Origin of the sequence: Microbacterium oleivorans (assembly GCF_001691565.1) — a bacterium.
Taxonomy (GTDB): domain Bacteria; phylum Actinomycetota; class Actinomycetes; order Actinomycetales; family Microbacteriaceae; genus Microbacterium; species Microbacterium oleivorans_B.
Map to the genome: position 1 here is coordinate 1,491,861 of NZ_MAYO01000003.1, position 55,511 is coordinate 1,547,371.

The 55,511-nt window shown below is 70.3% G+C and carries 57 protein-coding genes (2 of these 57 cut by a window edge); 20 read left to right on the top strand and 37 right to left on the bottom strand.

What is annotated here, in order from left to right; translation table 11 throughout:
- Positions 1-355, bottom strand: partial view of a Gfo/Idh/MocA family protein gene (locus tag BBA86_RS09990; protein ID WP_065571423.1) — the beginning only. The gene continues 773 nt to the left of window position 1, outside the view; the window shows 355 of its 1,128 coding nt (coding positions 1-355); it begins with the start codon at positions 353-355; the stop codon falls past the left edge of the window.
- Positions 352-1,176 carry a sugar phosphate isomerase/epimerase family protein gene (locus tag BBA86_RS09995; protein WP_065571424.1) on the bottom strand — a complete coding sequence of 275 codons (825 nt, stop codon included), beginning with the start codon at positions 1,174-1,176 and terminating at the stop codon, positions 352-354. The genes BBA86_RS09990 and BBA86_RS09995 overlap by 4 nt, the downstream gene beginning before the upstream one ends.
- 111 nt (positions 1,177-1,287) lie before the next feature.
- On the opposite strand from BBA86_RS09995, the gene BBA86_RS10000 reads away from it, so the two are divergent.
- Together BBA86_RS10000 and BBA86_RS10005 are read left to right on the top strand one after the other, a co-directional pair.
- Positions 1,288-1,887 (top strand): TetR/AcrR family transcriptional regulator, encoded by a 600-nt coding sequence (locus BBA86_RS10000; RefSeq protein WP_065571425.1) that lies wholly within the window; start codon positions 1,288-1,290, stop codon positions 1,885-1,887.
- The gene (locus BBA86_RS10005; protein ID WP_065571426.1) at positions 1,884-3,089 is read left to right on the top strand and encodes a multidrug effflux MFS transporter; all 1,206 of its coding nucleotides are present in this window, start codon (positions 1,884-1,886) and stop codon (positions 3,087-3,089) included. Before BBA86_RS10000 ends, BBA86_RS10005 begins: the two co-directional genes overlap by 4 nt.
- On the opposite strand, the gene BBA86_RS10010 is transcribed toward BBA86_RS10005, so the two are convergent.
- The 4 genes from BBA86_RS10010 to BBA86_RS10025 all read right to left on the bottom strand — a co-directional run bounded on the left by BBA86_RS10010 (position 3,031) and on the right by BBA86_RS10025 (position 7,330).
- Positions 3,031-4,056: an alpha/beta hydrolase gene (locus tag BBA86_RS10010; protein WP_065571427.1), complete on the bottom strand. Its 1,026-nt coding sequence runs from the start codon at positions 4,054-4,056 to the stop codon at positions 3,031-3,033. The genes BBA86_RS10005 and BBA86_RS10010 overlap by 59 nt on opposite strands.
- Positions 4,057-4,063: 7 nt before the next feature.
- Positions 4,064-5,437 (bottom strand): FAD-dependent oxidoreductase, encoded by a 1,374-nt coding sequence (locus BBA86_RS10015; protein ID WP_065571428.1) that lies wholly within the window; start codon positions 5,435-5,437, stop codon positions 4,064-4,066.
- Between the two features lie 61 nt (positions 5,438-5,498).
- The gene (locus BBA86_RS10020; protein WP_065571429.1) at positions 5,499-6,560 is read right to left on the bottom strand and encodes a polyprenyl synthetase family protein; all 1,062 of its coding nucleotides are present in this window, start codon (positions 6,558-6,560) and stop codon (positions 5,499-5,501) included.
- Between the two features lie 23 nt (positions 6,561-6,583).
- Positions 6,584-7,330, bottom strand: a complete 747-nt coding sequence (locus BBA86_RS10025; RefSeq protein ID WP_065571430.1) for a demethylmenaquinone methyltransferase — start codon at positions 7,328-7,330, stop codon at positions 6,584-6,586.
- 90 nt (positions 7,331-7,420) lie between these two features.
- On the opposite strand from BBA86_RS10025, the gene BBA86_RS10030 reads away from it, so the two are divergent.
- Positions 7,421-8,671 (top strand): isochorismate synthase MenF, encoded by a 1,251-nt coding sequence (locus BBA86_RS10030; RefSeq protein ID WP_065571431.1) that lies wholly within the window; start codon positions 7,421-7,423, stop codon positions 8,669-8,671.
- A gap of 205 nt (positions 8,672-8,876) precedes the next feature.
- On the opposite strand, the gene BBA86_RS10035 is transcribed toward BBA86_RS10030, so the two are convergent.
- The 4 genes from BBA86_RS10035 to BBA86_RS14590 form a co-directional block, all read right to left on the bottom strand.
- On the bottom strand, positions 8,877-9,566 hold the full coding sequence (locus BBA86_RS10035; RefSeq protein WP_065571432.1) for an esterase/lipase family protein: 690 nt from the start codon (positions 9,564-9,566) through the stop codon (positions 8,877-8,879).
- A complete protein-coding gene (locus tag BBA86_RS10040) occupies positions 9,563-10,348 on the bottom strand; it encodes an alpha/beta fold hydrolase (protein WP_223247068.1) in 786 nt (261 codons plus the stop codon). The genes BBA86_RS10035 and BBA86_RS10040 overlap by 4 nt, the downstream gene beginning before the upstream one ends.
- A 77-nt stretch (positions 10,349-10,425) precedes the next feature.
- Positions 10,426-10,716, bottom strand: a complete 291-nt coding sequence (locus BBA86_RS10045) for a DUF1905 domain-containing protein (protein ID WP_065571433.1) — start codon at positions 10,714-10,716, stop codon at positions 10,426-10,428.
- A 14-nt stretch (positions 10,717-10,730) separates the two neighbouring features.
- Positions 10,731-10,898: a hypothetical protein gene (locus BBA86_RS14590; protein ID WP_018186880.1), complete on the bottom strand. Its 168-nt coding sequence runs from the start codon at positions 10,896-10,898 to the stop codon at positions 10,731-10,733.
- 84 nt (positions 10,899-10,982) lie between these two features.
- On the opposite strand from BBA86_RS14590, the gene BBA86_RS10050 reads away from it, so the two are divergent.
- Positions 10,983-11,747, top strand: coding sequence for an alpha/beta fold hydrolase (locus tag BBA86_RS10050; RefSeq protein ID WP_065571434.1), 765 nt, complete (start codon positions 10,983-10,985; stop codon positions 11,745-11,747).
- 42 nt (positions 11,748-11,789) lie between these two features.
- Entirely contained in the window at positions 11,790-13,106 is a 1,317-nt protein-coding gene (locus BBA86_RS10055) for an HNH endonuclease signature motif containing protein (protein WP_065571435.1), read from the top strand.
- A 4-nt stretch (positions 13,107-13,110) separates the two neighbouring features.
- Here BBA86_RS10055 and BBA86_RS10060 read toward each other — a convergent pair whose 3' ends face one another.
- Genes BBA86_RS10060 through BBA86_RS10070 form a run of 3 tightly spaced genes read right to left on the bottom strand, consistent with a single transcriptional unit; the run spans position 13,111 to position 16,236 of the window.
- Positions 13,111-13,983: a PPK2 family polyphosphate kinase gene (locus tag BBA86_RS10060; RefSeq protein WP_065571436.1), complete on the bottom strand. Its 873-nt coding sequence runs from the start codon at positions 13,981-13,983 to the stop codon at positions 13,111-13,113.
- Positions 13,984-14,039: 56 nt separating this feature from the next.
- Positions 14,040-15,839, bottom strand: coding sequence for a 2-succinyl-5-enolpyruvyl-6-hydroxy-3-cyclohexene-1-carboxylic-acid synthase (menD, locus tag BBA86_RS10065; protein ID WP_065571437.1), 1,800 nt, complete (start codon positions 15,837-15,839; stop codon positions 14,040-14,042).
- Position 15,840: 1 nt separating this feature from the next.
- The gene (locus BBA86_RS10070; RefSeq protein ID WP_065571438.1) at positions 15,841-16,236 is read right to left on the bottom strand and encodes a PLD nuclease N-terminal domain-containing protein; all 396 of its coding nucleotides are present in this window, start codon (positions 16,234-16,236) and stop codon (positions 15,841-15,843) included.
- A 76-nt stretch (positions 16,237-16,312) separates the two neighbouring features.
- Between BBA86_RS10070 and BBA86_RS10075 the strand changes: the two genes are divergently transcribed.
- Positions 16,313-16,603, top strand: a complete 291-nt coding sequence (locus BBA86_RS10075; RefSeq protein WP_065571439.1) for a DUF4229 domain-containing protein — start codon at positions 16,313-16,315, stop codon at positions 16,601-16,603.
- A gap of 3 nt (positions 16,604-16,606) precedes the next feature.
- Here the strand turns inward: BBA86_RS10075 and BBA86_RS10080 are convergent, their stop codons facing one another.
- Genes BBA86_RS10080 through BBA86_RS10090 form a run of 3 tightly spaced genes read right to left on the bottom strand, consistent with a single transcriptional unit; the run spans position 16,607 to position 19,686 of the window.
- Complete coding sequence (locus tag BBA86_RS10080) at positions 16,607-17,587, bottom strand: 1,4-dihydroxy-2-naphthoate polyprenyltransferase (RefSeq protein WP_065571440.1); 981 nt, start codon at positions 17,585-17,587, stop codon at positions 16,607-16,609.
- A gap of 11 nt (positions 17,588-17,598) precedes the next feature.
- The gene (locus tag BBA86_RS10085; RefSeq protein ID WP_065571441.1) at positions 17,599-18,774 is read right to left on the bottom strand and encodes an AMP-binding protein; all 1,176 of its coding nucleotides are present in this window, start codon (positions 18,772-18,774) and stop codon (positions 17,599-17,601) included.
- Positions 18,775-18,783: 9 nt separating this feature from the next.
- Positions 18,784-19,686 (bottom strand): 1,4-dihydroxy-2-naphthoyl-CoA synthase, encoded by a 903-nt coding sequence (locus tag BBA86_RS10090; protein WP_065571442.1) that lies wholly within the window; start codon positions 19,684-19,686, stop codon positions 18,784-18,786.
- 96 nt (positions 19,687-19,782) lie between these two features.
- On the opposite strand from BBA86_RS10090, the gene BBA86_RS10095 reads away from it, so the two are divergent.
- Complete coding sequence (locus tag BBA86_RS10095) at positions 19,783-20,196, top strand: glucose-6-phosphate dehydrogenase (RefSeq protein ID WP_065571443.1); 414 nt, start codon at positions 19,783-19,785, stop codon at positions 20,194-20,196.
- 7 nt (positions 20,197-20,203) lie between these two features.
- Here the strand turns inward: BBA86_RS10095 and BBA86_RS10100 are convergent, their stop codons facing one another.
- Complete coding sequence (locus BBA86_RS10100; protein WP_065571444.1) at positions 20,204-20,995, bottom strand: hypothetical protein; 792 nt, start codon at positions 20,993-20,995, stop codon at positions 20,204-20,206.
- Between the two features lie 44 nt (positions 20,996-21,039).
- Between BBA86_RS10100 and BBA86_RS10105 the strand changes: the two genes are divergently transcribed.
- Entirely contained in the window at positions 21,040-21,933 is an 894-nt protein-coding gene (locus tag BBA86_RS10105; RefSeq protein WP_065572259.1) for a zinc-ribbon domain-containing protein, read from the top strand.
- A gap of 116 nt (positions 21,934-22,049) precedes the next feature.
- Here BBA86_RS10105 and BBA86_RS10110 read toward each other — a convergent pair whose 3' ends face one another.
- Positions 22,050-23,561 carry an alpha-N-arabinofuranosidase gene (locus BBA86_RS10110; protein WP_065571445.1) on the bottom strand — a complete coding sequence of 504 codons (1,512 nt, stop codon included), beginning with the start codon at positions 23,559-23,561 and terminating at the stop codon, positions 22,050-22,052.
- A gap of 82 nt (positions 23,562-23,643) precedes the next feature.
- Entirely contained in the window at positions 23,644-24,663 is a 1,020-nt protein-coding gene (locus BBA86_RS10115; RefSeq protein WP_065571446.1) for a LacI family DNA-binding transcriptional regulator, read from the bottom strand.
- A gap of 75 nt (positions 24,664-24,738) precedes the next feature.
- Here BBA86_RS10115 and BBA86_RS10120 point away from each other — a divergent pair, with 75 nt between their 5' ends.
- Positions 24,739-25,551, top strand: a complete 813-nt coding sequence (locus BBA86_RS10120) for a DUF1206 domain-containing protein (RefSeq protein WP_083199531.1) — start codon at positions 24,739-24,741, stop codon at positions 25,549-25,551.
- A gap of 55 nt (positions 25,552-25,606) precedes the next feature.
- Positions 25,607-26,596 (top strand): o-succinylbenzoate synthase, encoded by a 990-nt coding sequence (locus BBA86_RS10125; protein WP_065571448.1) that lies wholly within the window; start codon positions 25,607-25,609, stop codon positions 26,594-26,596.
- A gap of 3 nt (positions 26,597-26,599) precedes the next feature.
- Here BBA86_RS10125 and BBA86_RS10130 read toward each other — a convergent pair whose 3' ends face one another.
- Positions 26,600-27,196, bottom strand: coding sequence for a TetR/AcrR family transcriptional regulator (locus BBA86_RS10130; protein ID WP_065571449.1), 597 nt, complete (start codon positions 27,194-27,196; stop codon positions 26,600-26,602).
- Between the two features lie 107 nt (positions 27,197-27,303).
- Here BBA86_RS10130 and BBA86_RS10135 point away from each other — a divergent pair, with 107 nt between their 5' ends.
- On the top strand, positions 27,304-30,180 hold the full coding sequence (locus BBA86_RS10135; protein ID WP_065571450.1) for an MMPL family transporter: 2,877 nt from the start codon (positions 27,304-27,306) through the stop codon (positions 30,178-30,180).
- Positions 30,177-32,228 carry a YhgE/Pip family protein gene (locus tag BBA86_RS10140; RefSeq protein WP_065571451.1) on the top strand — a complete coding sequence of 684 codons (2,052 nt, stop codon included), beginning with the start codon at positions 30,177-30,179 and terminating at the stop codon, positions 32,226-32,228. Before BBA86_RS10135 ends, BBA86_RS10140 begins: the two co-directional genes overlap by 4 nt.
- 52 nt (positions 32,229-32,280) lie before the next feature.
- On the opposite strand, the gene BBA86_RS10145 is transcribed toward BBA86_RS10140, so the two are convergent.
- The 7 genes from BBA86_RS10145 to BBA86_RS10175 are packed head-to-tail and all read right to left on the bottom strand — an operon-like array spanning position 32,281 to position 38,665.
- Entirely contained in the window at positions 32,281-33,150 is an 870-nt protein-coding gene (locus BBA86_RS10145; protein WP_065571452.1) for a metal-dependent hydrolase, read from the bottom strand.
- 5 nt (positions 33,151-33,155) lie between these two features.
- The gene (gene ccsB / locus BBA86_RS10150) at positions 33,156-34,175 is read right to left on the bottom strand and encodes a c-type cytochrome biogenesis protein CcsB (protein WP_065571453.1); all 1,020 of its coding nucleotides are present in this window, start codon (positions 34,173-34,175) and stop codon (positions 33,156-33,158) included.
- Positions 34,176-34,203: 28 nt separating this feature from the next.
- Entirely contained in the window at positions 34,204-35,922 is a 1,719-nt protein-coding gene (locus BBA86_RS10155) for a cytochrome c biogenesis protein ResB (protein WP_065571454.1), read from the bottom strand.
- Positions 35,903-36,697 carry a cytochrome c biogenesis CcdA family protein gene (locus BBA86_RS10160; RefSeq protein ID WP_065571455.1) on the bottom strand — a complete coding sequence of 265 codons (795 nt, stop codon included), beginning with the start codon at positions 36,695-36,697 and terminating at the stop codon, positions 35,903-35,905. The genes BBA86_RS10155 and BBA86_RS10160 overlap by 20 nt, the downstream gene beginning before the upstream one ends.
- A complete protein-coding gene (locus BBA86_RS10165) occupies positions 36,694-37,293 on the bottom strand; it encodes a TlpA family protein disulfide reductase (protein WP_065571456.1) in 600 nt (199 codons plus the stop codon). The genes BBA86_RS10160 and BBA86_RS10165 overlap by 4 nt, the downstream gene beginning before the upstream one ends.
- Positions 37,290-37,919 carry a histidine phosphatase family protein gene (locus BBA86_RS10170; protein ID WP_065571457.1) on the bottom strand — a complete coding sequence of 210 codons (630 nt, stop codon included), beginning with the start codon at positions 37,917-37,919 and terminating at the stop codon, positions 37,290-37,292. The genes BBA86_RS10165 and BBA86_RS10170 overlap by 4 nt, the downstream gene beginning before the upstream one ends.
- Before the next feature lie 59 nt (positions 37,920-37,978).
- Positions 37,979-38,665 (bottom strand): DedA family protein, encoded by a 687-nt coding sequence (locus BBA86_RS10175; RefSeq protein WP_065571458.1) that lies wholly within the window; start codon positions 38,663-38,665, stop codon positions 37,979-37,981.
- Positions 38,666-38,773: 108 nt separating this feature from the next.
- Here BBA86_RS10175 and aspS point away from each other — a divergent pair, with 108 nt between their 5' ends.
- Both aspS and BBA86_RS10185 read left to right on the top strand, forming a co-directional pair.
- Positions 38,774-40,114 (top strand): aspartate--tRNA(Asn) ligase, encoded by a 1,341-nt coding sequence (gene aspS / locus BBA86_RS10180; RefSeq protein ID WP_065571459.1) that lies wholly within the window; start codon positions 38,774-38,776, stop codon positions 40,112-40,114.
- An 88-nt stretch (positions 40,115-40,202) separates the two neighbouring features.
- Positions 40,203-41,375: a mechanosensitive ion channel family protein gene (locus BBA86_RS10185; protein WP_065571460.1), complete on the top strand. Its 1,173-nt coding sequence runs from the start codon at positions 40,203-40,205 to the stop codon at positions 41,373-41,375.
- 14 nt (positions 41,376-41,389) lie between these two features.
- Here the strand turns inward: BBA86_RS10185 and BBA86_RS10190 are convergent, their stop codons facing one another.
- The 5 genes from BBA86_RS10190 to BBA86_RS10205 form a co-directional block, all read right to left on the bottom strand.
- Positions 41,390-41,689: a Dabb family protein gene (locus BBA86_RS10190; protein ID WP_065571461.1), complete on the bottom strand. Its 300-nt coding sequence runs from the start codon at positions 41,687-41,689 to the stop codon at positions 41,390-41,392.
- Positions 41,686-41,943, bottom strand: coding sequence for a glutaredoxin family protein (locus tag BBA86_RS10195; RefSeq protein ID WP_083199532.1), 258 nt, complete (start codon positions 41,941-41,943; stop codon positions 41,686-41,688). The genes BBA86_RS10190 and BBA86_RS10195 overlap by 4 nt, the downstream gene beginning before the upstream one ends.
- Before the next feature lie 98 nt (positions 41,944-42,041).
- Positions 42,042-42,140, bottom strand: a complete 99-nt coding sequence (locus BBA86_RS14305; protein WP_003792170.1) for a 30S ribosomal protein bS22 — start codon at positions 42,138-42,140, stop codon at positions 42,042-42,044.
- Positions 42,141-42,221: 81 nt separating this feature from the next.
- Positions 42,222-42,413 (bottom strand): helix-turn-helix domain-containing protein, encoded by a 192-nt coding sequence (locus BBA86_RS10200; protein ID WP_065571463.1) that lies wholly within the window; start codon positions 42,411-42,413, stop codon positions 42,222-42,224.
- 100 nt (positions 42,414-42,513) lie between these two features.
- Positions 42,514-42,918, bottom strand: coding sequence for an ArsR/SmtB family transcription factor (locus BBA86_RS10205; protein ID WP_065571464.1), 405 nt, complete (start codon positions 42,916-42,918; stop codon positions 42,514-42,516).
- A gap of 67 nt (positions 42,919-42,985) precedes the next feature.
- On the opposite strand from BBA86_RS10205, the gene BBA86_RS10210 reads away from it, so the two are divergent.
- The gene (locus BBA86_RS10210) at positions 42,986-44,428 is read left to right on the top strand and encodes a TrkH family potassium uptake protein (protein WP_065571465.1); all 1,443 of its coding nucleotides are present in this window, start codon (positions 42,986-42,988) and stop codon (positions 44,426-44,428) included.
- The gene (locus tag BBA86_RS10215; RefSeq protein ID WP_036310225.1) at positions 44,421-45,092 is read left to right on the top strand and encodes a potassium channel family protein; all 672 of its coding nucleotides are present in this window, start codon (positions 44,421-44,423) and stop codon (positions 45,090-45,092) included. Before BBA86_RS10210 ends, BBA86_RS10215 begins: the two co-directional genes overlap by 8 nt.
- A gap of 20 nt (positions 45,093-45,112) precedes the next feature.
- Here BBA86_RS10215 and BBA86_RS10220 read toward each other — a convergent pair whose 3' ends face one another.
- Entirely contained in the window at positions 45,113-45,610 is a 498-nt protein-coding gene (locus BBA86_RS10220; protein WP_065571466.1) for a MarR family winged helix-turn-helix transcriptional regulator, read from the bottom strand.
- 65 nt (positions 45,611-45,675) lie between these two features.
- On the opposite strand from BBA86_RS10220, the gene BBA86_RS10225 reads away from it, so the two are divergent.
- The gene (locus BBA86_RS10225; protein WP_065571467.1) at positions 45,676-46,938 is read left to right on the top strand and encodes an MFS transporter; all 1,263 of its coding nucleotides are present in this window, start codon (positions 45,676-45,678) and stop codon (positions 46,936-46,938) included.
- 9 nt (positions 46,939-46,947) lie between these two features.
- On the opposite strand, the gene proC is transcribed toward BBA86_RS10225, so the two are convergent.
- The gene (gene proC, locus BBA86_RS10230) at positions 46,948-47,781 is read right to left on the bottom strand and encodes a pyrroline-5-carboxylate reductase (RefSeq protein WP_065571468.1); all 834 of its coding nucleotides are present in this window, start codon (positions 47,779-47,781) and stop codon (positions 46,948-46,950) included.
- Between the two features lie 60 nt (positions 47,782-47,841).
- Between proC and BBA86_RS10235 the strand changes: the two genes are divergently transcribed.
- Positions 47,842-48,954, top strand: a complete 1,113-nt coding sequence (locus BBA86_RS10235) for an alpha/beta fold hydrolase (RefSeq protein ID WP_065571469.1) — start codon at positions 47,842-47,844, stop codon at positions 48,952-48,954.
- A 9-nt stretch (positions 48,955-48,963) separates the two neighbouring features.
- Here BBA86_RS10235 and tadA read toward each other — a convergent pair whose 3' ends face one another.
- Positions 48,964-49,392 carry a tRNA adenosine(34) deaminase TadA gene (gene tadA, locus BBA86_RS10240; protein ID WP_065571470.1) on the bottom strand — a complete coding sequence of 143 codons (429 nt, stop codon included), beginning with the start codon at positions 49,390-49,392 and terminating at the stop codon, positions 48,964-48,966.
- Between the two features lie 68 nt (positions 49,393-49,460).
- Here tadA and upp point away from each other — a divergent pair, with 68 nt between their 5' ends.
- A complete protein-coding gene (upp, locus tag BBA86_RS10245) occupies positions 49,461-50,093 on the top strand; it encodes a uracil phosphoribosyltransferase (RefSeq protein WP_018186834.1) in 633 nt (210 codons plus the stop codon).
- On the opposite strand, the gene BBA86_RS10250 is transcribed toward upp, so the two are convergent.
- The gene (locus tag BBA86_RS10250) at positions 50,039-53,602 is read right to left on the bottom strand and encodes a TM0106 family RecB-like putative nuclease (protein WP_065572260.1); all 3,564 of its coding nucleotides are present in this window, start codon (positions 53,600-53,602) and stop codon (positions 50,039-50,041) included. The genes upp and BBA86_RS10250 overlap by 55 nt on opposite strands.
- Positions 53,603-53,624: 22 nt before the next feature.
- Positions 53,625-54,524, bottom strand: coding sequence for a hypothetical protein (locus tag BBA86_RS10255; RefSeq protein WP_065571471.1), 900 nt, complete (start codon positions 54,522-54,524; stop codon positions 53,625-53,627).
- 56 nt (positions 54,525-54,580) lie between these two features.
- Here BBA86_RS10255 and BBA86_RS10260 point away from each other — a divergent pair, with 56 nt between their 5' ends.
- Positions 54,581-55,511, top strand: partial view of an NAD(+) synthase gene (locus BBA86_RS10260; protein ID WP_065571472.1) — the beginning only. 1,136 nt of this gene lie beyond the right edge of the window; the window shows 931 of its 2,067 coding nt (coding positions 1-931); it begins with the start codon at positions 54,581-54,583; the stop codon falls past the right edge of the window.

Here is a 55,511-nt window from a genome sequence, read left to right on the forward strand (position 1 = left end):
CGCGGACGCCGGCAGCGTCGGCATCCTTCAGCAGCTGACGAGCACCCTCGCGGTCGAGACCCAGCGGCTTCTCGGTCCACACGTGCTTGCCGGCGGCGACCGCCTGCGACGAGACCTCGATGTGCGACTCAGGGATCGTGAGGTTCACGACGAGCTCGACCTCGGGGTTGCCGAGGACGTCCTCGAGTGTGCCCCACGAGGGGACGCCGTGCTCGTCGGCCTTGGCCTTGGCGCGCTCGGGGATCAGGTCGCCGATGGCGACCACCTTCACGTCGGGGAACGACGTGAGGTTCTCGAGGTAGGTCTGGCTGATGACACCGGCACCGACGATGCCGACTCCGACGGGGCCGGTCATGCGATGAACCCGCCGTCCTTCAGGAAGGCGTACGACGCGGCGATGTCCTCGAACACGTCGCCGGGAGCCTTGTCGTACTCGATGACGGCGTACTGGATGCCGGTGCCGGCCTTCAGCGATGCAGCGAGCGGGACGTCGCCGGTGCCGGCGCGCAGCTGCTCGAGGGAGTCAGAACCGAACTCGGCGGCGCCGGGGGCCCACGGGTTGGATGCCGGTGCGATGCCGTCCTTCACATGCACGGCGATGAGACGGTCACCGAGCTTCTCGACGAGGGCCGGCACGTCCTGTCCGCCGGTGAGCGCCCAGAACAGGTCGAGCTCGATCTGGACGCGGTCGTCGGTGAGCTCGAGGAAGCGGTCGTAGGCGGTCTGCCCGTCGAAGGACTTCACGAACTCCTGCGCGTGGTTGTGGTAGCCGACGGTCATCCCGAAGCCGGCGGCCGTTTCGACGAGGCGGTTGAGCCGCTCGGCGATGTCGGCGACGCCCTCCTCGGTGAACCAGCGCTCTGCGGGCACGAACGGGTCGATGACCGTGGTCATGCCGATCTTCGCTGCGGCCTCGAAGACGACCTCGGGAGCGGGAGTGGGGATCGAGCCGTCCGGCGTCCAGAGCTCGTCCGACAGCAGGGGCGCGTGGCCGGTGGGCGAGGCGAGGCCGCTGGCGTCGAGCGCCGCGCGGATCTCATCGGGACGGCGGACGAAGTCGAACGCTTCGACGTTGCGCAGGCCGAGAGCAGCCAGCTTGTCGAGCGATCCGGACATGTCCTCGCTGAACTCTTTGGCGAGCGTGTAGAGCTGGACTGAGGCGAGTGGCAGAGCCATGGGCCTTCCTTCGTAACGTCGTTGTCGGATGCCGCGGGGCGGCGTGGCCACGACGATATCAGAATTAACCTCCAGGTGGAGGTTTTCTTCCCGCCGCCCTACTCTGTCCCCATGGGCGCAGACGAAGACGCGGTGATCGGTCGCCGCGGATCGCGGCCGAAGGGCGTCGCCCGTCGGCAGGAGATCCTCGACCGCGCCATCGAGGTGTTCCGCGAGCGGGGCGCCAGCGGCACATCGCTCCGCAAGATCGCCGAGGCCATCGGGGTGTCCCACGCCGCTCTCCTGCACTATTTCGACTCGCGCGAGCAGCTGCTCGTCGCCGTCTACGCGCACGCCGAGCAGAACCACGAGAATCCGCCCGAGCTCCGCCCCGGCATCGACACGATGATCCACGCCGCACGGCGCAACGTCGACATCCCGGGTCTCGTGACCCTCTACTCCACGCTGCTCGCCGCGTCCCTCGAGGACGAGGAGGGCGTCGGACGGGACTTCTTCACCGCCCGTTTCGAGGGACTCCGCAGGTCCATCACCGAGAGCCTGCGGGTCCAGCAGCGCGAAGGCCTCGTGCGGGACGACGTCCCCGCCGAGCACCTCGCGGCCCTTCTCATCGCGGCATCCGACGGTCTGCAGATCCAGTGGCTGCTCGACCCCGACGTCGGGCTGGAATCCACGCTCCGAACCCTCGGCGCGCTGCTGCGCCCACCGGCATGACCCCGCCCCAGCTCACCCGAGGCCTCGTCGTCGTCCTCGGGTTCCTGTCTGCCGTCGGCCCCTTCGCGATCGACATGTACCTCGCATCGCTCCCGCAGATCGCCGACGAGCTCGAGGCCGCACCCGCCACGGTCCAACTCACGCTGACGGCGTTCCTTCTCGGCCTGGGGGCCGGACAGCTCCTCCTCGGACCGCTCTCGGACATGTGGGGTCGCCGTCGCGTCCTCCTGCTCGCAACGACCGCGTTCACCCTCACAAGCGTCGCCCTCATCGCCTCACCGAACATCGAGGTGTTCATCGGCCTGCGCCTGCTGCAAGGGCTCTCGGGCGCCGCGGGCGTCGTGATCGCGCGCGCCATCGCCGTCGATCTCAGCACCGGGCGGACCGCCGTGCGGGCGCTCAGCCTCATCGCGACGGTGGGCGGGCTCGGCCCCCTCGTCGCTCCCCCGATCGGCGGCCTCGTCGCGTCGTTCTCGGGGTGGCGCGGCGTGCTCACGGCCCTCGCCGTCATCGCCGTCCTCATGCTCCTGCTCGCCTGGCTCGTCGTCCCGGAATCGCTCCCCGGGGAACTCCGGCACACCGGTGGCCTCCGGGCCATGCGATCCTCGTTCGGCCACTTCCTGAGGGATCCGATCTACCTCGGATACACCGGCGCCTACGTCTCCGGCTTCGCGGGCCTGTTCGCCTACGTCGCGGCATCCCCCTTCGTCGGCCAGGTCATCCTCGGCATGCCGCCCCTTCTCTACGGGCTCGGCTTCGCCGGCGGCGGTGCCGCGCTCCTGATCGCCAACCTGATCAACGCGACGTATGCGCCACGGATCGGACCGGAGCGGATGCTGGTGGTCGGCGCGTCGCTCGGTGTCGCATCCGGGGCGGTCATGACCGCGGCGGCGGCCGCTGGCATCCTGTCCATCCCGCTCTTCCTGGCCTGCGCGTTCACGACGATGGGCGCAGCGGGGCTGACGTTCGGGAACGCCAACGCCCTGGGCCTCGCCCGCGCGACGGCGAGCAACCGCGGGGCGGGAGCGGCGCTCATGGGCGCGTGTCAGTTCGCGGTCGGTGCGCTCGTGACACCGGTCGTAGGTCTGTGGGGCGAGGAGACGGCGCTGCCGATGGCGTGCGTCATGCTGCTCGGCGCGGTGATCAGCCTGACGCTCGGGCTCGCCTCGAACCGCGCGAGCGGCCGAACACACCCCGCATGAGCCAGCGCTCGAGGCTTCGGTAGGCGTCGGCCCGTGGAGTGGGGCGCGAGAGGAAGATGTCGTGGATGCCGCCCTCGATCCGCGCGAGCGTCACGTCCCGCCCGATGCGGGTCGCCGCACGGGCGATGTCGTCGACGACGAGGACGGAGTCGCTGCCGGTCATCTCCGCGTTCCACGCGAAGGGGTTGGTCGATTTCGTGGAGAGGATGACGATCGTCGGGCAGCCGACATCGACGCCCGCCGACACCCGCCGGTGCCCCTCGACGATCGCCGCCAACCAGCCGGGGTGCGTGGGGAAGCCGCGTTCGGGTCGCCATTCGCGCCGGTACCCACGCACCGGGAGAGCGCCGACCTCGGTCTGCGCGCGGGTGTAGAAGCCGAGGTCGACGACGGGGTGCGCACCCATCGGGTCCACTCGGGCGCGCATCTGGACGAGCGGCGACAACGCCTGTCGGCCCAGGGTGCCCAGCTGCAGTTCCAGCCACGGGCTGTTGAGGACGAGTGCGTCGAGCCGGCCGTGATGACGTGAGGCCCAGAGCGTCGCGGTGAGCCCGCCGGTGGAATGTCCCATCATCACCAGTCGGCGACCGCCACGAGGTTCATCGAGCGGATGCCCCATGGCCGCCAGCGCCGCGGCGATGTCGGCGTCGTAGACGTCGAGCGAGGTGACGAAGCCGGGCGTCTGACCGGGGCGCAGACTCCGACCGTATTTGCGGAGGTCGAGGGCGTGGAATCGGGCTCCCAGCGACGCCCAGAACCGGGCGAGCTCCACCTGGAAGAAGTAGTCCGACCAGCCGTGGAGGTAGATCACGTCGACGTCGCGCAGCGGACCGGTGAGGCCCGCGAGCCTCGGCGGATCGAGACGGACGAGCGTCGCGACGACCTCGCCTTCCTGGTCGCTGCCCAGCGGCAGCGTGAGGCGCTCGAACGGACGCCCCAGGACGTCCTGCTCCCAGCCGCCGGTCATCGCGTGATCACTCCCCGCGCGAGACCCGCACCATCTCGTCGCGGTCGACGACCTTGATGCGCTCGCGCTCGTGCGGGGCGCCGAGGGCGACCTCGTGCTCGTCGAGTCGGTGCCAGCCGTCGAGATCGGTCCAGGCGACCTGACGCTCGGCGAGCAGGGCGATGATCGCCTCGTCGGACGGGTCCTCAGGGCTCCACCACGATGCCTGGTCGTTGATGAGGTGACGGATGGTCTCCATCGCGTCGGACTTGGTGTGGCCGATGAGACCCACCGGTCCGCGCTTGATCCACCCGGTCGCGTAGACGCCGGGGACACGCTCGTTCGAGCCCTTCTCGACGACCTGACCCTCGTGGTTCGGGATCACGCCGTGGCGCTTGTCGAACGGCACGTCCGGCAGCGGCGAGCCGAAGTAGCCGACCGCGCGGTAGACCTGGCCGACGGCGATCTCGCGCATCTCGCCGGTTCCCTCAACCCCGCCGGACCCGTCGGGACGGGTGCGCTCGGTGATGATCGAGGCGACGCGGCCGTCGGCATCCTTCGTGATCTCCACGGGACGCGCCCAGAAGTGGAGGTGGAGGCGGCGGCTCGCCTCGCCGCCGGCGTTGTTGACGCTGGGCCGCTTGCGCCACGACTGCAGCACGCGGTCGATGACCATGACCTGCTTGTTCGACGCGATCGCCGTTTTCGAGGCCTCGTCGTAGTCGAAGTCCTCGTCGTAGACGACCATGTCGACGTCGTTCAGCTCGCCGAGCTCGCGGAGCTCGAGAGGGGTGAACTTCACCTGCGCGGGACCGCGCCGACCGAAGACGTGCACGTCGGTCACGGGAGAGGCCTTGAGCCCCTCGTAGACATTGGCGGGGATCTCGGTGGGGAGGAGGTCGTCCGCGTGCTTGGCGAGCACGCGCGCGACGTCGAGAGCGACGTTTCCGTTCCCGAGGACCGCAACGGATGCCGCATCCAGCGGCCACTCGCGCGGGAAGTCGGGGTGGCCGTCGTACCAGCTCACGAAGTCGGCGGCCCCGAAGGAGCCCTCGGCGTCGATGCCGGGGATGTCGAGATCGGCGTCCTTGATCGCACCGGTCGCGAAGATGACCGCGTTGTAGTGCTTCTTGAGGTCGGCGAGGGTGATGTCGGTGCCGAAGCGGACGTTGCCGAAGATGCGGATGTCGCCGCGGTCCAGCACGTCGCGGAGGGCGTTGATGATGCCCTTGATGCGCGGGTGGTCGGGCGCGACGCCGTAGCGGACCAGTCCGTACGGGGCGGGCAGGTGGTCGAACAGGTCGATCGAGACCTCGAACTTGCGCTCGGCCTTGAGGAGGATGTCCGCCGCGTAGATGCCGGCAGGTCCTGCGCCGACGATGGCCAGCCGAAGCTTGGTCATGGGTGTCCTTTCCGAGAGCCCGCGTGCGGGCCTGACGAAGAAGCGGCGAATCCGCCGGGTTTCAGCTGGAGCGGTCGACGACGACCTGGGCGAAGCGTGTCAGCGCCTCGCGGACCTGACCGTCGGGCAGGGGCGCGAGAGCGGCAACGGCACGGTCCGACCACTCATGCGCGAGCCGGCGGGTCGCCTCGGTCGCGGGGTGCACGCGAAGCTGCGCGAGCGGCTCGTCGAGGATCGCGGGGTCGGCACCGTCGGAGATGCGAGCGACACCCTCGTCGATCGTGACCTTCAGCGCCTGCGAGGCCGGGTCGGTCGCGCGACCGAGGAGCAGGTACGGCATGGTCGGCACGCCGGCGCGCAGGTCGGTTCCGGGCACCTTGCCGGTCTCGGCCGGATCGGCCGACAGGTCGATGACGTCGTCGAGAAGCTGGAAGGCGACGCCCACGCGCTCACCGAACTCCCGGACGGGGGCGGCGTATTCGTCGGATGCGTCGGAGAAGACGACCCCTGTCTCGGCGGCGGCGGCGATCAGCGAACCCGTCTTGTCGCTGAGAACCTGCAGGTAGAACTCCACCGGGTCATCGCCCGGCTGGGCACCCACGGTCTCGTGCATCTGTCCGAGGACGAGGCGCTCGAACGTGTCAGCCTGAAGCCGGATCGCCCGCTCGCCCACCTGCGCCATGAGCTGGCTGGCGCGGGAGAACAGCAGGTCGCCCGTGAGGATCGCGACGCTGTTGCCCCACACGGCGTGAGCGCTGGGGACGCCGCGACGACGGTCCGCTTCGTCCATGACGTCGTCGTGGTACAGCGAACCGAGGTGGGTCATCTCGAGCGCCGTGGCGCCCGCGAGGACGTCGTCGGTGACCCCGGAGCCGAGCTGCGCCGTGAGGATCGCCAGCATCGGCCGCATCCGCTTTCCGCCGGCCTCGTAGAGGTAGCGGGACGTGACGTCGGCGAGCGAATCGCCGACCTTCAACTCACCGGCGAGGCGGGCTTCGACGAGGTCGAGCCCCTCTTCGACGGTGGTGAGGAGCTTCCGCATCCGCGGTCCCACGAAAATGCGTTCGGTGACGCCGAGTCGGCTCGCGATCTGCGAGCCCGGAGTACCGGGTCGGGGGGTCATGGCTCCAGCGTACCCGTCGCGCTCTAGGCCTGGTCCGGGGTTGCGGGCTTGCGCGCCCGGTGCAGGGCGACGATCCCGAAGCTGAGGTCGCGCCAGGCCACCTGCTCCCAGCCCGCCTCGCGCATGCGACCTGCGAGGGCACGCTGGTCGGGCCAGTCGCGGATCGACTCGTTCAGGTAGTCGTAGGCGGCCGCGTTCGAGCTGAAGGCGCGGGCGACGACGGGCAGGATGCGGTCGTTGTAGAAGCGGTAGAGGCCGCGCATGAGCGCTGCCGGCGGGTGTGAGAACTCGCAGATCACGAGCGTGCCGCCCGGCTTGGTGACGCGCAGCATCTCGCGGAGCGCCTTGTCGGGATCATTGACGTTGCGGAGGCCGAACGAGATCGTGACGGTGTCGAACTCCTCGTCGGCGAAAGGCAGGGCCGTCGCATCGGCCTCGACGAACGACAGGTTCGGGATGCCGCCGTGCCGCCGCTTCCCCTCCGCGATCATCCCCGCGGAGAAATCGCCCGCGACGACGTCGGCGCCGCTGCGGGCGAGGGAGACCGAGCTCGCCCCGGTCCCGGCTGCCAGGTCGAGGATGCGCTGACCGCGCCGCGGTGCCACGGCTCGCGTCGTCGCGATGCGCCACAGCTTGTCGTTCCCGAGGCTCAGCACCGTGTTGGTGCGGTCGTAAGCGGGCGCGACCTCGTCGAACATGCCGCTGACGCGGGCGGGATCCTTGCCGAGATCCGCGCGGGTGGACGGGGTGCGGGAGGGCTGGTCGGTCACGTACCGAGCCTAATCGCGGCGGACTGCCCGGGGGTGCGAGGCCGGGGTCAGCGGCGGCCCCGCCGACCGGTGCCGGATTAGGCTGAGCGAGTGACCTCGTCTGCACTCGGCATCCCGCGGCTGCGTGCCGTCACCCGCCGGATCGAACCGGTCGATGAGCCGCTCGTCTACGCCTCTCCCGACGACCCGACCGTGTGGTCGCGCCGCGGTGACCTGCTCGTCGGCGTCGGTCGTGCGGCAGAGCTCCCCGCCGGCACGCCGGCTGCGACGTGGTGGCGCGACGTCGCCGCCGCAGCGGAGATCGACGACAAGGTGGGGATGCCGGGGTCCGGCCTCGTCGCCTTCGGCACGCTGCCGTTCGATCCCGCGCACAGCTCGGCCAGCGCTGCCCTCGCCGTGCCGCGCATGATCATCGGCCGTCGCGGCGACACGAGCTGGGTCACTCATGTCTTCGTCGAGGGCGAACCCGAGCGCGACGAGCCCCAGGCGGTCACCCTGGGACCGCACTGGTCCGCGACGGTCGGCCCCGGCGCCTGCACGCCCGACGGCTACCAGGGCGAGGTGCGAGCGGGCCTCGACGCGATCGCGTCCGGCGAGGTCGCCAAGGTCGTCCTGGCCCGCGATCTGGTGGGCACCGTCCCCGCCGGCTCGGACCTGCGGCGCCTCGTCCGCGCGCTCGCGTCGTCGTACCCCGACACCTGGACGTTCGCCGTCGACGGCATGATCGGGGCGAGTCCCGAGACCCTCGTGACCGTTTCGGGCGGTACGGTCACCGCGCGCGTGCTGGCCGGAACCGCCGCGCGTGGAGCTGACGCCGATGCGGACACCGCGGCATCCGTCGCTCTCGCAACGAGCCCCAAGGATCTCGACGAGCACCGCTACGCCGTGCAGAGCGTGCTGACGGCGCTGCGTGATCACACGACCGCGCTGGTCGCCGAGCCGGAGCCGTTCATGCTGAAGCTGCCGAATGTCTGGCATCTGGCGACCGATGTCGAGGGCTCGCTGTCGGGGCACGCGTCCTCCCTCGACCTCGTCGAGGTGCTGCATCCGACCGCGGCCGTCGCGGGCACGCCGACGCAGGCCGCCCTCGAGGTCATCCGTCGGGTCGAGCCGTTCGATCGCGGTCGTTACGCCGGTCCCGTCGGCTGGATCGACGCCGCGGGCGACGGCGAGTGGGCGATCGCCCTGCGATGCGCGCAGTTCGACGTGCACACGGATGCCGGGGCCGACATCCCGCTCATCGCTCACGCGGGCGCGGGCATCGTCGCCGGCAGCGACCCGGAGACGGAGATGCTCGAGACCCGAGTGAAGTTCCGCCCGATCGTCGACGCGCTCGCCTGACGGGCGCCCTCGCGTTTCTGCGACGCCGTTGATCCTGGATCACGGCACAACCCCGACTTCGCGTCGCTGGAATCCGATGAAGTCACCGAGCTCGCATTGGTCGCACAGGCCGCGGACCGCGCGATCCGCACGGTGTTCGCGGCGACCGGGAGGGTGTGCGCTGCGCGCCGCCGTGGGGTCCCGCGCTCCCCGGCTGACGCTGTGATCACGGGAGTCCGTCGCTCTCCTCGGACAGGGCGATCAGCTCCGCGATGACGCGGGGGTGCGCCAGCACGCGGAAGTGGCCGCCGGTCTCGAGCCGAACGTTCTTCGCGGCGCCCGGCAGCTCGCTCCCCTCGGGGATGTGAGGGTCGAACCGTCCGTAGACCGAGACGATGCGGCCGTTGACCTCGTGCTCCTTCGAGAGCGACACGATCGTCGCGCTCCGCGGTGAGAAGATCCGGAGCGACGGCACGACCATCGCCCGCCCGTAGCGCGATCCGCCGAACGGCGTCGCGACGGCGAGCATGCTCGCGATCCGACCCTCGGCGGCATCCCGGATCATGACCCGCTTGCCGACGAGTCCACCCTTGCTGTGCGCCAGCAGCACGCAACCCCGCAGGTCGTGGTGCGCGATGTACTCGACGACACTCGCTGCCGCCTCGTCGACGGGACGCCGGTTGCGTCGCAGGACGGGCAGGACATGGACGGGATGCCCCCGGTCGTGCATCGCGGTGATGAGGGGAATCATGAACCGCCAGGTCTCGTACACGCCCGGCAGGATCACCACGGGCGTCAGATTCCCCGTCGCGAACTCTCGCGGATCGGTGCGGCTGAGTGCGGCATTCACCTGCCATCGGAGCGCGTAGAGGTAGTCGCGGGCCCACCAGGCGGCGTTGCGGAGGAGCCGGATCATCGGGAGACCCGGGGAACCGGTGGCGTCCGCGCCGCTACGAAGGCGCGGATGGCGTCCGCGGCATCCTTCGACGATCTGTCCTGGACGACATGGAAACCCCTCGAGATCTCGGCGACGGCCGCATCCGGGGCAGCGGCAGCCAACCTGCGGCACCACGCTCCGCCGGCCACGGGATCGCGCGCTCCTCGGAGGACGAGCAGGGGCTGCGAGAGGGACCGGACGCGCTCGTCCAACGGGTAGGCGAGCATGTGCCGCAGCTGCCGCGAGTACCAGGGGATGCCGCATCGGAGGTAGTCGGTGAGCACCAGCCAGTTCGCCCTGGGCGACTCGCCGAACATGTCCACCGCGAGCGCGCGGGCCTGCGCGAAGGCCGTCCGGTGACGGTCGTCGGCCACCGGTCCCATCGCGACCGTGAGAGTGATGAGGTCGGGACGTTGCAGCGCCACCTCGACGACCCATTGGCTCCCCATCGAGTGTCCGACGGCGATGACGTCCCTCAGCCCGAGGCGGTCGAGCAGTCCCGCGATCGCCGCAGCCATGGCGACCACGTCGAGGTCTCCGTCCGGTGTGGGCGTTCCTCCGAACCCGGGCAGATCGATGGAGACGACCGCGTCCGTACGCGCCAGTTCGGTGTGCATCCGACGCAGATAGCGATGCGACATCCCGATCCCGTGCACGAGGAGGAACGTGCGCGTCGCGGCGGCGGGCTCTGAGCGCACGACGCGGAAGACCCGTCCGTCGACCGCCACGTCGTCGGCGATCGCACCGTGGGGTTCTCTCACGCGTTCCCTCTCGCCTGCCCGGTCCGCCGGGGAGCCTCACGCTAGCCGCCGCAGCGGCAGGGATGCCGGGGGTTGACCTACCGCAGGCGACGCGTCAGGCGGACGGTCACCGTGTCGCCGATGTCCTTGCCCAGCTTCCGGCGGACCCCAGCGTTCAGGGAGACCATGTGCCCACCCGTGCCCGTCACCATCAACCCGACGTTCGACATCTCGACATCGTCGACGGTGAGGTCCACCCGGACGGAACGGCCGGTGCCGAAGAAGTCCGCCGAACCGGGCATCTCGACGCAGGACCAGGTCTCACCCTTGACCTCCACTCCGATCGGGGCCGTGAAGGTGTGGTTGAGGGCAACGGGTTCGAAAGGCAATGGATCTCCTCAGGTCAGCGGGCGGGCGACCGCAGTTCGACGCCGATGAGCGTGAGTCCCGCCGCGATCGCGGCCGTTCCGATGGCCGCGATGATCAACCCACCGCCGAGAGGCAACAAGATGCCGAAGGCCGCCATGGCGACACCGACGATGAGCAGGATCGCGATATAGGCCTTGATCATGCCTTCAACCTACGGGGTGCCGTCCGCTCCCGTCAGGAAATCGCGAACGTGCTCCGTGTCCGTCGGCGTCGCTAGCCTCGTCGCATGACTGTCGTCTTCCTGCACGGTTGGCCCGGACTCCCCTCGGACTACGACGACGTGGTGACCCACCTGAGCGGGCAGCGGGTGATCGTCCCCGACCTCTCAGGGTTCGGCGCAGGGTTCGCCAGCACGTCGGCCCCGTTCGATGCGACGGCCGCGGCGCACGCCGACCGGCTCCTCTCCTTGCTCGACGATCACGGCGCCGCGGACGGGATCGTCATCGTCGGGTACGACATCGGCAGCCGCATCGCGCAGGCCGCCCTCCGCACGGCTCCGCACCGGTTCCGCGGCGCGGTGCTGACGCCCGCCTATCCGGGCATCGGCGACCGCGCGGCATCCCCCGCCCTCGCCTCGACCTTCTGGTACCAGCACTTCCACCGCGAGCCCGTGGCGGCCGCCCTCATCGACGGCGACGAACGGGCCGTTCGCACGTACCTGACCTACATCTGGGAGACCTGGCGGGCGGGGGCCGCCCCTCCCCCGAACCTCGACGAGATCGTCGCGGCGTACGCGCGGCCGGGCGCGTTCGCCGCGAGCCTGCAGTGGTACGTCGCCAACCGGGGATACGCGGCTGGCGAGGGGCCGATCACGGTTCCGACGACCATGCTCTGGCCCGACCGTGACCCGCTCTTCCCGGTGGAATGGGCGGACGAGCTTCCGAAGCATTTCTCGGACGTCCGTCTCGAGATCGTGCCGCGCTGCGGGCACTTCGTCCCGGTGGAACGACCGGATGCCGTCGCCCGCGCGGTCCGCTCCCACCTGCCCTGACCGGCTCGAGTCGATGTCGGAGGTTGGTGACAGAGTGCAGGTATGACGGACGCGACGGAAACCCCCGATGGTGAGGCGTATCTCACCGCCATCACGGGGATCATTGCGGATGTCGAAGACGTCGAGCGAAAGATGGCGGCGGTGCAGATCGCGCAGCTTCGTACGCTCGCCGCGGCGGGTCGGTTGGCGGACGAGCAGGGTGGGCATCCGCACATGAGAGTGCGACTGAGCGACATGGTGCTTCGATCGATCTCTGCGGAGGTCGCGGGTGTGATGCGGATGACCGACCGGACGGTGCAACGCCGGATCGGGGAAGCCCGGCTGATCATCGAAGGGTTCCCGGCGGCGGTGGCCGCGTGGGAGGCGGGTCGGATCGTGCGAGGTCATGTGCTGGCGATCGTGGATGCCGGTGCGAACCTGCCCGCAGGGCTGTGGGCCGAGTTCGAAGCCGTCGCGATTGAACGGTGCGAACGCGATACCCCCAACCGGGTGCGAGGTGAGCTGGATATCCTCGCCCACCGGATGCACCCCCGGTCTTTCGCCGAGCGACACGACGAGGCTGCTGCCGGGCGATGCGTGCGACTCGTTCCCGGGCGGGACGGGATGTCGGATCTAGTCGCGACCCTGCCGACCGTGATCGCGGAGGGGGTCCACGACCGACTCACTCAGCAGGCACGGGCCATCGTCGATACGCGGGAGGAACGCGCCTCGAAGTCCGATGTGGTTGCGACCGATCAGCGGTCGACCGATCAGGTCCGCGCGGACGTGTTCGCCGACCTCCTCCTCGCCGGCACCCCCGCACTCGACGACACCCGTGACACCACCGCCGGACCGCTCGGCGCGATCCGCGCGCGAGTGCAGGTCCTCGTTCCCGCGGCGACGCTCACCGGCGCGAATGACGGGCCCTGCGACCTCACCGGCCGGTCCCCCATCGATCCCGCAACCGCCCGCGCACTCGCAGGTGACACCGGGATATGGGAGCGCCTCTTCCACGACCCCACCACAGGCGTCACCGTCGCCACCGACTCGTACCGCGTACCCTCCGGGATGCGCCGGTTCCTGCAAGCCCGCGACCAGCACTGCCGGTTCCCCGGATGCCGCGTCGCCGCCATCCGGTGCGAAGTCGACCACACCCACGACCACGCCCTCGGCGGCAAGACCGAACTCTCGAATCTGGCCCACCTGTGCCAGAGGCATCATTCGATGAAACAGTTCACCGCCTGGAAAGTCCGACAACTCAAGGGTGGCGTCCTGGAATGGACCTCACCCCTCGGCAGGACCTACAGAGAAGACGCACCCACCCCGGCCGTCGCCTTCACTCCTGCCGCAGCACTCCCCGGAGACCCGGCACCCTTCTGACTCGTCATGTCGCGGCGAGCCGCGCCTTCTCCGCCTCGACATCGAAATCAGCCGCCGGCCACTGCGGATCGATGCGTTCCAGCACGTCGATGAGAAGCGCCTGCACGGCGAGTCGCGCGTACCACTTGGCGTTCGCGGGGACGACGAACCACGGCGCCCGATCCGTCGAGGTCCGCTCGAAGAGCGTCTGGTACGCCTCCATGTACGCGGGCCAGAGCTCACGCTCGTCGACGTCGCCGGGGTTGTACTTCCAGTGCTTGTCGGGGCGTTCGAGCCGCTCCGCGAGCCGCGACTTCTGCTCGTCGCCCGAGATGTGCAGCATCACCTTCACGATGTGGACCCCGCGCTCCACGAGCCGCTGCTCGAAGTCGACGATCGCTCCGTAGCGACGGTCGATCTCGTCCGCGGGTGCGAGCTGCCGGACACGACCGATCAGAACGTCTTCATAGTGCGAACGGTCGAAGACGCCGATGTACCCCGGCTCGGGCACCTCCCTCTCGACGCGCCACAGGAAGTCGTGCGCGAGCTCCTCCGGCGTCGGCTTCTTGAACGCTTTCAGATGCACGCCCTGGGGGTCGGTGGCGCCGATCACGTGCCGAACGATGCCGCCCTTGCCCGCGGAGTCCATCGCTTGCAGCACGAGCAGGACCGACGGGGAATCGGGCTGCGTCCGACTCTGCGCGTACAGCCGCTCCTGCAACTGATCGAACTCCCCGGCGGCTGCGGCCAGGTCAGCCTGGCCCGCCTTCTTTCCGCCGTCGTATCCGGGCGTCGAATCGGGATCGACGTCCGCCAGCCGGAAGTCCGCACCGACCCGCAGAAGCGTCGTCGGCGAAGCAGTCCAGTGGCCGCGGGAAGGGTGGCGCGTCGCAGTCATGCGGCTCATCCTGCCGTGCGGCGCAGGATCACGCGATGGACTTGCGGATGCCGCCGCTACCGCTCCAGGGGGACGTCGATGATCTGGCGACCCCCGACCGGCGACGTCAGCGCCTGATCCAGCGCGCCGCGCGTGGTGACCCGGCGATACTCCCAGCCGTACGCGGTGGCCAGCTCTTCGATGCGCGCGGTCTGCGGCGTGTACTGAACCCGGTCGAAGGCCTCTGCTCCTGCGACGCGCGCGACTTCGAGACCGTCGAAGATGGTGCCGCCCCCGTCGTTGCCCACGATGACCTGGATGCGCGGCTCCGCTTCGGCCGACGGATGCAGAAGCGCCCCGACGTCGTGGAGGAACGCGAGGTCGCCGAGCAGCACCCTCGTGACGCCGGGAGCAGCCCCCCGCTGGGACGCCGCGGCGATGCCGAGCCCCGTCGCGACGGTGCCGTCGATCCCGGCGAGCCCGCGGTTCGCGTGAACGGGAACCCTCTTCCCGCCCAGGACCTCGTCGGCCACCCGCACGAGGCGGGACGAACCGAACAGCAGCCGGTCGTGCGGCCACGTCGCGCGCCACAGGGCATCGACGAGACCGGCCCGGTCGAGCGGTGCGCGGATCGCGCCGAGTTCGGCGGAGATCGCCCCCAGACGCTCGGCGGGAACGGCCGACGACAAGGCATCGGCATCCGGGGCAGCCGGGCTGAGGTCCACGATCTGGTCCCGCGACGCGCGCATCCACGCCCCCAGCCAGTCGCGGTTGCCCCTCGCGGCGGTGACCGCGTCGACCGGGACGGTCGCCCCGTTGAGGTTCAGGTTCTCCCCCGGCCCACGCACGGCGAACACCTCGACGTCGCCGCGGCTGAGCAGGCGCGCGACCTCACGGCTCAGCGTGGGGTGCCCGAAGACCACGACGCGTTCGATGCGCCCGCCGAGGTCCGGATCGGAGAGCAGCCGACGGTAGCCGTGCACGAGGTGCCGTCCGTAGCGCGCCCCGCTGACGATCTCGGCGATGAGGGGGAACCCGCCGTCATGGGCGAGCTGCTCGGCATCCGCCCCCGCATCGGCCCCTGCGACGACAACTGTGCGCGGACCGGCCTCGAGGACGACCGACTCCGACTCGACGGTCTCGACCGCCGCGCCGACGCCGCCCCCGCCCTGATAGTGCGCGCCCCATTCCGCGTCGGCGGCCCCGGCATCCTCCGTCACGGCGTCCGCCGTCACCGGGGACTCGGATGCCGACACTCCGGCCGACGCGGACGGCAGCCACCCGGGCGCCTCACCCGCGAGGGGTTCTCGGAACGGGACGTTGAGGTGGACGGGCCCCGAGACCCGGGAACCCGCACCGACCGCGGCATCCCATCCGTCGTCGGCAGCGGTGCGGAAGGGGGTGACCTCGTCGGCCTCGAAGGAATCCGCCACGACCTCTGCCACCGGGAGGTCGGCTTCGTGGCGCACGAACCCGGAGAATATGCCGGGCTGGCGCGTGGCCTGGTTCGCTCCGATGCCGCGGAGTTCTGGCGGACGGTCCGCCGTGAGGAGGAGGAGCGGCACGCCGGAGTGGTGTGCTTCAAGAACAGCGGGGAGGAGGTTCGCGACCGCCGTCCCCGACGTGCAGACGACGGCCGCCGGCATCCTGTCCTCGCGACCGATCCCGAGCGCCGTGAAGCCCGCCACGCGCTCATCGATGCGGACGTGGAGGCGGACGAGACCGCGGGCCTCGAGCTCTGCCGCGACGAGGGCGAGTGCCTGCGACCGCGATCCGGGCGAGACGACGATGTGGCGAAGTCCCCGCTCGACGAGACGAGTGAGCAGCGCCGCCGCGGCGTCGGTCGCCGGCGCGCGTCCGGGTCCGGCAGTCGCCATGTCAGGAACGCGAGCCGCGGGGCTGCTCGCCCGTGTCGTCGTCGGACTGCGGGTCGACGGGTCGATCACGCGGGTCGGGAGACTCGGAGTCGAGGGCGGCCAGTTCCTCTTCGAGCCGGCGGATGCGCTCGTCCTGGTCGCTCGAGGTTCCGATGCGACCGAGGAAGTCGGGGTCGTCGTCGGGAGCGCGGAAACTCACGCGCTGCGACGACGCGCGGGCGCGGCCGATGACGAACCAGAGCACCCCGCCGACGACGGGCAACAGGATCACGATGAGCAGCCAGATCGGCTTGCTCACCCCGCGGTGACGGGTGGGCGGCTGCAGCGCGCAGTCGACGATGCTGTAGACCCAGAAAGCGGCGAACAGCAGCGCCAGAACGAGGTACACGCGCGCCATTCCTCCATCCTAGGCGCGCCGTCGCACCCCGAGGCGGCGCGGCGGCCGCTCAGACTGGTCGCCGTAGAATGTGTGCATGCGTGCCCGGTCCGCCCTCGTCTACGCGCTGCTGCGGCTGCTCGCCTTCTTCGTCCCGTTCGGGATCATGATGCTGTTTCCCGTGCTCCGCGAGCAGTACTGGCTCGCTGCGATCTTCGCAGCGCTCATCGGCCTCAGCCTGTCGATGCTCTTCCTGCGCCGTCCGCTCGACGACGTGTCGATGGGCATCGCCGAGCGTCGCGAGGCACGCCGCCGAGCCGACAGCGACGAGGCCGTCGAAGACGCGTTCCGCGATGAGGATGCCGCGTCCGACGGCACCGTCCGCTGACCGTCAGACCGCGACGTAGGCCCAGAGGATGAACCCGCTCCACGCGAGCGAGGCGACGGAACTCAGCTGGAGGGCGACGATCAGTTCGCGCGCGGTCCGGTAGGTCCAGACGATCAGCGTGGCCGACAGCGTCACCAGCAGCACGAGCAGCGACAGCCACGCGACCGGGTAGACGACGCCGAGGACCGGCACGACTGCGAACGGCACCAGCATGAACACGGTGTAGAGGACCTGCGACGCGCGCTTGCCGATGAGAACCGTCAGCGTGCGTTTGCCCGCGACGCGATCCTGAGCGATGTCCCGCAGATTGTTCGTGATCAGCACGCCGCAGGCGAGGGCCCCGACCGCGATCGAGGGCACCCAGGACTCCTGCGGCACCGACCCTGTCTGCACGTAGGTGGTCCCGATCGTGGCGACGGGGCCGAAGAAGACGAAGACGAACAGCTCGCCGAGGCCGAAGTAGCCGTACGGTCGCTTGCCGCCGGTGTAGAACCAGGCGGCGACGATGCAGACGACTCCGACGGCGAGCAGCCACCAGAACTGCGTCCGGATGACGACCGCGATACCCACGAGCGCGGCAATCGCGAAGAAGATCAGGGCAGCGGTCAGCACGGCTCGTGGCGTCACCCGCCCCGACGCGGTCAGGCGGGTGGGCCCGACGCGGTGGTCATCGGTGCCGCGGATGCCGTCGCTGTAGTCGTTGGCGAAGTTCACCGCGATCTGCAGTGAGACCGCGACGACGAGGCAGCACAGCGCGAGAACCCAGTGGAACCCCGCACCGACGGCGATCGCCGCACCCGTGCCGACCAGGATCGGGCTGATCGCGAGCGGCAGAGTCCGAAGGCGCGCCGCACCGATCCAGTCGCGAGCGGTCACCGGGGCCGGCTTGGGTGGCGCCGACGACACGCGCGCTTTCGCCGGGTTGCCGCGCGGCGCGGAGCGCTTCGCGGCGGGCTTGCGGGAGGTCTTTCGGGAGGCGGCCACGAGCAAGGATCCTATTCCCCGCGCGGCGTGGGCTCTTCGTCGTCCGCGAGTAACCGTCGCAGGAGCGACCGATCGGGCTTGCCGGTCGAGGTCATCGGCACCTGATCGAGCACGAGCATCTGCCGCGGGCGCGCCGGCCCACCCACGGCCTCGGCGACGACGCGGCGCAGCTCACCGAACAGATCGGGTTCGGCGTGGTTCCCGAGCGCGCGGCGCGAGAGGACGACGACGGATGCCTCACCCCACCGCTCGTCGCGCGTCGGCACGACGACGGCGCCCTCGAGGCCGGCGATCGTCCGGACCGCGTGCTCGACGCGATCGAGCGAGACGTTCACACCCCCCGAGACGATGACGTTGTCGCGACGACCCGTGATGCGGAGGACCCCGTCCTCGAACGACCCGGAATCGCCCGTGCGGTACCAGCGCGCACCGTCGCCGTCGCGGATGAACGTCTCGGCCGACCGCTCGGGATCGCCGAGGTAGCCGTCGGCCAGTGTCGGACCGCCGAGCTGGACCTCGCCGTCCTCGACGCGCAGCCGCACGCCCTCGAGCGGACGCCCGTCGTAGACGCATCCGCCGCTCGTCTCGGTCGACCCGTAGGTGCGGACGATGCGGGCGCCGAGAGCTGCCGCGCGGTCGGCGAGCCCGGGCGGCAGCGCCTGCCCGCCGACGAGCACGGCGTCGAACGAGGCGAACGCGCGGGCGACCGCGGCATCCGTCTCCCCCGCCTCGACCAGGGTCTGCACCTGGGCGGGGACGAGGGACGTGTAGGTCGGGACCCGGTGTCCGCCCTCGCTCGCGGCCATCGCGGACGCTGCGGCCGTGAAGGTCTGCGCTGTGAAGGAGCCGGCCAGGATCGCCGGGTCGCGACCGGCGACCAGTGCCCGCACCATGACCTGGACGCCGGCGACGTAGGTCGCGGGGAGGGCGAGCAGCCACGACCCGCTGCCGATCCGGCCCGCCGTCGCGAGCGCCGACGACGTCAACGCCGACCGGCTGAGCGCGACGGACTTCGGGTACCCGGTCGACCCGCTCGTCGTGACGACGACGGCTGTGCCGGCGGGAACGTCTGCAGGAAGATCGGATGCCGCGCCGAGAGCGACTGCCGGTCCCGCACCGAGGACCGCGGCTCGAAGCGCACGGAGGACGTCACGCGGATCCGCGGAATCGAGGCGGCTCAGCTGCATGGCGCGGACTCAGTAGTGGTACGGGTACGGCGACCAGTCCGGGTCGCGCTTCTCGAGGAAGGCGTCGCGCCCCTCGACGGCCTCGTCGGTGCCGTAGGCGAGGCGCGTCGCCTCACCGGCGAACACCTGCTGGCCGACCATGCCGTCGTCGATCGCGTTGAAGGCGAACTTCAGCATGCGGATCGCGGTCGGGGACTTGCCGAGGATCGTCCGCGCCATCGAGATCGCCTCGCGCTCGAGGTCGGCGTGCGGGACGACGCGGTTCACCGCGCCCATCTCGTACGCGCGCTGCGCGGAGTACTCCTCGGCGAGGAAGAACACCTCGCGGGCGACCTTTTGACCGACCTGGCGAGCCATGTAGGCCGAGCCGTACCCGGCGTCGAACGAGCCCACATCCGCGTCGGTCTGCTTGAACTTCCCGTGCTCGGCGCTCGCGATCGACAGGTCGCAGACGATGTGCAACGAGTGCCCGCCCCCCGCCGCCCAGCCCGGGATGACGGCGATGACGACCTTGGGCATGAAGCGGATGAGGCGCTGCACCTCGAGGATGTGGAGCCTCCCCGCGCGCGCCGGGTCGGGGGCCGTCGCATCGTCGGCGGCGTACGTGTAGCCGTCGCGGCCGCGGATGCGCTGATCACCGCCGGAGCAGAACGCCCAGCCGCCGTCCTTCGCACTCGGGCCGTTGCCGGTGAGCAGCACGACGCCGATCTTCGGGTCCTGTCGCGCGATGTCGAGGGCGCGGTACAGCTCGTCGACGGTATGCGGTCGGAAGGCGTTCCGCACCTCGGGACGATCGAACGCGATGCGGGCGATCCGCCCGTCGGTCGAGACGTGCGCGGTGATGTCGGTGTAGCCCGTGGCGCCGGGCGCCTCGGTCCACTCCGACGGGTCGAAGAGCTCGGAGACGGTCACCCGGCCAGCCTACGCGCGGGCCCCATCCGGGTGCCGATCGTGCGAAGCTTGTCGGGCGGTCCTCACCCCCGACGAGGGCTGCAGAGAGACCCCCGCATGAAGATCACGAGATCATCCGACTGGCGGGACGCTCTTCCGTTCGAGGTCCCCGTCCTCGCCGCCGACGCCGTGCCCGGCGAGCCGACGCGCTGCGTGAGCTGCCCCGCAGGCAGCGAGCCGCGGGACCGGACCGAACTGTGGGCCGTCAAGCACCGGCATCCCAACAATCACGCCGGATTCGTGCGCTATTACTGCGCCGAGCACAGCCCGAAGACGCCGCCGCCGCCCCCGGCCTCGGTCGCGAGCCCCGGTCGGGCGCGCGGCGCGGCTCCCAAGGCCCGCCCGGAGCGGACCGTCGCCCCGAAGCGCCCCGCGGCCTCGCTCGATGTCGTGCGGGCGATGTGCCCGAACTGCTTCGTGGAGGTCTCCGCGACCGGCGAGTGCGGGATGTGCGGCCAGCAGGTCGCCTGAGCGGGGATCACCTGCGGGGCTCGCGGCTGAACGCGGTGACGGCCTGCGTCCGCCACCACTCTTCGGCGGCGTTCACGCTCTCTTCCGGGAGCAGCGACGATTCCGTGGCTGTCAGCCCCACATCATCGCCCGACGTGGCGACAGGACGCGCACTGCGGACGACGACGACATCGCGGCCCTTCACCGAAGCGACGACCGTCGGCTCCGTGCCCTCGAAGACACGTACCCGGCCATCGTCGCCGACCTGCGACGACGCGCACGCGACGAGCGCGTCGAGGATCGGTGCTGCCTGAGCCTCCGAGGGCGTCGCGAACCGCCACGCCTGCATCCCGATGACCATGTACTCCTCGGCTGTCGTGCGCCCGACGACGTAGCCGGCGATCTGGCGCTCCGCGCCCGCGGCGAACATGTACTCGAGGGGACCGCTGGAAAGAGCCCGCGCGACGTCGTCGAGGGAGGCATCCGGCGCGGTGCAGGTTTCGACGGTGCCCACCGGCTGCGTGGAGACAGGCGCGCACGCGCCCTCTCCCCTCACGGTGTCGTCGCCGGATGCCGTCCACCCGGCCATCGGGTCCGCCGGCTCGATCACACCGAGCACCTCGTCGAGGTTGATGAGCATCGTCGTGTCGCCGGCCCACTCCGCGCACCGCGGCGGCTCGGCGACCTCCTCCGCCGCCGCGGCGGGCGTCCGCTCGGCGGAGGGCGTCGGGGTCCGCTCCGACTCGAGGCTCGCCGTGGAGACGCATCCCGCCAGCGCCATCGAGGTGAGGAGTACGAGCGCGAGTCGAAGTGGACGCATCTTCGCAGTATGTCGTGTCCGAGCCCTCGCCTACCATCGGCGCGGTGACGGAACCCGTGCGGTGGTGGTGGGAGCGTCGGCAGTTCTCCCGGGGCGTCGACGTCCCCTACGCCGTCGGGACGTACCGCTCGACCTGGGCTGCGTATCCGGAGCTCGTCCGGCAGTACCACCCGGATCTCAACGCGGGCATCGTGCTGTCGCAGATCCCGCCGGCTGCCGACGTGTGGCTGTGCTGGGAATGCTCCGCGGGCCATCGCTTCGCCGCGACGCCGACCGAGCAACGTGAACGGCCCGGGCGCGTGCGTCGCCGGTCAGCCTGGTGCCCGGAGTGTTCCGCCCTCGCGGCGCCCCGTCCTGTCACGGTCGTCGAACGCATCGACGCGGGTGCGGTCCTGGCCGCAGTCGAACGTGCGAAGGCCGTGCGGATGCCGGTGGCGACCACCCCTGCTGCGCCCCGGAAGCGCGCGGCGCCGGCCGTCTGCGAGAAGACCCCGGACCTGCCTGTGGGCGAGCCCTTCACCAGCGAGTGCGCTCCCCCACCGGCATCCGCTGCCGAAGCGCGATTGCGCGCGGATCTGACCGCCGCGGTCCTGTTCACCGAGGGGATGACCGCGGTGCGGGTGGCGCGGCCGTTCTTCCGCCACCGCGAGGTGTGGCCCGACATGCTGCTGCCCGAGCTGCGGGTCGCGGTGGAATACGACACTCCGGGACGCCACGGGCTCGAGCACGTGGGAAAACGGGAGGCATCCGATCGCCGGAAGGATGCGCTGCTGCGCGCCGCAGGCTGGGAGGTCGTGCGGGTGCGCACCGGCGGGCTCGAGCCGTTGGGGCCGCACGACGTCGTGCTGCGGACGGCGGGAACGCGAACGGTTGCCGCGATCGTGGACGCGCTTCGCGAGATCCGCGGGCCGCTGGTGGTCGACGCGTATCTGCGGTGAGGTCCGCCCGGTGCCGGCTCAGAGCGGCTCCTGCGATCACCGCGAAGACCACCACCGCCACCGCACGCTTCATCCTGACCCCCTCACCCGAGAGTGTCGCACCTGCGGCATCCGTCTCAGCCGAGCGCGACCGCCGTCCACGACACCGGCGGGAGCGTGATCGTCAGCGCGCCGCCGTCCAGAGCGGCGGACTCGTTCGGCCGCGGAGCGACGCGCTCGCGGTCGGCGAGGGTGTTCTTCGCGTAGACGTCGTCGTCCGAGAGGGTGTGCGTCTCGGCGATCGAGGCGGCACCCAGGCCCGACACGTCGACGGTGACCTCGATCGACTCGGTCGTGCTGCGGTTCACGAGGAAGACGGCGCTCTGGCCGGTCGCGTCGTCACGGGTCGCCACGGCGTCGACGAGCGGCACCTCGCCGAAGACGGCGGTCTCGTACGACGGCGCGTCGACCAGGACGCGCATCGCGGTCCCCTGCGCGAGGCGCGAGGTGATCGAGAACGGGAAGAACGTCGTCTGTCGCCAGGCGGGACCGCCGGGCTCGGTCATGATCGGCGCGATCACGTTGACCAGCTGCGCGAGCGAGGCGCTGGCCACACGGTCGGCGTGCTTGAGCAGCGAGATCATGAGGCTGCCGAAGACCACGGCATCCACCACCGAATACACGTCCTCGAGCAGGCGCGGCGCGACGGGCCAGTTGTCGATGCCGTCGATCTTCTCGACGTTCTCCCACCGCGACAGGTACCAGACGTTCCACTCGTCGAAAGAGATGTCGATCTTCTTCGACGAGCGCTTGATCGCGGCGACGTGGTCGGCGGTCGCGACGACGGTCTCGATGAAGCGGTCCATGTCGACAGCCGAGGCGAGGAAGCTGTCGATGTCGCCGTCCTTCTCCTCGTAGTACGCGTGGCACGAGATGAGGTCGACGTCGTCGTAGGTGTGCGTCAGGACGACGCGCTCCCATTCGCCGAACGTCGGCATCGTCGCGCCCGACGAACCGCAGACGACGAGCTGGATCGACGGGTCGAGCTGCCGCATCCCCTTCGCGGTCCGCGACGCGAGCTTGCCGTAGTCCTCGGCGGAGCGGTGGCCGAGCTGCCAGGGGCCGTCCATCTCGTTGCCGAGGCACCACATCCGGATGCCGAACGGGTCCGTCGCGCCGTTGGCGACGCGCTGGTCGCTGAGCGCGGTGCCCGAGCGGATGTTGCAGTACTCGAGCAGGTCGATCGCCTCGAGCGTGCCGCGCGTGCCGAGGTTGACGGCCATCATCAGGTCGCTGCCGACCTTGTCGAGCCACGATGAGAACTCGTGCAGGCCGACCTGGTTCGTCTCGGTCGAGTGCCACGCCAGGTCGAGGCGACGCGGGCGCTCGGCGACGGGCCCGACCGAGTCCTCCCAGCGGAAGCCGGACACGAAGTTGCCGCCGGGGTAGCGGATCGTGTCGACCCCGAGCTCCTTGACGAGGTCGATGACGTCGGTGCGGAAACCCTCGGCATCCGCTGTCTCATGACCGGGCTCGAAGATGCCGTCGTAGATGTGACGGCCGAGGTGTTCGACGAACCCGCCGAAGATCTTGCGGCGGACCTCCCCGATGGGCGATGCGGCGTCGACGATGAGGCGTGCGGAGGTCATGGGCGTCCTTGTCCGAAGAAGGTAAACGTTGTAATTCATGATGACGAAAGGGATGCCGGGCGTCAAGGTCCGGGAGCCGCGATCAGCGCCGCGGCAGGCCGGGCGCGGACTCCCGCACGCGCAGCGTGAAGTCGGCCGCCAGCACGCGGGGGCCGCCGGGGGCCGAGTCGGCGACGCGGCCGAGCAGCGTGTCGACGGCCGTCTGCGCGATCCACCGCCGCCCCGGATCGATCGTGGTCAGCGACGGGATCGAATACCGCGCCTCGTCGAGGTCGTCGAACCCGACCACGGCGACATCGTCGGGCACCCGCCGCCCCGCTTCCTGCAGCGCGCGGATCGCCCCGAGCGCGAGGGTGTCGTTGAGCCCGAACACGGCGTCGACGTCGACGCCCCGAGCGAGGAGGTCGCGCACGGCGTCGGCACCGCCGGAGCGATCCCAGAAGCGCGTCGCCACGACGAGAGCGGGGTCGAAGGCGACCCCCGCGGCGGCGAGCGCGGCGCGATGCCCCTGCAGTCGCAGCCCTGCGGCTCCCTCACCGTCGTCCTCGTGCGCTCCCAGCACCGCGATACGACGCCGGCCCGACGCCAACAGATGTGACGTCGCCGCCTGGGCCGCGTCGATGTTCCGCATCGTCACGTGGTCGATCGCCGCGTCGAACACCCGCTCACCGAGGAGCACCGTCGGGTACGCACCGGGGCGCGCGGCGAGGTCGGTCGCGTCGAGCCCCAGCGGGCTCAGGATCAGACCGTCGGTGAGGCCGAGGCGAGGGCTGCGGAGCAGCTCTCGCTCGCGCTCCCGCTCGCCGCCCGTCTGCTCGACCAGGACGACCACGCCCCGCTCCTCGGCGCGCGCGATGACCATGCCGGCGAGTTCGGCGAAGTAGCTGAGCGAGAGGTCCGGGACCGCGAGCGCGATGGCCCCGGTCCGGCCGCTGCGGAGGTTCCGTGCCGTCAGGTTTGGCGTGTAGCCGAGCTCGGCGACGGCCCGCTCGACGGCAGCCCGGGTCGACGGCCGTACATGCGGATGCCCGTTGACCACGTTCGAGACGGTCTTGATCGACACGCCCGCGAGTCGCGCGACGTCGTGCAGTGTCGGTGCCATCCGCCCTCCCGGGCGTCACTGTACCGTCCGCGCAACCCCCGCGCGGACGCGCGATGCCGTCACTACGCTCACGGGATGACCTCCTCGGCCACATCCGCAGCGCACAGCGCGAAGAACAGCAGAGCAGTGCACACCGTCGCGCGTGGCGGCTTCGCCGCGAGCGGTGTGGTGCACATCGTCGTCGGCATCATCGCCATCTCCCTCGCGTTCGGCCAGGCGGGCGGCGAGCAGGCAGACCAGTCGGGCGCCCTGGCGCAGCTCGCGGCGGCGCCCGGCGGTGTCTTCCTGCTCTGGGCGGCGGCTCTCGGCCTGGCGGCGCTGGGCGTCTGGCACCTCCTGAGCGCCGTCCTCGACCGGAGCGCCGACTCCGGCAAGGACCGCGCCGTCCACATCGTCAAGAACGGCGCGAAAGGCGTCGTGTATCTCGTGATCGCGTTCTCGGCGGCGACCTTCGCCGCCGGAGGATCCACGAGCTCGGCGGGATCGACGCGCTCCCTCACCGCCGATCTGATGTCGACACCCGGCGGGGTGTTCCTCGTCGTCGCGATCGGGATCGTCGTCATCGCCATCGCGGCGTACCTCGTCTTCAAAGGAATCACCCGTCGCTTCGAGCGCGACCTGTCCATGCCCGCCGGCTCGACGGGCCGGATCGTGCGCATCCTCGGAACGGTCGGGTACATCGCCCGCGGTGTGGCCTTCGCCGGCGTCGGCGTGCTGTTCGTCGTGGGCGCAGCCACGAACGACCCCGAGAAGTCCACCGGGCTCGACGGGGCGCTCCGGTCCTTCGCCGACCTTCCCGCCGGCAAGGTCCTGCTCGTGGTGATCGGCCTCGGGTGGATCGCGTACGGCGTCTACGCGTTCTTCCGCGGCCGCTACACGCGACTCTGACATGCGACCGCCGCACCTTCCCCGCGACGGCGGCCGGGCGGGCCAGGATGGGGTCATGCTCCTCCCCCCGCTCGCCGACCTCCGCGCGACGGCGCGCGTCGTGTCGCTCCCCCTCCACACGCGCTTCCGCGGCATCGACGTCCGCGAGGCGTTGCTCCTCGAAGGGCCGGAGGGATGGACCGAGTTCTCGCCGTTCATCGAGTACGACGACCCCGAGTCCGCCGCCTGGTTGGCGGCCGCGATCGAGTACGGCTGGCAGCCGAGTCCTCCCGCCGTTCGCGATGCGGTTCCGGTGAACGCGACGGTGCCGGCGGTGGCCGCGGCATCCGTTCCGGGAATCCTCGCGCGCTTCGACGGATGCCGCACCGCCAAAGTGAAGGTCGCCGAAGCCGGCCAGGTGCTCGCCGATGACGTGGCGCGCGTGCGGGCGGTGCGAGAGGCGATGGGCCCCGAGGGCCGCATCCGCGTCGACGCGAACGGCGGTTGGAACCTCGACGAGGCGGAGCACGCCGTACACGCCCTCGCCGAATTCGATCTCGAGTACGTCGAGCAGCCCTGCGCGACGGTGGCGGAACTCGCCGAATTGCGCGGCCGGATCCGCTACATGGACATCCCGGTCGCCGCAGACGAGAGCGTTCGGAAAGCGGACGACCCGCTCGCGGTCGCGAGAGCCGAGGCTGCGGACCTGCTGGTGATCAAAGCCCAGCCGCTCGGCGGCGCGCGGCGCGCCCTGTCCCTCGTCGCCGAAGCCGGGCTCCCCGCGGTCGTCTCGAGCGCCCTCGACACCTCGGTCGGCCTCGCGATGGGCGTCGCCCTGGCGGCATCCCTCCCCGATCTCGACTACGACTGCGGGCTGGGAACGGCCTCTCTGCTCGCGGCGGACGTCGCCGCCGCGCCGCTGCGACCGCGGGGGGGCATACTCCCCGTCGGACGGGTGACCGTGGATGCCGCGCTCCTCGACGCGCACGCGGCATCGGCCGAACGGACGCGATGGTGGCTCGACCGGCTCGGCCGGTGTCACGCGGTTCTGGCCGCGACCTCGTAGCGCTCAGGTGGACGCGATGAGCAGCGGCACGACCTGCTCGAGTCGCGACTGCATCGCCCTGGCGGCCTGACGCTCCGTCAGCCGTTCGAGCGCGGACTGCACGCTGCACTGCTCGGAGACGTCGAGCAGCAGCGCCGCCGCGTCGGCCACCGGCATCCGAAGCGGCAGCCCGCGGAGCTCGCTCACCTCGCGGATGATCGTCTCGACCCGGCCCAGTATCTGCGCCCGCCACGCGAGGAACGCCTCCGCCAACCGCGGATCGCGTAGCGCCTGCGTCCGCACCTCGCTGAGCAGTTCGGGCTCCATCCGCTCAGCGAGCGACATGTCGGCGATCTGGCGGACGAGGTCGATCGGATCCTCGGTGCCCGAGAGTCGCTTCACGCGGACCGACACCTCGTCGAGCTTGTCTTCCGAGAGCTGGGTGATGAGCGCGAGGAAGAGCTCGTCCTTCGACTCGAAATTGGAGTAGAACGCACCGCGGGTGAAGCCGGCGCGTTCGCAGATGGTCTCGACGGATGCCGCGTCGAGCCCGACCTCCGCGAACACCTCGTGTGCGGCTTCGAGCAAGCGAGCCCGCGTGTTCTCGCGACTTCTCGCCATCTCACACCCATCCTTCAGACTCGGCGCCCACGTGCGGGTCTACGATACACATGTGTATCGGATACAGCGCTGTATCGAACCCGTCCGACTCTGATCCAGGAGCGCCCGTGTCCACCATCCTCTTCACGCTCGGCCGATGGGCCTACCGTCACTCGTGGCGCGTGCTCATCGCCTGGATCCTGCTGCTCGGAATCGTCGGGGGCGGCGTCGCGCTCTTCATGAAGGGGACCGACAACTCCTTCGCGATTCCCGGTACCGAGGCCCAGCAGGGGCTCGAGCTGCTGAATCGCACCTTCCCGCAGGCCAGCGGAGCGAGTGCGCAGCTGATCGTGGTCGCCCCCGAGGGTGAGAAGGTGACCGATCAGCCCCTCCGCGGCGAGATCGACGACCTCGTCGCGGCGCTGGGCGACATCGACGGCGTCACCTCGGCGACCTCTCCCTTCGACAAGATGGTCACCGGCCTCGTCGCGGATGACGACCGCGCCGCTCTCGTGCAGATGCAGTTCGACGGGAACTCCACCGAGGTCTCCGACGCGACCATCGACGCGGTCGAGAAGGCGGCCGCCGACTTCCACGAGGCGCTCCCCGCCGGTGCGGAGTCCGCCCTCGGCGGCGACCTGTTCGCGGCATCCATCCCCGCCCTGTCGATCGTCGAGGTCATCGGCGTCCTCGTTGCCCTGTTCGTCCTGATCGTGACGTTCCGCTCGTTCGCCGTCGCGTGGTTCCCGCTCGTCAGCGCGCTCATCGGCGTCGCTCTCGCAATCGCGCTCATCTTCCTCGCGACGGCGGTGACGACGATCTCGTCGACGACGCCCATGCTCGCCGTCATGCTGGGTCTCGCCGTCGGCATCGACTACGCGCTGTTCATCGTGTCGCGACATCAGGATCAGGTCCGCGGCGGCATGGATCCCGAGGAATCCGCCGCCCGCGCCGTCGGCACGGCCGGGTCCGCCGTGGTGTTCGCCGGCGTGACGGTCATGATCGCCCTCGTCGGACTCAGCATCGCCGGCATCCCGTTCCTCTCGACGATGGGCATCGCCGCCGCCGTCGCCGTGGCCGTCGCCGTGGCCGTCGCCGTCAGCCTCACCCCGGCGCTCCTCGGCTTCGCGAAGGGCCGCGTCGTCGGCTGGGGCGGGAAGATGCTGCAGCGCGGCGTGGCGACACGTCGCCGTCGCCGCGGATCTGACGCGGACGACGCCGACGAAGATGCGCCCGAGCCGGAGCCCGCACCTTCCGCCGGCCCCGTCGCCCCGGCACGACCCAACCGCTGGGTGATGCTGGTGACGCGGCATCCGATCATCGCCACCGTCGCGGTCGTCGTCGGACTGGGCGTCATGGCGATCCCGTCCGCGAATCTGCATCTCGCGCTGCCGAACGCCGGCGTCCAGCCGCCGTCGAGCCAGGCGCGTCAGGCCTACGACCTGAACGCGGAGTACTTCGGCGCCGGGTCGAACGGCCCGCTCGTCATGACCGGCACCATCGTCACGTCCACCGATCCACTCGGGCTCATGGACGACCTCAAAAAGGAGGTCGAGGCGATCCCCGGCGTCGAGCGCGTCGCCCTCGCCACCCCCAACGAGACCGCCGATACGGGCCTGATCCAGATCGTGCCGACCACGGCGCCCGACGATCCCGCGACCGCGGACCTCGTGCGCGAACTCCGCTCGCACCACGACGAGTGGCAGAAAGAGTACGGCGTCGACCTCAAGGTGACGGGCTTCACCGCCGTCGGCATCGACGTGTCCGACCGTCTCGGCGCCGCCCTGCTGCCCTTCGGCATCTTCGTGGTCGGCCTGTCGTTCATCCTGCTGATGATCGTCTTCCGCTCGATCTGGGTTCCGCTGAAGGCGACGCTCGGCTACCTGCTATCGATCCTCGCCGCCTTCGGCGCCGTCGCTGCGGTGTTCGAGTGGGGCTGGCTCGCCGACCTCCTGCATGTGACACGTACAGGCCCGGTGATCAGCTTCATGCCGATCATCCTCATGGGCGTGCTGTTCGGACTCGCGATGGACTACGAGGTCTTCCTCGTCTCTCGCATGCGCGAGGACTTCGTCCATGCCGTGCGCGCCCGCGGCGGACGGGCGAGCCGCGAGACGGCGATCGCGGCCGTACGCTCCGGCTTCACCGCCTCGGCGCGCGTCGTCGTGGCTGCAGCCGTCATCATGTTCGCGGTCTTCGCCGCCTTCGTCCCCGAAGGCGACAGTTCGATCAAACCGATCGCCCTGGGTCTCGCCGTCGGCATCGCCGTCGATGCCTTCCTCGTCCGCATGACCCTGACCCCGGCGGTCATGGCTCTGCTGGGCGAGAAGGCATGGTGGATGCCGCGCTGGCTCGAGCGGCTGCTCCCCAAGGTCGACATCGAGGGCGAGGCGGTCGAGCACGAACGCGCCCACGCCCACTGGCCCGAGCCCGATTGGAACGGTGCGCTCGCGGCGGAGGACCTCGAGGTGCGAGCCGAGTCGACCGGCACCGACGTCGTCCTCTTCTCGGGTGCGAGCGCTCGGGTCGCGGAGGGCGGCACGCTCCTCGTGACGGCCGCCGATCCGCATGCTTCGCGGGCATTCCTGCTGACCGTCGCGGGTCGCATCGCGCCGACCGCCGGCCTGCTGCGCGTGTCGGGGCATCTGCTGCCGGGCCGTGCCGCATGGGTCCGCGCGCACGTCTCCGTCGCCGACCTCAGCGGCGCCGACGCTCCGCTCGCCGACCTCCGCCGCGCACTTGCGGGCCGCACCCGGTTCGTCGTGATCGTCGGCCTCGACGCCCTCACCGGCGCCGCCCGCGACCAGGCCGCCGCGCTCCTGCGCGACGCGACCAACGCGGTCGCGGCGAAGGCCGGCGCACTGACCGTCGTCACCTCGGCCCGCGACGTCGAATCGGCCCGCGGCATCCTCGCGGATGCCTACCGACCCGATCCGGACCTCGTGCGACTCGCCGTCTCCACCCCCCTCGCCGTCGACACCCCCACCCAGGTGACTCCCTCATGACTCTCTCCATCGAACGCGCGCAGACCCGGCGCCCCATCTCGTGGCTCACGCTCCTCGGCGTGCTCCTCCTGCCCGCTGTCATCGGGGGCCTCCTCGTGGCGGCTCTCTACAACCCCACCGAACGCCTCGATGCACTGAACACCGCGATCGTCAACAACGACGAGCCGGTGGAGGTCAATGGGCAGACGACACCGCTCGGGCGCCTGCTCACGGCGGGGCTCGTCGAAGGCTCGAAGGACCTCGAGAGCAACCTCACCTGGACGATCTCGAATTCGACGGACGCGAAGGAAGGCCTCGAAGACGGCACCTATGACGCGATCGTGACGATCCCGAAGAACTTCTCCGCGGCCGCGACCTCGACGGCTCCTGGAAAGACCCCCGAGCGGGCGACGATCGAGCTCACCTCCTCGCCCGACGCGCGCATCGTCGACGACGCCATCACGACGCAGGTGACCTCGACCGCGGCATCCGTCCTCGGTCAGCAGCTCACCACGGGCTACCTCGAGAACGTGTTCCTCGGCTTCACGACCCTGAACGAGCAGCTGGGCAAAGCAGCCGACGGCGCCACCCAGCTCGCCGACGGCGCGAAAGGGGCAGCCGACGGCGCCTCGAAGCTTGCGGACGGCGCCTCGAGCGCGGCCGATGGCGGGTACTCGCTGGCCGACGGACTGCGGAAGCTCCAGAACGGCGCGAACCAGCTCGCCGGGGGTGCCGCAGCCACGTCGAAGGGGCTCTCGGAATGGTCGGCCGGCGCTCGTCCGATCGCCGACGGAACGCAACAGCTCGCGGACGGGCTGACCCAGGCCGCGGAGCAGACCTCGGCGATCCCGGCGATCCCCTCCGACGTCGTCGAAGGCCTCAAGGCCCTCACCGCAGACGGCGAGCAGAACCGCGAGGCGGTGACGGGCATCGTCGACACCCTGACCGCCGCGGCGAATGCGTGCGACCCCGCGCAGGCCGGCGCGGAGCTCTGCGACCAGCTGACGGATGCCGCGGCTGACGCGACGTCCGCCCTCCCGGCCCTGCAGGCCACGGTCGGCGACTCGAAGAAGCTTGCCGAGAACATCGACGCGCTCGCGAACTTCGGTCCGAGTCTGACCGAGGGTCTCCGCACCTCGGCCGCCGCCGCCGAGAAGCTCGCGGGCGGCATGGGCAAGCTGGCCGACGGCGCAGAGCAGCTCTCGTCCGGCGCAGGTCAGCTGTCGACGGGTGCACGCGACCTCGCGACCGGTGCCGGCGCCGCGGCGGAGGGCGGCGACAAGCTCGCGGCCGGTGTCGACGCGCTCGCCGGCGGTGCCGGGGAGCTGTCGACCGGTGTCGGCAAGCTCGCCGACGGCACGGATGACCTCGCCGGCGGCCTCGACAAAGCGGTCGACGGCGTGCCGTCGTACACGAAGAACGAGGCGAAGGACCTCGCCTCGATCGTCGCCGACCCGGTGGTGGCCGACGGTACGGGCAGCTCGCTGTTCGGCGCATCGGCCGTGCCGCTGCTGGCCACCCTCGCCCTGTGGTTCGGCGGTCTCGCGTCGTTCGTGGTCCTGCGCGCAGTCCCGCGGACCGCGCTGTCGTCGCGTCGGTCCTCGGCCGCCCTCGCGCTCCGCGCGCTCGCACCGGGCGTCGTGATCGGCGCGCTGCAGGGCGCCCTTGTGGCCGTCGTCGTCCAGCTCGCGGCCGGATACGACGCGGACAGGTGGTGGCTCTTCGCCGCCATGTGCGTGCTCGCCGGTGTCGCGTTCGCCGCAGTCAACCACGCGCTGGTGGCACTGTTCGGGGGCATCGGCCGCTGGATCTCGGTGCTCGTCGGCGTCATGGCGCTGGCGACCGGCATCGTGTCCACCGTGCCGGGCACCCTGCTCGATGTCGCGGGGCTCCTGCCGACGGCACCGGCTTACACGTCCATGCTGGCGGCGCTGACGGATGCCGGCGGGGGCGCGACGGCCGCGGTGGGCCTCGTGCTCTGGACGGTGCTCGCCATCGGCGCGGGCATCCTCGCCGTCGCGCGGCACCGCTCCACCTCGGCCCGGGCCGTGCTGACGCAGCCGGCCTGACCCCGGTCGGCCGCGGGCGGGCGCGCACGAAAGGCGCGCCCGCCCCGCAGGCTCAACGGGAGACGGTGACCGACGTCGTCATGGTGAACTGGATGCCGCCGGGCACCCCGCTCGCTTCGAGAGCGACGGTCAGCCGCTCGATCTGCGCGAGGGACGTCAGGTGCGTCCCGCCGCACGGGAGTTCGACAGGGCCGCCTGGCAGTTCGCAGCGCCACGACCGGCGGCCGGCGAGCGTGTGATCGTCGCGGTGGATGCCGATGCCTCCCGACGAGCCGGCCCACTCCGTCAGCGTCGCCTCGATGCGCTGCTCGAGGGCGCGCAGATCGTCGAGGGCGCTCGGATCGAAGCCCTTCTTCCGCAGTGACTTGCCGACGCGGTAGACGTCGGTCGAGCCGTACGACGTGATGCGGGAGGTCTGGATCGCGAGCATGTCGAACGCGGGGTGGCCGGCGGCATCCGTCGTCACATCTTTCGTCCACGCGTCCGAGAGGGCGGCGTCGAGGGCGAGGGATGCCAGGTGGCAGGCCGTATGGCCGGCGGACAGGGCGGCGCGCAGCTCGGGGTCGACACCCGCCTCGACGCTCTCCCCGACGGCGGGACCCGGCCCGTCGACGACGTGCACGACGACGAACGTCCACCCCTCGGTCCCCATCCGCACCGGCAGGTCCGAGCCGACGACCAGCTCTCCGTCGTGGACTCCCCCGGTCAGGGTCGCGACCACCGGGATCTCCCCGTCCGCGGTGCGCAACACACCGACGTCGGCGGGCTGGTCGGGCCAGGCGGTGTCGACGGGGTGGAACGGGGTCCGATCGAGGAGCACGCCCGTCCGGCCGCCTTCGAGCGGCACGGCGTGGACGACGGTCGCCGTCCCGGCGACCTCGCCGTCGGGGTAGGTCACGACGGTGGCGGGGATCTGCGCCACGAGGATCAGCTGAGGCCGCTGTAGGAGTGCAGCCCCTGGAAGAACTGGTTCACGATCGTGAAGTTGAACAGAACGGCGGTGAAGCCCACGATCGACAGCCAGGCCGAGCGCGTGCCGCGCCAGCCGCGCGTAGCGCGGGCGTGGATGTAGCCGGCGTAGACCACCCAGATCACGAAGGTCCACACTTCCTTCGTGTCGAAGCCCCAGTAGCGGCCCCACGCGTCGTTCGCCCAGATGGCGCCGGCGATGAGGGTGAAGGTCCACAGGACGAACCCGATGATCGCGAACCGGTAGGCGAGCGACTCGAGCACCTCGGCGCTGGGGAGCGTCCGCAGGAACGGCAGACGCGTGCGGGGCGCGGCATCCGTTCCCACCGCTGCCAGCGCGATGCGCTCGCGCCGGGACTGCAGCAGCTGCACGACCGACAGCGCGAACGCGAGCGCGTAGAAGGCCGACGCGAGCGAGGCGACGAACACGTGGATGACGAGCCAGACGCTCTTCAGCGGGTCGGACAGCGGAACGACCTCGACGTAGTACGCCAGCGCGGCACCGCCCAGGAGGACGACGATGAGGCCGTTGATGAACGCGCCGAGGAAGCGCAGGTCGTACTTCACCAGCACGGTGAGGAACACCATCACGACGAGCATCGTGCCGGTGAGGGCGAACTCGTAGTTGTTCGACCACGGCACGCGGCCCGCGGCGATTCCGCGCGTGACATCCGCGCCCACGTGGAAGAGGAAGGCGATCGTCGTCAGGACGACCCCGAGCCGTGCGAACAGGTACCGGCCTCGCTGCGAAGGAGCCGCCTCGAGCGCCACCTTGGCGGCCGCCTCTTCGGCACGGATGTCCTCGATGGTCTGCCCCCCGCCGGCGGCCACGAGCGTGCGCGCCTGCGTCTTGGCGTCCTGGGCCTTGATCGCGAGCTCGGAGCGGCGGGCGAGGTCGACCGTGAAGGCGAGGAAGCCGAGCGTATAGATCGCGATGGCCGTCCACAGCAACAGCACGGAGATGTCATCGAACGACATGGGGGTCCTCCGGAGGAGATGGGTGGGTTCAGTTTACGTTCGCTGCCGACGCGGGGGCGGATGCCGGTTCGTCGTCCAGCGCCCTTCCGTGCCGTTTCGCGAGCTCGGCGACGGCCACGCCGATTGCGGGGTCCTCACCGCGCGCGAGGCCCGCGTACTCGACGCGCACCCGGTCGCCGTCGGGGGTCGCCTTCACCCACATGCGACGACGCGGGACGAACAGCGCCGTGAAGAGGCCGACCATCGCGAGGACCGCGAACACGAGCACCCACGTGGCGCTCGAGTCGTTGTGGATCGACAGCGAGACGTAGCGCTTCACGGACTCCGGCGCGCCGGTGCGCGTCTCGTCCTCGAAGGTCACGGTGCCACGCCCGCCCGGCAGATCGACGGTCTGTCCGGGTGAGAGCTCCAACGACGGGGAGGGAGCGTTCCGACCGGCGATCTCGGTCATCCCGTCGGTGTCGAGGGCGTAGACCGAGCGCGGGGTACCGTCGTCGATGCCGAGGTCGCCCTCGTAGACGAAGAACGTCAGTCGGGGGTCGAGGAGATCGCCGTAGCGGGAGGTCAGGGCACCGCTCGACAGCTGCGCGACCGTCGGGTAGAAGAACCCGACGAGCCCGAGCTGCTTGCCCCCCGTGTCGGGGATCTTCACGACGCCCTGCGAGGTCATCGTCGGGCTCTGCGGCAGGAAGGGCACGGACTCGCTGAAGACGACGTCGCCGGCCCCGTTGCGCACCGTGATGGTCGGCGCGTAGCCGTTGCCCATGAGGTACACGCGATCGCCCGCCATGGTGATCGGGTGATTCACCTCGATCACCTGATCCTCGGCCTTCTGCCCGGGGAAGCGGGTCGTGACGTGCGCCTCGAAGTCGCCCGCCTGCCCGGACGGTGGCGCATACGTCACGTCGAAGCGGTCGAGGGTGATCGAGTACGGCGTCAGCTCCTCCGTGTCGACGAAGCGACCGGGATTGAAGGAGGTGTAGCCGAGACCGAGCGAGTTCACGAAGCCGTCGCCCTCGGTGATGACGGTCTGCCCGGTGTACGTGAAGCCGCCGCCGATCCCGACCGAGATGAGAACGCCGACGAGCGCGCCGTGGAAGAGCAGGTTGCCCGTCTCGCGCAGGTAGCCGCGCTCTGCGGACACCGAAGCGACGCCGTTCCGGTCGTAGCGTTCGACGCGGTACCGGGCGGAGCGCAGCTGCGCCTCGGCGAGATCGACCGCGTGCGCCGCGTGGCCCGCGGCATCCTCACCATCGGGGACCGCGACGGTCGTTTCCGCGTGATCCGACAACCGCGACAGGCGGGCGGGAGTGCGCGGCGGACGAGCGCGGAGCGCCTTCCAGTGGTGCTTCGTCCGCGGCAGGACGCAGCCGATCAACGAGATGAACAGAAGGATGTAGATCGCCGAGAACCACACCGACGTGTAGACGTCGAAGAGCTGGAACGCGTCGAACGTGGGGTACAAGTCGGGGTTGGTGGCCCGCCACTGGGTCACGCCGTTGGGGTCGGCGCTGCGCTGCGGCACGAGCGAACCGGGGATCGCGGCGATCGCGAGGAGCAGGAGCAGGACGAGCGCCGTGCGCATGCTCGTCAGTTGCCGCCAGCCCCAGCGGAGCCATCCGACCACGCCGAGAACCGGCTGGCCGCCGGAGAAGGCGGGCTCGTCGTCGCCGGTCTTGTCGAGGTGGTCGCTCGGACGGAGCGGTCCGTCGACCGCCGGGGCGTCGTCAGAGGAACGTCGGGACACCGGAGACCACCCCCTGGAACGCGGACATGAGCGAGGTCCAGACACCGGTGACCATGAGCACGCCGAGCGCGATCAGGAGCGCGCCGCCGACGATGTTGACGACGCGGATGTGGCGGCGGACGAAAGCCACCGACCGGGTCGCCCAGCCTGCGCCGAGGGCGAGGAGGACGAACGGGATGCCGAGGCCCAGGGAGTAGGCCACGGCGAGCGTTCCCGCCCGAACAGGGTCGGCCTGGCTGTAGGCCATCGTGAGGATCGCCGCGTAGGTGGGTCCGATGCACGGCGCCCAGCCGACGCCCATCGCGATACCCAGCAGCGGAGCCCCGACGAGGCCGACGTTCTGCTTCAGCTGCGGCCGATAGATCTTCTGAGCGAAGCCGAAGACGCCGATGAACACGAGGCCGAGCGCGATGACGACGAGACCGAGCACCCGTGTGATGAGGTCCTGGTACTCGATGTACACCCGGCCGAGGACCCCGGCGAAGACTCCGAAGACCAGGAAGACCACCGTGAATCCTGCGATGAACAGCGCGACGCCGAGGAGCAGGCGGCCGCGAGGCGGAGCTTCCGCGCGGGTGAGCGTCGTCGTGCCCGCGGCCGCGGCATCCGTCGACCTCTTCGGCTCGCGCGGCGCGACGGCGCCCCCCAGGAAGCCGAGGTAGCCGGGGACCAGCGGGAGGACGCACGGCGAGAGGAACGAGGCGAGCCCCGCGAGCGCCGCGATCGGGATCGCGATCCAGAGCGACTCGCCCATCACGATCGACCCGGGGTTCATCCCTTCTCCGCGAGAGTGTCGTCGACGAGGTCGCGGAGGGTCGTGGCGTCGGGCAGCTGACCGAACAGGCGCGCGGCGACCCGACCCTTGCGGTCCACGACGAGGGTTGTCGGAGCCGCCTGGAGCGAGGTCCAGTCCGCGAAGGCGAGCTTCAGATCGACGTCGCCTCGGGCGAGGATCGACGGGTACGTGATCTTGTACGTGTCATCGAACGACGTCGCCTGCTCGGGACCGTCGTAGATGTTGACCCCGAGGAAGTGGGCACCCTCGGCCTTCGTGTCCTGGTAGGTCTGCTCCAGGACGGGAGCCTCGGCGCGGCACGGACCACACGCGGCGTACCAGAAGTTGAGAACCAGCACGTCGCCGGCGAAGTCGGCGCTCGAGACGGTCGAGCCGTCGACATCGGTCCCCGTGAACGACAGTGCCTCGCCGCGCTGTGCGGCGGGGATCGTTTCGACCCGGCCGTCGCTGGAGATGAAGCCCTGCGTGTTGCCCTCGCGATACAGGTCCGACAGGTTGTCGTTCTCGCTCGAGCAGGCAGCGAGTCCGGTGACGAGGGTCACGGCAGCGAGAGCGGCGAGGATGCGGCGTCTCATACTGCCCCCACGTCCACGGCGCCCGCCGTCGCGGCAGGCTCGGCGTACTCGACCTCGCGCCAGACGTCGCCCTCGAGCTCGAAGCTCGTGACGCTCGACAGGTCGCAGCGTCGTCGCCGCGGATCGTGGCGGAGCGGGAGACCCGCGACCGACAGATGCGTGATCCAGATCGGGAGCTGATGCGAGACGATGACCGCGTCGCCGGAGGGCGTGCGGTTCCATGCGTCGAGCATCGCGGCCTGCATGCGCTCGACGACCTCGAGATAGGCCTCGCCCCAGCTGGGCAAGGCGGGAGTGCGCAAGTGCCACCAGTTGAGCGGATTGCGCAGCGCGCTCCGCATCCGCTTGCCTTCGAAGACGTTGGTCGGCTCGAGGACGCGGGCATCGATCACGGGGGTCAGCCCGAACAGTTCCGCGATGGGAGCCGCGGACTCTCGTGCACGCTCGAGCGGCGACGAAACCAGAGAGCGGACCGGACGTCCCTGCGCCTTGAGGTGCTCGGCGGCCGCGCGGGCCATACCGCGACCGTCGTCGCTCAGATGGAAGCCGGGAAGCCGCCCGTAGAGCACGCGGTCGGGGTTATGGACCTCCCCGTGGCGCACGAGATGGAGGCGGGCAGCAGGCACCCCTCCAGTCTACGTGAGGGGGTCCTATGCAGGGCCTGAGCGCAACGTGCGAGCGGGCCTCAGCCCGCGGCATCCTCCGCGGATTCACGTCGGCTGCGGATGGCGGCACGGACACGGACGACGACGAACCACACCACCAGGACGACGACCACGACGATCACGATGTTCTGGAGCACGCCGGCGTACTCCTCGACGATGTGCCAGTTCTCGCCGAGGAAGAACCCCGCCAGCACGAAGATGGAGTTCCAGAGGAGGCTGCCCGCGGCCGTGAGCAGCCCGAACTTCCACCAGGGCATCTTCGAGACCCCCGCCGGGATCGAGATGAGGCTGCGGAACAACGGGACCATCCGGCCGAAGAAGACCGCCGCGCCCCCGTGGCGCTCGAACCACCGGACGGTCTTGGTGATGTCCTCCCCCTTCATCAGCGGCAGCTTCTCCGCGATGCGCGTCAGCCGCTCGGCGCCGAGGACACGGCCGAGCACGTAGAGGATGTAGGCGCCGAAGACCGACCCGAAGGTTGTCCACCCGATCGCCTCGGCGAGGGTGAACGACCCGCGCGACGCTGCGAGGCCCGCCAGCGGCAGGACGACTTCGCTGGGGATGGGCGGGAACAGGTTGTCGAGGCCGACGGCGACGGCCGCGCCCGCCGGACCGATGGTGTCCATCAGCGAGACGACCCAGTCGGCGAGGGCGGAGAGCCAGGACCCGTCTCCGGTGGAGGTGGCGGCAGTGTTCATGACGGTCATCGGGTGCTCTCTCGCGCTCGGTGATCGGATGCCCGGCCGGGCCCCCCGTCGGGTCAGCCTACGGGGCGGCAATCCGCGCAACCTGGGTGCCGCGTAGACTCGACCCTCGTGAGTGAACGCACCCTCGTCCAGCAGCTGCAGTCCCGTGAAGACGGTCCCGTCTCGGTCTCCGGATGGGTCGAGACCGTCCGTGATCAGAAGAAGGTGCAGTTCGTCATCCTCCGCGACGAGACGGGCGCCGTCCAGCTCGTGAATCCCGCGACCCGTCCCGCCGAGGACGGCAGCGAGCAGGATGCCGCGGCCCTGGCGCTCACGGACCTCATCTCGAACCTGTCGACGGGCACATTCCTCACCGCGACCGGTGAGCTCAAGCACGACGAGCGCGTCAAGCTAGGCGGCGTCGAGATCAAGATCGGCGGCCTGGACATCGCCGCTGCTGCCCTACCCGAGACGCCGATCGCGGCGGACTCCGGGCTCGACAAGCGCATGGACTGGCGCTTCATCGACCTGCGTCAGCGGCGTAACAACCTGGTGTTCCGCATCCAGACGACGCTCGAGCACGCGATGCGCACCTACTGGGTCGAGCGCGACTACATCGAGGTCCACTCTCCCAAGCTGATGGCCTCGCCGTCGGAGTCCAACGCCGAGCTGTTCGAGGTGCCGTACTTCGAGGACAAGACCGCGTACCTGGCGCAGAGCCCGCAGTTCTTCAAGCAGATGGCCCAGGTCGCCGGCTTCGGCAAGATCTTCGAGATCGCCCCCGCCTTCCGCGCCGACCCGTCGTTCACCTCGCGCCATGCGACCGAGTTCACCTCGATCGACGCCGAGATCAGCTGGATCGACTCGCACGAGGACGTCGCCCGCATGCAGGAAGAGCTCCTGCAGACCGCGATCCGCGCCGTCGCCGAGAAGCACGGCGACGAGATCAAGGCCCTCTTCGACATCGACGTGGTCGTCCCCGAGCTGCCGTTCCCCCGCATCCCGCTCGCCGAGGCACGCGAGATCGTCGCGGCCCGCGGGTACGAGATCCCCCGCACCGACGGCGACCTCGACCCCGAGGGCGAGCGTCAGATCGCGGCGCACGTGCAGGAGACCTACGGTCACCAGTTCGTCTTCATCACCGATTACCACCCCGAGATCCGTGCGTTCTACCACATGCGCGACGAGGAGACCGGGCTGACGAAGTCGTACGACCTGCTCATGAGCGGCGTCGAGATCACGACGGGCGCGCAGCGCGAGCACCGCGTCGACGTCCTCATCGAGCAGGCGAAGGAGAAGGGTCTCGACCCCGAGCACCTCGACTTCTACCTCGACTTCTTCCGCTTCGGCGCCCCGCCGCACGGCGGATTCGGCATGGGCCTCGCGCGCGTGCTGATGCTGCTGCTCGGCCAGGACTCGATCCGCGAGGTCACCTACCTCTTCCGCGGGCCGACGCGCCTCGCCCCGTAACACGCGATCCCCTGCTCCAGACAACCGCTCGGCTCCGGCCGGGCGGTTGTCGTATGGTGGCTCATTCCGCGACGGAAGGAGCAGCTGCATGTGGGATGGATGGGTCGAGTTCGGCATCGCCGCACTCATCGGGACGGGCATCGCGATCGTCGTCGCCGTCATCGCGACGATCGTCCTGGCGGTGATCGCGCGCCGCCGCCGGTGGGCGGGAGTCCTCAGCCGGCAGTCCCGCGCGCCGTTCCGGATGCTGCTGCTCGTCGTTGCGCTGTGGGTCGCCGTCCGGGTGGCGTTCCCCGATGAGACGTGGCGCGGCATCCTCGGTCAGATCCTGACGATCCTGATCATCGCCGCCAGCGCGTGGCTCCTCGCCTCTCTCGTCGTCGTGGCGACCGACGTGGCCCTCGGTCGGTACCGCATCGACGTGCCCGACAACCGGGTCGCCCGCCGCATCCGCACGCAGACGCTGGTCGTACGGCGCCTCGCGATCGCGATCATCGTCATCATCGGGATCGGAGCCGCGCTTCTGACGTTCGACTCCGTGCGGGCCATCGGCGCGAGCGTGCTCGCGTCGGCGGGCATCGCGTCGATCGTCGCGGGTCTCGCAGCGCAGTCCGTGCTCGCGAACGTGTTCGCGGGACTCCAGATCGTCTTCAGCGACGCTCTGCGCGTCGATGACGTCGTGGTCGCGGACGGCGAATGGGGGCGGGTCGGCGAGATCACCCTGAGCTACGTCGTGCTCGACCTGTGGGACGACCGGCGCCTCGTGCTGCCGTGCACGTACTTCACGACGACGCCGTTCGAGAACTGGACCCGCAAGGGATCGGAACTCCTCGGCGCCGTCGAGATGGATCTCGACTGGAACGTGTCGCCCGCCCTCATGCGCTCACACCTGCAGCGCGTGCTGGAGCGGACGGACCTGTGGGACGGCCGCACGGCGGTCCTGCAGGTGACGGATGCCGTCGCGGGGTATGTCCGCGTCCGCATCCTCGTGACCGCGAAGGATGCGCCGACCCTCTTCGACCTCCGCTGCCTCGTCCGCGAGGCCATGGTGACGTGGGTGCAGGAGTCGATGCCGCAGGCCCTCCCCGTCCAGCGCGTGCTGATGACGGATGCCGCGGCCCCGGCCGTGCGGACCGCCACCGATCCGACGCCGACCCGTGACGGCCTGTTCACCGGCAGCGCCGACGCGGAGCGCCGCGCGAGCACCTTCACGAACGCGATCCCGATCCTCCGGGAGGACGATCCGCAGCCGTCGCCGTGACGCGGTGAGATTCGTCAGACCTCGAAGTCCACGGCCATCCGGCCGTCCGTGACGCTGCGGATGTACCCGGCGACCTCCTGGTGCGCGGGGTGCGCCTGGTAGGCGTCGAGCGCGTCCAGGTCGTCGAGGTCGATCACGAGGGCGACGTCGGCGTTGGTCTCCGGAACGGCGACGTTGACGCCGACGCTGAGAGAGCGGATGACGGGTACGACGCCGACCAGACCCTCGAGCAGGCGGGCGACCTCTGTCGCGTGCGCGGCGCGCGTCTCGGCGTCGTCGGCGGCCATCTTCCACATCACGATGTGGCGGATCATGCGGTTGCGCTCTCGGTCAGGGCCGCGCGCAGGCGGTCGGCCGACACACGCCAGTGCGCGTGCAGGTCGCCGTCGATCAACACGACCGGGATCTTCTCCCACCAGGTCGCGTAGAGCTCCGCGTCGTCGGCGATGGACAGCTCCTGGACGTCGACCTGCCCCTCCGGGAGGTCCGCGACGACCGTGTCGACGATCTCACGCGCGACGTCGCAGAGATGGCAGTCGGGTTTGGAGATGAGGGTGAGTGCGGTCACAGCATCCATTCTCACCTGGGAATGGACGCCGCGGACGCAACACGAAGCGCCCCGACGACCGGCGAACCGGTCGGGGGCGCTTGGTGTGCGATTGCCGCTTACTTCTTGTTGCGGCGCTGGTGGCGAGTCTTGCGAAGCAGCTTGCGGTGCTTCTTCTTCGCCATGCGCTTGCGGCGCTTCTTGATGACTGAACCCACGGTAAACCTCACTAAGTCGGGGTCTGGACGCGCGGTGTCGGCGTCCGGGAACGGCAAGACGGAAAAATGCCTCGGATCAGTCTAGCCGACGTCAGCGATCGGACGTTGCAAAGCGGCCGCGACCGCCGTTTCGGGAACGCGATAGCTGCGACCGAAGCGGACAGCGGGGAGTTCACCCGAGTGCACGAGGCGATACACGGTCATCTTCGACACGCGCATGAGGTCTGCGACCTCGGCGACGGTGAGAAAGCGCACATCCGAGATGTCCGACATGTCTGTCCCCTTATGAATATGCGATCCCCCGCAGATGCCTCCACATTAGGGCTTCGGCGGGACGCGTGTAAACCTGTGTGACTCGTGGGACGGACGGGGCTCAGCGGCCGGGGAGCTTGTTGAAGACGCTGGTGACAGCGTGCTTCGCCGAAGCGGCCGCACGACCCACCACCTCGGCGGCATGTACGGCGCTCTCGGTGAGGGCGTGGGAGGTCGCTCCGTCCTCGTCGCCGACGGCGAAGAAGGGGAAGAGCCAGTCATCGACGGCGTCCAGCGGCGCCGGGGAGAGGCTGTAGTAGCGGTGCTGGCCGTCTTCGCGGACGGACACGAGGGAAGCCTCCCGCAGCACTTTCAGGTGCTTCGAGACCGTCGGCTGGCTCACTCCGAGCGCCGACACGATCTGGGAGACGCTCGTCCCGTTCTCCCCCGACGCTCCTCGTTCACGGAGGAGCTGGAGGATGTCCCGACGGGTTCCGTCGGCGATCACGTCGAAGATGTCCGCCATGGCATTAGGTTAGCCCGCCCGCGCGCGGGAGTACCATGACAACGATCCGAACGAGGAAGGGGCGCTGATGACGGGCCTGGCCGTCGACGAGCGCGCCCCCCGGCGCGGACCGGCGTGGCATCGCCGCGCGTTCTCCGCGATGCGCGACCTGGCGACCGCATCGCCGTCCCGCTTCGCGGTCCTCATCTTCTCAGCGCTCATCCTGTTGTTCACGGCGATCTTCTCCCTGCCGGTGATGGCATCGGACGGGCGGGTCACCCCGCTGCCGGACGCGCTGTTCACCGCGGTGTCGACGATCTGCGTCACCGGGCTCGCCACGGTCGACATGGCGACCCACTGGTCTCCGCTCGGCCACGTCGTGGTGTTCATCGGCGTCAACGTGGGCGCGCTCGGCGTCCTCACGCTCGCCTCGATCCTGGGGCTCGTCATCTCCAAGCGGCTCGGCCTGCGGGCCAAGCTCCTCGCCGCCGGCGACAGCAATCCGATGCGCGCCCACGGCGGGCCCGTCAACGAGGGTCAAGCGGTGCGCCTCGGCGAGGTGGGCCAACTGCTCTCGACCGTCGCCCTGTCGACCCTCGTGATCGAAGGCGCCCTGGCGCTCCTCCTCTACCCGATGCTGCTGTCCAGCGGCGTCGATGCCCTGACGGCTCTGTGGGAGGCGCCGTACTACGCGGCGATGGCGTTCACGAACACGGGCTTCTCCCCGAACGCCGAGGGGCTCGCACCGTTCGCTCAGAACTACCTCCTGCTGAGCGTCCTCATGGTGGGCGTCTTCCTCGGCTCGATCGGGTTCCCCGTGATCTACGCCCTGTGGAAGCACCAGTGGCACGTACGCAAGTGGTCGATCCACGTGAAGCTCACGCTGATCACGACCGCCGTCCTGTTCGTCGCCGGAGCGATCGCCTTCGTCATCCTCGAGTACGGGAACCCGAAGACCTTCGGGACGATGGATGCCTGGGACACCACTTTCCAGGCGCTCTTCCTGTCGGCCATGACACGGTCGGGCGGCTTCTCGATCATCGACATCGGCGAACTGCACGAGTCGTCCATCGTCGTCGGGTCGATGCTCATGTTCGTCGGCGGCGGTTCCGCCTCGACGGCGGGCGGCATCAAGGTCACGACCCTGGCCGTCCTCGCCCTCGCGGTCTGGTCCGAGGCGAAGGGACGTCCGAGCGTCTCGGCCTTCGGCCGCCGCATCCCGAGTGACGTCCAGCGCGTCGCCCTGTCGGTCGTCGCGTGGGGCGCGACCATCGTCGCCCTGTCGACCATCACGATCGCGCATCTGACGAAGGCTCCCCTCGACGAGGTGCTCTTCGACGTCGTATCCGGCTTCGCGACGGTCGGGCTGTCGACGGGGCTGACGCAGGAGCTGCCGGACCCCGCCGTCTTCGTCATGGCCCTGACGATGTTCATGGGCCGCGTTGGTACAGTCACACTCGCGGCCGCCGTGGCCGCGACCAGTCGAACGCAGCACTACGCGCTGCCCGTGGAGAGGCCCATCGTTGGTTGAGCAGTTGCGCAGCGATTCGCCCGTCCTCGTCATCGGACTCGGTCGCTTCGGCGCCGCGTGCGCCGGCGAACTCGACCGTCTGGATCGCGACGTCCTCGCGATCGACGACAGTCTCGACCTCGTGCAGAAGTGGTCGGAGCGGGTGACGCACGCCGTCCAGGCCGATGCGCGCAACATCGAGGCGCTGAAGCAGATCGGTGCGCAGGACTTCCAGGTGGCCGTCGTCGCCGTGGGGTCCTCGATCGAGGCATCCGTCCTCATCACGGCGAACCTCGTCGATCTGAAGGTCCCGCAGATCTGGGCGAAGGCGGTCTCGCAGTCCCACGGCAAGATCCTCGCCCGGGTCGGCGCGAACCACGTCATCTACCCCGAGCGAGAAGCCGGCGAGCGCGTCGCCCACCTCGTGAGCGGCCGGATGCTCGACTTCATCCGCTTCGACGACGACTTCGTGCTCGCCAAGATGTACCCGCCGCGCTTCATCCGCGGCGTCGGCCTCAACGAATCCGGTGTCCGGTCGAAGTACAACGTCACGGTGGTCGGCGTGAAGAGCCCCGGCAAGCCGTTCCGGTACGCGGAGGCGACGACGGTCGTCACCAACCACGACCTCATCATCGTGTCGGGGACGAACTCCGACATCGAACGGTTCGCCTCGCTCGACCGCTGAGGGGCCGCCGGGATCCCTCGTCAGATCTCGCGCTGCGCGTTGGCGAGGAGACGAGCGAGCAGACCCGCGAGGGTGTCGCGATCGGCCTGCGAGAACCCGTCGAGCAGGCGCTCGTCGTGAGCGAGTGCGCGGGGCATCTCGTGTTCCACGACGGCACGGCCGGCATCCGTCAACGACAGCTGCACCGCCCGACCGTCGCGGTCGGAGCGTTCGCGGCGCAGCAGGCCGACGGATTCGAGCCGCGTGGTGAGCTTCGTCGTCGCCGCCCCGCTGAGCATCGTCTCGGCCGTCACCTCGCTCGCACGCAGCGGGCGATCCATACGGGCGAGGACGCAGAGGACGTCGAACTCCGACCGGGAGACGCCGCTGTCGGCGAGGAGCCGCTCGATCTGCGCGGTCGCGAGCGCGCTCGTCCGGTTGAGCCTCCCCCAGACGTCGATGGGCGAGGTGTCCATGGCGGGCATCGACGACGCCCAGGCGGCGCGGATGCGGTCGATCAGGTCGGCGCGCTCGGTCACGGCTCCACTGTAGCTGTCACCGCTTATTTAATTCACTAGTAAATCATCGGTGTACAATCGGAGGAATGACCGCCCTCGACACCGGAACCGCAGCGACCGCCCCCGACACCGAGAGCACCGCGCCGCGTCTGCTCTCGCAGCCGCCCGCCGTGTGGGCCATCGCCTTCGCCGCGATGATCGCCTTCATGGGGATCGGGCTCGTCGGCCCCATCCTGCCCACGGTCGCCGCCACCTTGCACGCGGCCCCCGTCGAGACCTCGTTCCTGTTCACGAGCTACCTCGCGGTCACCGCCTCGGCGATGTTCTTCACGAGCTGGCTCTCGACGCGCATCGGGACCCGCGCGGTCATGATCCTGGGCCTGTCCGTCATCGCCCTCGCCGCCGTCGGCTGCGCCCTGTCGCCGACGATCGGCGCCCTCATCGCCTGCCGCGCGGTGTGGGGACTCGGCAATGCGCTGTTCCTCTCGACCGCGCTCGCATCGATCGTCTCGGCATCCGGTGGGCGCAGCGAAGACGCGGTCATCTTCTACGAGGCCGCGCTCGGCATCGGGCTGGCCGTCGGCCCGCTCGTGGGCGGCCTGCTCGGGGAGATCGGCTGGTTCGCCGCGTTCTGGGGCACGGCATCCCTCCTCGCCGTCGGCGTCGTCGCCCTCCTCACCCTCGTCCGCGACCCCGGGCGCGCCGCGCAGCGCAGCTCGATCGGAGCGCCCTTCCGCGCCTTCGCCGACCGGGGGCTGCTCGCGATCAGCGTCGTCGCCTTCCTCTACAACGCCGGCTTCTTCGTCACCCTGTCGTACACGCCCTACGCCCTCGAGCTGCCGGCGGTCGGCATCGGCCTCGTCATGATGGGCTTCGGCATCGGCCTCGCCATCGCCGGCGTATTCATCGCCCCGCGACTGACGAAGCGGTACTCGGTCGTCCAGGTGCTGTTCTGGTTCCTCGCGGCCTTCGCGGCGACCCACGTCGCGGCCTCGCTCAGCGCCGGCTCGCGTCCCCTGCTCGTCGCCTGTGTCGTCCTCCTCGGTGTCGAGATCGGCGCGGTCAACACGATCCTCACCGAAGCGGCGATGGAGGCGACGACCCTGCCGCGTGCTGTCGCGAGCTCGGCCTACTCCGGATTCCGTTTCTTCGGCGGCGCGATCGGCGCACCCGTGGGGACCGCCCTCGCGGTCTACGGCGTCGGCGCCCCCTATGCGGCCGCTGCGGTCTCTGCCGCGGTCGGCGCAGCGATCCTCTTCGCCGTGCGCCGCGTGGTGGGCCGGGCCGACCACACGACGGTGCTCAGCGAGCGCACGACGGCCGAGGACCTCACCCTCGGCGACGCCTGAGCGCGGGCGTCAGACCCCGGTCGCGAGCTCGCGCGCGCGGGCCAGTGCGGCATCCGTCGCCTGCGAGAAGAGACCGTCGAGGTTCCCCGTCTGGAGGACCCCGATCGCGCGCTCCGTCGTCCCCTTGGGACTCGTCACGCGTCGGCGCAGTTCCGAGGGATCCTCCCCGGATGCCGCGAGCAACGCGGTCGCGCCGATGAAGGTCTGCTCGGCCATGAGACGCGCGTCGGCCTCGTCGAATCCCTTGCCTCGCGCCGCCTCGGTGAGGGCCTCGACCAAGAGGAACACGTAGGCGGGCCCAGACCCCGAGATCGTCGAGAGCGCGTCGATCTGCGCCTCGGGAACCTCGATGACGACACCGCACGTCTCGAACAGCCGCCGCACGAGGTCGATGTGTTCCGGAGTCGCCGTCGATCCGGCAGCGAGACCCGTGACTGCCTTGCCGACCACGGCCGGCGTGTTCGGCATCGAACGGATCACGGGGATGCCGGGCCCGACGATCGCTTCGAACGTCTCGATCGTGACACCCGCTGCGAGACTCACCACGATCGTCCCGGGACGCAGCGCGCCCGCGATCTCGCGCAGCATGTCGGGGACCATGGCCGGCTTCACGCCGATGAGGACGATGTCGGCGGATGCCGCGGCATCCGTGTTCGCGGTCGGTTCGTCCGCCAGCGCGAGGCTCGTCACCGCGTCGAGCCCGTCGAGCTCGCGAGCCTTGGCGGCGGTCCGGTTGGTCACGACGACCGATGTCGCCTCTCCGGAGCGTGCGATGCCCTGGGCGATCGCACCTCCCATCGAACCTGCTCCGAGAATGGCGACGGGAGGGAGGTGGTGCGTCATGCCCCCATCCTGTCATCGACCCTCTCGGCACGGATAAGGGCCCCGGCCTATCATCGGGTCATGACCCTCCTCGACGGAATCTCGTCCCGCATCATCGACACGGACCGCCTGGGCGTCAACATCCTCGAGCGCACCGGCGACGACCCCGGCACCGCACCCGACCGCACCGTCGTCCTCCTGCACGGTGCGCTCTCATCCGCCCTCGTCTGGCAAGAGCTCATGCAGGATCTGCCGGCGGAGTTCCGCGTCGTCGCGATCGATCTGCGGGGCTTCGGCGGAACCGAGCACATGCCCGTCGATGCGAGCCGCGGCGTGCGCGACCTCAGTGACGATGTCGCTGTCGCGCTGGTCGAGCTCGGCATCGACGCGCCGCATCTGGTCGGCTGGGACCTCGGTGGAGCGGTCGCGCTGCAGTACGCACTCGACCACCCGGTGCGGACGATCCTGCTCGAATCGCCCGTCCCCCCCTACGGTCTCGGCGGCACGCGCCTGGACGGCACGCGGCTGACCGACGACGACGCCGGCTGCGGCGCGGGCATGGCCAATGCGGACTTCGTGCGTCGACTCAACGCCCGGGAGTCCGGCGATGAGGCCCCCACCTCCCCGCGCAGTGTGTTCCGCGCCTCGTTCGTGGCGGAGGACTTCACCGCAGAGCACGAGGACCTCTGGGTCGAGGCGATGCTGTCCACCTCCACAGCCACCGGCAACTACCCCGGCGAGTCCGTCACGAGCCCGCACTGGCCCGGCTACGCGCCCGGCCGATTCGGCGTGCTGAATGCGCTCGCGCCGTCGAACTTCGACGTGTCCGCGATCGTCGACCTGCCGGTGAAACCCCCGATCCTGTGGGTGCGCGGCGTCCTCGACCCGGTCGTCTCGGACACGTCCTTCTCCGACCCGAATCACCTCGGCGCGCTCGGGATCCTCCCCGACTGGCCCGGCTCCGACGTCGCCCCCGCCCAGCCGATGGTCTCGCAGACCCGCGAAGTGCTCCGCCGGTACACGGATGCCGGGGGCACCGCGACCGAGCTCGGCCTGCCCGGCGTCGGCCACACGCCCCACCTCGAGCGCCCCGCCGTCTTCCGTCGCGCGCTCCTCGAGCTGACGGGGTACATCGGCTCTCCGGCATCCCCCGCTCCGCCGACCGAGGCGATCATCCTCAGCTCATCGGACTGACGGAGCCGCTCAGCGCTTGCGGTCGAAGAACGCGCGCAGCAAGGCAGTCGACTCCCCCGCGCGCACCCCGCCGAGGACTTCGGCGCGGTGCGGCATCCGTCGATCGCGCAGCAGATCATGGACCGAGCCGGCGGCACCTGCTTTCTCGTCCCATGCGCCGAAGACGACCCGACCGACGCGCGTCTGCAGGATCGCACCCGCGCACATGACGCACGGCTCGAGGGTGACGACGAGGGTGCAGTCCTCGAGGTTCCAGGACCCCACAGCGGATGCCGCGGCCCGCAACGCGACGACCTCCGCATGAGCAAGGGGGTCGCCGTCGCGCTCGCGCAGATTGCGGCCTTCGCCGATGACTTCGCCCGCCCGCGTGACGACCGCCCCGACGGGCACGTCGCCGTGACAGGGAGCGGATGCCGCCAGTTCCAATGCCCTCGTCATCGCCGCATCATCGGCGGCGGGAACGGGCAGACTCACGAGGTCAGCGTAGCCCCGGTACCCTTGGGCTCATGCGTGTGCACGTCGCCGACCACCCCCTCATCACCCACAAGCTCACGGTGCTGCGCGACAAGCGCACCACCTCACCGGTCTTCCGCCAGTTGACGGAGGAGCTCATCACGCTCCTCGCCTACGAGGCGACCCGCGGCGTCCGCGTCGAGGAGATCGAGATCGACACCCCGGTCACCCGGACGACCGGCCTCAAGATCAGCGAGCCCCGCCCGCTGGTCGTCCCGATCCTCCGCGCCGGCCTCGGCATGCTCGAGGGCATGACGACGCTGCTGCCGACGGCCGAGGTCGGCTTCCTCGGCATGGCTCGCAACGAGGAGACCTTCGAGCCGTATACGTACGCCGAGCGGCTTCCGGACGACCTGAGCGACCGGCAATGCTTCGTCCTCGACCCGATGCTCGCCACGGGCGGATCGCTCGGCGCCGCGATCGACTTCCTCTTCGCGCGCGGCGCGCAGGACGTCACCGCGGTCTGCATCCTCGCCGCCCCCGAAGGCGTGGCGGCCATCGAGAAGCAGGTCGGCGACCGTGACGTCACCCTCGTTCTGGGGGCGATGGACGAGCGCCTCAACGAGAAGGGCTACATCGTGCCCGGCCTCGGCGACGCGGGCGACCGCCTGTACGGCACCGTCTGAGGCGAGACGATCTGCGGCGGCACCGTCCCCTCGGACGGCGCCGTCCCGACCAGCCGTGCGAACGCGCTGAGGCGGGCCACCCCGTCGGGCGTGCGCGGCAGGTCGTCGAGCAGGCCCGTGCCGTAGACGACGTACGCCGTGTGCATGGCACGCGAGACGGCGACGTTGATGCGGTTCTGCAGCAGGAGGAACTCGAGTCCGCGGGGCGCGTCGCGCCCGGATGACGCCGCGAGCGACACGATGACGACGGCCGCTTCCTGCCCCTGGAATCGATCGACCGTCCCGACGCGCACGCCGGGGAACCCGGCGGCGACGAGCGCCTCCTCGACGAGCACCTGTTGCGCGTTGTAGGGCGTCACGACGATGACGTCCTCGGGTGCGAGCGGGCGGGCGGTGCCGCCGTCGGACCACCACGGAGTGCCGCTCAGGTCCCGGACGATCCGCACGACCTCATCTGCTTCTTCGGGAGACTGCGTCGCGTTGCGGGTGTGGGCGATCGCTACGGGGATCACCCCCGCCGGCACGCCCTCGAGGCGCCGCAGAGCGGTGTCGGGGTGCGCCTCGAGCCGGCCCTCGTAGGCGAGCTGTGAGACGGGTTCGGCCACCTCGGGGCGCATCCTCCGCGTGCGGGCGAGGAAGTAGCCGCGATCGGCGGGGATCACGGCGTGGCCGTCCATGACCCATCCGAGAGCGGATGTGTCGACCGGCTCGGGATGGGTTCCCTGGCTCACCTGCGGTAGCTGCTGCGGGTCGCCGAGCAGCAGCAGGCGCTTCGCGGCGGCCGAGACCGCGATGGTCGAGGCGAGCGAGAACTGGCCCGCCTCGTCGATCACGAGAAGGTCCAGCGAGCGACGGGCGACGCGCCCGGAATGGGTGAGATCCCACGCTGTGCCGCCGATCACGAACCCGGCAGGCTGCGCATCGATGTAGGCGGCGAGCTGGTTCTTCGCGATGACGGTGAAACGCTCCCGGCCCGTGGCGGGTCCCTTCGGAGCCTTGGCGACCTGCGCGGCATCCACCCCCGCCTCGACGATCCGATCGAGCATGTGCTCGACGACGTTGTGCGACTGCGCGACGACGCCGACGCGGAAGCCGCGCTCGCGCACGAGGCGCGCCACGACGTGCGACCCGACGTACGTCTTGCCCGTCCCCGGGGGGCCCTGCACGGCCAGGTAGCCGTCGGTGGCCTCGGCGAGCGCCGCGGCGATGTCGGCGACGTCGTCACCTGTGCGCGGCAGCGGGGACTCGCGACGCGGCGGACGGCGCAGCAGCAGGTCGGTCGCCGGATCGGTCGGCATCGCGGGAGCGGATGCCAGGACCGCATCGGCCCAGGCGTCGATGGCGGCCTGCTGGCTTCCCGCTCGCGGCGGCGCCGGCGGGGTGAGGGCGACGGGGAGTTCCTGCCAGGTGAACCCTTGGTACGCGTTCTCCTCGATCACGACGCCGTCCTCGAGGACGTCGACGACCGAGATGGACCGCGCCGCGTGGATCCACCGCGGGCTCGTCTCGATGGGGAACGGCGCCGGCAGCTCGTACACGGCGTACGGATTCTGACCGACGGTGATCCGGGTGCCCGGGGCGAACTCGCCGCGGATCTCGACGACGCGGCGGACGGCGGTGAGCCCTTCCGGGCGGTGCCAGTCGGTGAGCACGCGGCAGCGGTCGCGGTCGACGACAACGACGTCCCGGGTGTCCTCCCACACCGACACCGGCTCACGCAGGCGGAGGAAGTGCGTCGCCCAGAACGTCTTCGCCTCGCGCGGGTAGTAGTCGATCGCGGCGGCTCCGAGCCGGAGGGCCTGAGCGACGGATTCGTCATCGGCATCGGCGGCGAACCGGGCGAGTGCGTCGGCGCGCGGCGATGGCTCGTAGACGGCTTCGCCGGCGTCGGGCTCCTGGGAGGGCACGAGCTTCGCCTCGCGAGCACGGTCGACGAGCCAGTCCCGCAGGCGCCGCGTCGACACGCAGTCGTAGCAGTTGTAGTCGGCGAGGTCGTCGAGGATCACCCTCGCGGCCGCGTCGTCGCCGGCATCCTGCAGAGACCGTGCCTCGACGTAGCGGACGATGGAATCGTCGCCGCGCTGGACGTCGCTCGTGCGGACCTCGTCGCCCATGTAGAGCGGTTCGAGCTTCTTGATGGAGTACGACCGCGAGCCGACGCGCAGCGCACGCCGGACGATCGGGTAGAGATCGACGAAGACGCCGTCGCGCAGGAGGCGGTCGACGGCGGCCTCGCCCACGCCGTGCCGTGCGGCCATCGCGAGCAGGTGCGTCGGCTCGTACGGCGCGTAGTGATAGATGTGCATGCCGGGATGTGCGCGGCGCCGGACCGCGATGAACTCGAGGAAGTCCTCGAGAGCGCGCTTCTCCTCGGCGAACGAGTGAGCCCAGAGCGACGAGTACTGCTCCGTCTCGTCGACCCAGCCGAAGAGGTAGTCGATCCCCCACTGCACGGCAGCACCCTCGGTGTAGAGCGGATCGCCCTCGAAGTCGAAGAACAGATCGCCGTGGTCCGGTCGCGGGAGAGCGCCCAGGGCCTTGGGGAAGACGACGTCGAACGTCGGGATCGCCGGTTCCGTGCCCGGGAAGGCGTCGTCCACGCCGCCGGCCGGGCTCTCGAGCTGCAGCCGCGCCTGCGTGCGGAGCCCCGAGAAGGTGTCCCACGACATCCGCGGCGGTGCCTCGCGGGACGCCGCGAGGTCGTCGATCGTGGCGACTCCCGCAGCGCGGAGACGGTCTCGCTGCACGGGACGCATCCCGGCGACCAGGAGCAGATCCCGCTGGGCGACGACCTCGAGGTCGCAGGTCGCGCACCGCCCGCACGCGACGACGCGGAGATCACCGCGGTCGTCTCCCCAGGGGATGGGCTCGCCTGCGGCCCCGGCGGCGAGGTCCCGGTCGGCGATGAGGGCACGGAGACGCTCGCGCCGCAGCGAGAAGACCGGCATCAGGTCGCGGACCGCGTGGGTCGAGGTCGTGCCGTCACCGAGGAGGAGCTGCACCTCGTCGGCGCGCGGCACCCCGAGCCGGTCGAGCTGATCCACGTATGCCGCGAGCTGCATGAGGGCCGTGACGCGCGCGTGCCGAGCGAGCTTGGTGTCCTGCACGATCCACCGCCCGTCGTCGTCCCGGACGAGGAAGTCCGCGAAACCGACGAATTCCTCGGTGGAGAACGCCGCCTGGTAGACGACGTGGACAGCGGGGTCGGCGAGCGCCGCATCGGTCGCGGCGACCGCGGCAGCCATGCCCACGGCATCGGACGACCTGGTCTCGGGGATCTCGACGACCGCACCCGGATGCGCGTCCCGGTAGGCCTCGTAGACCCGCCGCTCGTGCTGCGTCCCGAGGCGGCCCGCCCGCTCGAGGGTGAGGTCTGCGGGGTCCTCGACCGCCGCGATCCGGCCGAGCTTCGCGTCGATCGCCCGCAGCCAGGCGAATTCGCACTCGGCCGCGGCCTTCAGGTCGCTCGCGCTCCAGACGATCCGGCCGTCGTCTTCGATGTATCGCATGATCCCCTTCCGGGAATCGACACTATCCGCGGTCTCCGACACTCTCGCCGAGCATGCCCCGGCGCCAGGAGTCCATCCGTTGCTGAGCGAACGTCGTTCCGAGCTCGTTGCGCATCTCGGGATGCTCGGCCCAGAACCGGATGGACGCGTAGATGAGCCACGCGTGTGCCCGGAACCCGCTGATGTTCAGATCGAGGAGGATCTCGTCGTCGACGGCCCGGACTTCCACGGAGGGGGTGAAGTCCCCCGTCTTCTCGTCGACGGCGGACACCGTCGGAACAACGCGAGCGATCCGGGACCACTCGATGTCGTCGGTGTCGTCGAGGTAGTAGCGGGTCACGCCCGATGGTCCGATCCCGACACCGATCGGCAGCCGCCCGAAGGATGCCGCCCGCCAGGTCGAGACGATCGCGAGGGCGCCGGCCAGCAGCAGCACGAGGGCCAGCAGGAGGAGCGGGATCAGCCAGATGAGCGCGAATGCGGCATCCGTGATGACGGAACGGACGATCGCCCACCCGAAGATGACGGCTCCGACCGCACCCGCCGCCGTGAAGCAACCGCTGAGCCACGCACCGGCACCCCGCTCGCGGAAGAAGTGCACCCACGAATCGCGCGGCCGTTCCTTCGCGCGGGTCAGCGCTACGGCGTTGAGGAGTTCGGGCAGATCCCGCTCCCCGCCCGCACGCTCGAAATGCACACCGAAACCGGCCGTCGCCGCCAGGAACACGAACGCCCGCCAGGTCGCCGCGCCGATGTCGTCCGCCAGCACCGCGACGACCGACGCCGTCGCGCTGACGATCACCACGACCGAGTAGGCGACGACGGTCCAGGGACGAATGCGAGCGGGGATGCCGACCCGCCAGTCCTCCGGCAGCGGATACGGCGGCGGGAGCGGCGGGTATCCGGCGGCACGGGTGGGCACCAGACGATGAAAGCACAGGCTGCCGCACGCCGACGGTCACCTGACAGACTGGGGTCGTGACCCAGGACCTTCCGTTCGAGAACCCTTATCGGCACGGTTTCGCGCGCGTCGCCGCGTGCACGGTGCCGGTCGCGATCGCCGATCCGGCGACCAACGCCGAGGCGGTCCTCAAGAGTGCGCGCGCCTGTCACGACGAGGGAGTCGCCGTCGCCGTCTTCCCGGAGCTCTGCCTCTCGGGCTACGCGATCGAGGATCTCGTGATGCAGGACGTCGTCCTCGATGCCGTCCTCGCCGCCATCGAGCGGATGGTCGCGGCATCCGCCGACCTCTCTCCGCTCCTCGTCGTCGGCGCGCCGCTGCGGATGCAGAACCGGCTCTACAACTGCGCGGTCGTGATCCACCGCGGGCGCGTGCTCGGCGTCGCACCCAAATCCCACCTGCCCACGTATCGCGAGTTCTACGAGTCCCGCTGGTACGCGCGAGGCGACGGCGCCCCGGACACGGTGATCCTCGCGGGCGACGAGGTGCCGGTCGGCACCGACCTGCTGTTCGAGGCGACCGACGTGCCCGGGCTCGTCGTCCACGCCGAGATCTGCGAGGACTTCTGGGTGCCGGTGCCGCCGTCGTCCCACGCCGCCCTCGCCGGCGCGACGGTTCTGCTGAATCTCTCGGGCAGCCCCATCACGATCGCGCGCGCCGAGGACCGACGCATCCTGGTCCAGTCGCAGTCCTTCCGCTGTCTCGCGGCCTACGTGTACGCCGCCGCAGGTCAGGGCGAGTCCACCAATGACGTGTCGTGGGACGGGCAGACGATCATCTACGAGAACGGCACCCTGCTCGCCGAGACCGAGCGCTTCCCCGACGGGCCGCGCCGCGCGATCGCCGACATCGATCTCGACCGGCTCCGCCAGGACCGTCTGCGGCAGGGCACGTTCGAGGACAACGCCCGCAGCGAATCCTCGTGGCCGACCCGCATCCCGTTCACGG

What these genes read in the sequence shown, in the direction of transcription:
- BBA86_RS09995 (WP_065571424.1), bottom strand. Translation starts at nt 1,176, where the DNA reads ATGGCTCTGCCACTCGCCTCAGTCCAGCTCTACACGCTCGCCAAAGAG.
- BBA86_RS10000 (WP_065571425.1), top strand. Translation starts at nt 1,288, where the DNA reads ATGGGCGCAGACGAAGACGCGGTGATCGGTCGCCGCGGATCGCGGCCG.
- BBA86_RS10005 (WP_065571426.1), top strand. Translation starts at nt 1,884, where the DNA reads ATGACCCCGCCCCAGCTCACCCGAGGCCTCGTCGTCGTCCTCGGGTTC.
- BBA86_RS10010 (WP_065571427.1), bottom strand. Translation starts at nt 4,056, where the DNA reads ATGACCGGCGGCTGGGAGCAGGACGTCCTGGGGCGTCCGTTCGAGCGC.
- BBA86_RS10015 (WP_065571428.1), bottom strand. Translation starts at nt 5,437, where the DNA reads ATGACCAAGCTTCGGCTGGCCATCGTCGGCGCAGGACCTGCCGGCATC.
- BBA86_RS10020 (WP_065571429.1), bottom strand. Translation starts at nt 6,560, where the DNA reads ATGACCCCCCGACCCGGTACTCCGGGCTCGCAGATCGCGAGCCGACTC.
- BBA86_RS10035 (WP_065571432.1), bottom strand. Translation starts at nt 9,566, where the DNA reads ATGATCCGGCTCCTCCGCAACGCCGCCTGGTGGGCCCGCGACTACCTC.
- BBA86_RS14590 (WP_018186880.1), bottom strand. Translation starts at nt 10,898, where the DNA reads ATGATCAAGGCCTATATCGCGATCCTGCTCATCGTCGGTGTCGCCATG.
- BBA86_RS10050 (WP_065571434.1), top strand. Translation starts at nt 10,983, where the DNA reads ATGACTGTCGTCTTCCTGCACGGTTGGCCCGGACTCCCCTCGGACTAC.
- BBA86_RS10055 (WP_065571435.1), top strand. Translation starts at nt 11,790, where the DNA reads ATGACGGACGCGACGGAAACCCCCGATGGTGAGGCGTATCTCACCGCC.
- BBA86_RS10060 (WP_065571436.1), bottom strand. Translation starts at nt 13,983, where the DNA reads ATGACTGCGACGCGCCACCCTTCCCGCGGCCACTGGACTGCTTCGCCG.
- menD (WP_065571437.1), bottom strand. Translation starts at nt 15,839, where the DNA reads ATGGCGACTGCCGGACCCGGACGCGCGCCGGCGACCGACGCCGCGGCG.
- BBA86_RS10070 (WP_065571438.1), bottom strand. Translation starts at nt 16,236, where the DNA reads ATGGCGCGCGTGTACCTCGTTCTGGCGCTGCTGTTCGCCGCTTTCTGG.
- BBA86_RS10075 (WP_065571439.1), top strand. Translation starts at nt 16,313, where the DNA reads ATGCGTGCCCGGTCCGCCCTCGTCTACGCGCTGCTGCGGCTGCTCGCC.
- BBA86_RS10085 (WP_065571441.1), bottom strand. Translation starts at nt 18,774, where the DNA reads ATGCAGCTGAGCCGCCTCGATTCCGCGGATCCGCGTGACGTCCTCCGT.
- BBA86_RS10095 (WP_065571443.1), top strand. Translation starts at nt 19,783, where the DNA reads ATGAAGATCACGAGATCATCCGACTGGCGGGACGCTCTTCCGTTCGAG.
- BBA86_RS10100 (WP_065571444.1), bottom strand. Translation starts at nt 20,995, where the DNA reads ATGCGTCCACTTCGACTCGCGCTCGTACTCCTCACCTCGATGGCGCTG.
- BBA86_RS10110 (WP_065571445.1), bottom strand. Translation starts at nt 23,561, where the DNA reads ATGACCTCCGCACGCCTCATCGTCGACGCCGCATCGCCCATCGGGGAG.
- BBA86_RS10115 (WP_065571446.1), bottom strand. Translation starts at nt 24,663, where the DNA reads ATGGCACCGACACTGCACGACGTCGCGCGACTCGCGGGCGTGTCGATC.
- BBA86_RS10120 (WP_083199531.1), top strand. Translation starts at nt 24,739, where the DNA reads ATGACCTCCTCGGCCACATCCGCAGCGCACAGCGCGAAGAACAGCAGA.
- BBA86_RS10125 (WP_065571448.1), top strand. Translation starts at nt 25,607, where the DNA reads ATGCTCCTCCCCCCGCTCGCCGACCTCCGCGCGACGGCGCGCGTCGTG.
- BBA86_RS10130 (WP_065571449.1), bottom strand. Translation starts at nt 27,196, where the DNA reads ATGGCGAGAAGTCGCGAGAACACGCGGGCTCGCTTGCTCGAAGCCGCA.
- BBA86_RS10140 (WP_065571451.1), top strand. Translation starts at nt 30,177, where the DNA reads ATGACTCTCTCCATCGAACGCGCGCAGACCCGGCGCCCCATCTCGTGG.
- ccsB (WP_065571453.1), bottom strand. Translation starts at nt 34,175, where the DNA reads ATGTCGTTCGATGACATCTCCGTGCTGTTGCTGTGGACGGCCATCGCG.
- BBA86_RS10160 (WP_065571455.1), bottom strand. Translation starts at nt 36,697, where the DNA reads ATGAACCCCGGGTCGATCGTGATGGGCGAGTCGCTCTGGATCGCGATC.
- BBA86_RS10165 (WP_065571456.1), bottom strand. Translation starts at nt 37,293, where the DNA reads ATGAGACGCCGCATCCTCGCCGCTCTCGCTGCCGTGACCCTCGTCACC.
- BBA86_RS10175 (WP_065571458.1), bottom strand. Translation starts at nt 38,665, where the DNA reads ATGACCGTCATGAACACTGCCGCCACCTCCACCGGAGACGGGTCCTGG.
- BBA86_RS10185 (WP_065571460.1), top strand. Translation starts at nt 40,203, where the DNA reads ATGTGGGATGGATGGGTCGAGTTCGGCATCGCCGCACTCATCGGGACG.
- BBA86_RS10190 (WP_065571461.1), bottom strand. Translation starts at nt 41,689, where the DNA reads ATGATCCGCCACATCGTGATGTGGAAGATGGCCGCCGACGACGCCGAG.
- BBA86_RS10200 (WP_065571463.1), bottom strand. Translation starts at nt 42,413, where the DNA reads ATGTCGGACATCTCGGATGTGCGCTTTCTCACCGTCGCCGAGGTCGCA.
- BBA86_RS10205 (WP_065571464.1), bottom strand. Translation starts at nt 42,918, where the DNA reads ATGGCGGACATCTTCGACGTGATCGCCGACGGAACCCGTCGGGACATC.
- BBA86_RS10210 (WP_065571465.1), top strand. Translation starts at nt 42,986, where the DNA reads ATGACGGGCCTGGCCGTCGACGAGCGCGCCCCCCGGCGCGGACCGGCG.
- BBA86_RS10225 (WP_065571467.1), top strand. Translation starts at nt 45,676, where the DNA reads ATGACCGCCCTCGACACCGGAACCGCAGCGACCGCCCCCGACACCGAG.
- proC (WP_065571468.1), bottom strand. Translation starts at nt 47,781, where the DNA reads ATGACGCACCACCTCCCTCCCGTCGCCATTCTCGGAGCAGGTTCGATG.
- BBA86_RS10235 (WP_065571469.1), top strand. Translation starts at nt 47,842, where the DNA reads ATGACCCTCCTCGACGGAATCTCGTCCCGCATCATCGACACGGACCGC.
- tadA (WP_065571470.1), bottom strand. Translation starts at nt 49,392, where the DNA reads ATGACGAGGGCATTGGAACTGGCGGCATCCGCTCCCTGTCACGGCGAC.
- upp (WP_018186834.1), top strand. Translation starts at nt 49,461, where the DNA reads ATGCGTGTGCACGTCGCCGACCACCCCCTCATCACCCACAAGCTCACG.
- BBA86_RS10250 (WP_065572260.1), bottom strand. Translation starts at nt 53,602, where the DNA reads ATGCGATACATCGAAGACGACGGCCGGATCGTCTGGAGCGCGAGCGAC.